The 57,671-nt window shown below is 39.3% G+C and carries 47 protein-coding genes and 1 pseudogene (1 of these 48 running past the window's edge); 26 read left to right on the forward strand and 22 right to left on the reverse strand.

Annotated features, from left to right (window positions below):
• On the forward strand, window positions 1–330 hold a 330-nt coding region (locus AC5YD2_RS06205), incomplete at its 5' end, for a transposase family protein (protein WP_496125492.1).
• A 111-nt stretch (window positions 331–441) separates the two neighbouring features.
• Here the strand turns inward: AC5YD2_RS06205 and AC5YD2_RS06210 are convergent.
• A complete protein-coding gene (locus AC5YD2_RS06210) occupies window positions 442–1,014 on the reverse strand; it encodes an alpha/beta fold hydrolase (RefSeq protein WP_496125493.1) in 573 nt (190 codons plus the stop codon).
• 63 nt (window positions 1,015–1,077) lie between these two features.
• Complete coding sequence (locus AC5YD2_RS06215) at window positions 1,078–1,230, reverse strand: hypothetical protein (RefSeq protein ID WP_496125494.1); 153 nt, start codon at window positions 1,228–1,230, stop codon at window positions 1,078–1,080.
• A 409-nt stretch (window positions 1,231–1,639) separates the two neighbouring features.
• Between AC5YD2_RS06215 and AC5YD2_RS06220 the strand changes: the two genes are divergently transcribed.
• Window positions 1,640–2,323: a phosphatase PAP2 family protein gene (locus AC5YD2_RS06220; protein ID WP_496125495.1), complete on the forward strand. Its 684-nt coding sequence runs from the start codon at window positions 1,640–1,642 to the stop codon at window positions 2,321–2,323.
• Between the two features lie 127 nt (window positions 2,324–2,450).
• Here the strand turns inward: AC5YD2_RS06220 and AC5YD2_RS06225 are convergent, their stop codons facing one another.
• From AC5YD2_RS06225 to AC5YD2_RS06245, 5 genes are all read right to left on the reverse strand, one after another.
• Complete coding sequence (locus AC5YD2_RS06225; RefSeq protein WP_496125496.1) at window positions 2,451–3,794, reverse strand: sensor histidine kinase; 1,344 nt, start codon at window positions 3,792–3,794, stop codon at window positions 2,451–2,453.
• Complete coding sequence (locus tag AC5YD2_RS06230; RefSeq protein ID WP_496125497.1) at window positions 3,791–4,477, reverse strand: response regulator transcription factor; 687 nt, start codon at window positions 4,475–4,477, stop codon at window positions 3,791–3,793. Before AC5YD2_RS06230 ends, AC5YD2_RS06225 begins: the two co-directional genes overlap by 4 nt.
• A gap of 2 nt (window positions 4,478–4,479) precedes the next feature.
• A complete protein-coding gene (locus tag AC5YD2_RS06235) occupies window positions 4,480–6,150 on the reverse strand; it encodes a phosphoethanolamine transferase (RefSeq protein WP_496125498.1) in 1,671 nt (556 codons plus the stop codon).
• An 89-nt stretch (window positions 6,151–6,239) separates the two neighbouring features.
• Window positions 6,240–7,247: an ABC transporter substrate-binding protein gene (locus AC5YD2_RS06240; RefSeq protein WP_496125499.1), complete on the reverse strand. Its 1,008-nt coding sequence runs from the start codon at window positions 7,245–7,247 to the stop codon at window positions 6,240–6,242.
• Window positions 7,248–7,332: 85 nt separating this feature from the next.
• Window positions 7,333–7,920, reverse strand: a complete 588-nt coding sequence (locus AC5YD2_RS06245) for an ANTAR domain-containing response regulator (RefSeq protein WP_496125500.1) — start codon at window positions 7,918–7,920, stop codon at window positions 7,333–7,335.
• Between the two features lie 462 nt (window positions 7,921–8,382).
• Here AC5YD2_RS06245 and AC5YD2_RS06250 point away from each other — a divergent pair, with 462 nt between their 5' ends.
• The 10 genes from AC5YD2_RS06250 to AC5YD2_RS06295 all read left to right on the forward strand — a co-directional run bounded on the left by AC5YD2_RS06250 (window position 8,383) and on the right by AC5YD2_RS06295 (window position 21,948).
• A complete protein-coding gene (locus AC5YD2_RS06250) occupies window positions 8,383–9,732 on the forward strand; it encodes an MFS transporter (protein ID WP_496125501.1) in 1,350 nt (449 codons plus the stop codon).
• A gap of 60 nt (window positions 9,733–9,792) precedes the next feature.
• Window positions 9,793–12,339, forward strand: a complete 2,547-nt coding sequence (gene nirB, locus AC5YD2_RS06255) for a nitrite reductase large subunit NirB (protein WP_496125502.1) — start codon at window positions 9,793–9,795, stop codon at window positions 12,337–12,339.
• Window positions 12,340–12,378: 39 nt separating this feature from the next.
• Window positions 12,379–14,004, forward strand: coding sequence for a nitrite reductase small subunit NirD (gene nirD / locus AC5YD2_RS06260; RefSeq protein WP_496125503.1), 1,626 nt, complete (start codon window positions 12,379–12,381; stop codon window positions 14,002–14,004).
• Window positions 14,005–14,164: 160 nt separating this feature from the next.
• Window positions 14,165–16,945 carry a molybdopterin-dependent oxidoreductase gene (locus AC5YD2_RS06265; RefSeq protein ID WP_496125504.1) on the forward strand — a complete coding sequence of 927 codons (2,781 nt, stop codon included), beginning with the start codon at window positions 14,165–14,167 and terminating at the stop codon, window positions 16,943–16,945.
• Entirely contained in the window at window positions 16,942–17,568 is a 627-nt protein-coding gene (gene mobA / locus AC5YD2_RS06270) for a molybdenum cofactor guanylyltransferase (protein ID WP_496125505.1), read from the forward strand. Before AC5YD2_RS06265 ends, mobA begins: the two co-directional genes overlap by 4 nt.
• A 176-nt stretch (window positions 17,569–17,744) precedes the next feature.
• Window positions 17,745–18,836: a GTP 3',8-cyclase MoaA gene (gene moaA / locus AC5YD2_RS06275; protein WP_496125506.1), complete on the forward strand. Its 1,092-nt coding sequence runs from the start codon at window positions 17,745–17,747 to the stop codon at window positions 18,834–18,836.
• Between the two features lie 14 nt (window positions 18,837–18,850).
• Complete coding sequence (locus tag AC5YD2_RS06280) at window positions 18,851–19,105, forward strand: MoaD/ThiS family protein (protein WP_496125562.1); 255 nt, start codon at window positions 18,851–18,853, stop codon at window positions 19,103–19,105.
• Window position 19,106: 1 nt separating this feature from the next.
• Complete coding sequence (locus AC5YD2_RS06285; RefSeq protein WP_496125507.1) at window positions 19,107–19,610, forward strand: molybdenum cofactor biosynthesis protein MoaE; 504 nt, start codon at window positions 19,107–19,109, stop codon at window positions 19,608–19,610.
• A gap of 86 nt (window positions 19,611–19,696) precedes the next feature.
• Window positions 19,697–20,620, forward strand: a complete 924-nt coding sequence (gene moaCB / locus AC5YD2_RS06290; protein WP_496125508.1) for a bifunctional molybdenum cofactor biosynthesis protein MoaC/MoaB — start codon at window positions 19,697–19,699, stop codon at window positions 20,618–20,620.
• Entirely contained in the window at window positions 20,617–21,948 is a 1,332-nt protein-coding gene (locus AC5YD2_RS06295) for a molybdopterin molybdotransferase MoeA (RefSeq protein WP_496125509.1), read from the forward strand. Before moaCB ends, AC5YD2_RS06295 begins: the two co-directional genes overlap by 4 nt.
• Before the next feature lie 280 nt (window positions 21,949–22,228).
• Here the strand turns inward: AC5YD2_RS06295 and AC5YD2_RS06300 are convergent, their stop codons facing one another.
• Window positions 22,229–24,430, reverse strand: coding sequence for an OsmC domain/YcaO domain-containing protein (locus AC5YD2_RS06300; RefSeq protein WP_496125510.1), 2,202 nt, complete (start codon window positions 24,428–24,430; stop codon window positions 22,229–22,231).
• 406 nt (window positions 24,431–24,836) lie between these two features.
• Here AC5YD2_RS06300 and AC5YD2_RS06305 point away from each other — a divergent pair, with 406 nt between their 5' ends.
• Window positions 24,837–25,049, forward strand: coding sequence for a hypothetical protein (locus AC5YD2_RS06305; protein WP_496125563.1), 213 nt, complete (start codon window positions 24,837–24,839; stop codon window positions 25,047–25,049).
• Between the two features lie 76 nt (window positions 25,050–25,125).
• Here the strand turns inward: AC5YD2_RS06305 and pcaD are convergent, their stop codons facing one another.
• The 12 genes from pcaD to AC5YD2_RS06365 all read right to left on the reverse strand — a co-directional run bounded on the left by pcaD (window position 25,126) and on the right by AC5YD2_RS06365 (window position 36,185).
• Window positions 25,126–25,902, reverse strand: a complete 777-nt coding sequence (gene pcaD / locus AC5YD2_RS06310) for a 3-oxoadipate enol-lactonase (protein WP_496125511.1) — start codon at window positions 25,900–25,902, stop codon at window positions 25,126–25,128.
• A gap of 48 nt (window positions 25,903–25,950) precedes the next feature.
• The gene (gene pcaF, locus AC5YD2_RS06315; protein WP_496125512.1) at window positions 25,951–27,156 is read right to left on the reverse strand and encodes a 3-oxoadipyl-CoA thiolase; all 1,206 of its coding nucleotides are present in this window, start codon (window positions 27,154–27,156) and stop codon (window positions 25,951–25,953) included.
• Window positions 27,157–27,161: 5 nt separating this feature from the next.
• Window positions 27,162–27,821, reverse strand: coding sequence for a 3-oxoacid CoA-transferase subunit B (locus AC5YD2_RS06320; RefSeq protein ID WP_496125513.1), 660 nt, complete (start codon window positions 27,819–27,821; stop codon window positions 27,162–27,164).
• A gap of 19 nt (window positions 27,822–27,840) precedes the next feature.
• Window positions 27,841–28,512, reverse strand: a complete 672-nt coding sequence (locus AC5YD2_RS06325; RefSeq protein ID WP_496125514.1) for a 3-oxoacid CoA-transferase subunit A — start codon at window positions 28,510–28,512, stop codon at window positions 27,841–27,843.
• Window positions 28,513–28,530: 18 nt separating this feature from the next.
• The gene (gene benE, locus AC5YD2_RS06330; protein WP_496125515.1) at window positions 28,531–29,751 is read right to left on the reverse strand and encodes a benzoate/H(+) symporter BenE; all 1,221 of its coding nucleotides are present in this window, start codon (window positions 29,749–29,751) and stop codon (window positions 28,531–28,533) included.
• A 54-nt stretch (window positions 29,752–29,805) separates the two neighbouring features.
• Window positions 29,806–30,585 (reverse strand): 1,6-dihydroxycyclohexa-2,4-diene-1-carboxylate dehydrogenase, encoded by a 780-nt coding sequence (locus tag AC5YD2_RS06335; protein ID WP_496125516.1) that lies wholly within the window; start codon window positions 30,583–30,585, stop codon window positions 29,806–29,808.
• A 24-nt stretch (window positions 30,586–30,609) separates the two neighbouring features.
• Complete coding sequence (benC, locus tag AC5YD2_RS06340) at window positions 30,610–31,626, reverse strand: benzoate 1,2-dioxygenase electron transfer component BenC (protein ID WP_496125517.1); 1,017 nt, start codon at window positions 31,624–31,626, stop codon at window positions 30,610–30,612.
• 86 nt (window positions 31,627–31,712) lie between these two features.
• A complete protein-coding gene (gene benB, locus AC5YD2_RS06345) occupies window positions 31,713–32,222 on the reverse strand; it encodes a benzoate 1,2-dioxygenase small subunit (protein WP_496125518.1) in 510 nt (169 codons plus the stop codon).
• Window positions 32,219–33,616, reverse strand: coding sequence for a benzoate 1,2-dioxygenase large subunit (gene benA / locus AC5YD2_RS06350; RefSeq protein ID WP_496125519.1), 1,398 nt, complete (start codon window positions 33,614–33,616; stop codon window positions 32,219–32,221). Before benA ends, benB begins: the two co-directional genes overlap by 4 nt.
• A 76-nt stretch (window positions 33,617–33,692) precedes the next feature.
• Window positions 33,693–34,613 carry a catechol 1,2-dioxygenase gene (catA, locus tag AC5YD2_RS06355; protein ID WP_496125520.1) on the reverse strand — a complete coding sequence of 307 codons (921 nt, stop codon included), beginning with the start codon at window positions 34,611–34,613 and terminating at the stop codon, window positions 33,693–33,695.
• Window positions 34,614–34,742: 129 nt separating this feature from the next.
• Window positions 34,743–35,033, reverse strand: a complete 291-nt coding sequence (gene catC, locus AC5YD2_RS06360; RefSeq protein WP_496125521.1) for a muconolactone Delta-isomerase — start codon at window positions 35,031–35,033, stop codon at window positions 34,743–34,745.
• A gap of 42 nt (window positions 35,034–35,075) precedes the next feature.
• Window positions 35,076–36,185: a muconate/chloromuconate family cycloisomerase gene (locus tag AC5YD2_RS06365; protein WP_496125522.1), complete on the reverse strand. Its 1,110-nt coding sequence runs from the start codon at window positions 36,183–36,185 to the stop codon at window positions 35,076–35,078.
• A 136-nt stretch (window positions 36,186–36,321) separates the two neighbouring features.
• Here AC5YD2_RS06365 and AC5YD2_RS06370 point away from each other — a divergent pair, with 136 nt between their 5' ends.
• The 8 genes and pseudogenes from AC5YD2_RS06370 (at window position 36,322) to AC5YD2_RS06405 (ending at window position 45,584) form a co-directional block, all read left to right on the forward strand.
• Window positions 36,322–37,236, forward strand: coding sequence for a LysR substrate-binding domain-containing protein (locus AC5YD2_RS06370; protein WP_496125523.1), 915 nt, complete (start codon window positions 36,322–36,324; stop codon window positions 37,234–37,236).
• 339 nt (window positions 37,237–37,575) lie between these two features.
• A pseudogene (locus AC5YD2_RS06375) lies at window positions 37,576–38,942 on the forward strand (MFS transporter).
• A 239-nt stretch (window positions 38,943–39,181) separates the two neighbouring features.
• Entirely contained in the window at window positions 39,182–40,489 is a 1,308-nt protein-coding gene (locus AC5YD2_RS06380) for a DcaP family trimeric outer membrane transporter (protein WP_496125524.1), read from the forward strand.
• A gap of 388 nt (window positions 40,490–40,877) precedes the next feature.
• Window positions 40,878–41,951, forward strand: coding sequence for an acyl-CoA dehydrogenase family protein (locus AC5YD2_RS06385; RefSeq protein WP_496125525.1), 1,074 nt, complete (start codon window positions 40,878–40,880; stop codon window positions 41,949–41,951).
• Window positions 41,939–42,769, forward strand: coding sequence for a PIG-L deacetylase family protein (locus AC5YD2_RS06390; protein WP_496125526.1), 831 nt, complete (start codon window positions 41,939–41,941; stop codon window positions 42,767–42,769). The genes AC5YD2_RS06385 and AC5YD2_RS06390 overlap by 13 nt, the downstream gene beginning before the upstream one ends.
• Window positions 42,759–43,358: an SAM-dependent methyltransferase gene (locus tag AC5YD2_RS06395; RefSeq protein ID WP_496125527.1), complete on the forward strand. Its 600-nt coding sequence runs from the start codon at window positions 42,759–42,761 to the stop codon at window positions 43,356–43,358. Before AC5YD2_RS06390 ends, AC5YD2_RS06395 begins: the two co-directional genes overlap by 11 nt.
• Window positions 43,355–44,011, forward strand: a complete 657-nt coding sequence (locus tag AC5YD2_RS06400) for a glycosyltransferase family 2 protein (protein WP_496125528.1) — start codon at window positions 43,355–43,357, stop codon at window positions 44,009–44,011. The genes AC5YD2_RS06395 and AC5YD2_RS06400 overlap by 4 nt, the downstream gene beginning before the upstream one ends.
• 355 nt (window positions 44,012–44,366) lie before the next feature.
• The gene (locus AC5YD2_RS06405) at window positions 44,367–45,584 is read left to right on the forward strand and encodes an MFS transporter (RefSeq protein ID WP_496125529.1); all 1,218 of its coding nucleotides are present in this window, start codon (window positions 44,367–44,369) and stop codon (window positions 45,582–45,584) included.
• Window positions 45,585–45,709: 125 nt separating this feature from the next.
• On the opposite strand, the gene AC5YD2_RS06410 is transcribed toward AC5YD2_RS06405, so the two are convergent.
• Entirely contained in the window at window positions 45,710–47,188 is a 1,479-nt protein-coding gene (locus AC5YD2_RS06410; RefSeq protein ID WP_496125530.1) for an alpha,alpha-trehalose-phosphate synthase (UDP-forming), read from the reverse strand.
• Window positions 47,181–47,999: a trehalose-phosphatase gene (gene otsB, locus AC5YD2_RS06415; protein ID WP_496125531.1), complete on the reverse strand. Its 819-nt coding sequence runs from the start codon at window positions 47,997–47,999 to the stop codon at window positions 47,181–47,183. The genes AC5YD2_RS06410 and otsB overlap by 8 nt, the downstream gene beginning before the upstream one ends.
• Before the next feature lie 802 nt (window positions 48,000–48,801).
• Here otsB and AC5YD2_RS06420 point away from each other — a divergent pair.
• The 5 genes from AC5YD2_RS06420 to AC5YD2_RS06440 all read left to right on the forward strand — a co-directional run.
• Complete coding sequence (locus AC5YD2_RS06420; RefSeq protein ID WP_496125532.1) at window positions 48,802–50,220, forward strand: iron-containing redox enzyme family protein; 1,419 nt, start codon at window positions 48,802–48,804, stop codon at window positions 50,218–50,220.
• Between the two features lie 221 nt (window positions 50,221–50,441).
• The gene (locus AC5YD2_RS06425) at window positions 50,442–51,575 is read left to right on the forward strand and encodes a 5-methyltetrahydropteroyltriglutamate--homocysteine S-methyltransferase (protein WP_496125533.1); all 1,134 of its coding nucleotides are present in this window, start codon (window positions 50,442–50,444) and stop codon (window positions 51,573–51,575) included.
• Between the two features lie 238 nt (window positions 51,576–51,813).
• A complete protein-coding gene (atzF, locus tag AC5YD2_RS06430; RefSeq protein WP_496125534.1) occupies window positions 51,814–53,640 on the forward strand; it encodes an allophanate hydrolase in 1,827 nt (608 codons plus the stop codon).
• Between the two features lie 55 nt (window positions 53,641–53,695).
• On the forward strand, window positions 53,696–57,295 hold the full coding sequence (gene uca, locus AC5YD2_RS06435) for an urea carboxylase (protein ID WP_496125535.1): 3,600 nt from the start codon (window positions 53,696–53,698) through the stop codon (window positions 57,293–57,295).
• A 10-nt stretch (window positions 57,296–57,305) separates the two neighbouring features.
• On the forward strand, window positions 57,306–57,671 hold the 5' portion of the coding sequence (locus AC5YD2_RS06440; protein WP_496125536.1) for a GntR family transcriptional regulator. It continues 339 nt past the right edge of the window; 366 of the gene's 705 nt are visible here — the first part of the coding sequence; the start codon lies at window positions 57,306–57,308; the stop codon falls past the right edge of the window.

The following is a 57,671-nucleotide window of genomic DNA, read 5'->3' on the forward strand; positions in this document are numbered from 1 at the left end:
GGTAGTCAACATGACATTAAATTGGCAAGAAAAACGATTGCAAAATTCAAGCATTGTGAATATGTGGTTACTGATTTAGGGTATCATGGACTAGAGGAGCGTGGATTTAAGCTATTGACTCCTATTAAGAAAAAGAAGAATTCTGCCTTATCTGATATTGAGAAAAAGTACAATAAAATCATTGGAGAAATACGAATTGTGATTGAACACATCAATCGTCAATTAAAAACATTTAGAATATTGAGTGAACGCTACCGAAATAGACGCAAGCGATTCGGTTTACGCATTAGCTTAATCGCTGCACTGGTAAACCGGATAAACTTGCAATAACGACTTTCGCAAGAGGTCTATTCAATCAAAAGGTCATTCAATTGATTAAAAATGATGAGGTTCGATGCTTCCTCAATGAATCTAGAGGTTTTTGATTTTATCGTTCGTCGCCTAATTATGCTTAAGAGAAAGTATGGAGCGTATAAAGTTGAGGTGCTGATCTAAAATCTGAGATTTAAAAGGCTCATGGAATAAGTCAAAATGACCACATTCAAATTCTTCATATTGTGCATTTGGAACTTTTTTTGCAGTCTTACGCGTAGCTTCAATCGGAATGAGAGAGTCATTTTGAGCGCCAACAATGAGTGTAGGTGAGGTGATTTTTGACGCGATTGCAATAGGGCGATAAAGTCCAATAGTGGCTACAATTCTTGCAGGTACAGCATTCTCCCAATGAACGCTTTTTGGAATAATTGAATGATAACCTTCGTAACAATCTTCACCCGCCAGAATGGCAAAACGATCTTGAGCAACGACAGGCATGTTTTTTATTTTACCCAAAGGTGCGAGTGCTAAATCTTGTAATGCAATCAGCATAGCGGGAACTAAATACTGTTTAGGATACAGGGTCAAACTAGCAAGACCATCCACGTGCGGAAAATTGGAAATGACAGCTTTAAATGTGGTTTGACTCGCCAAGGTCATGACATGACCACCGCTAAACGAGTATCCCCAAAGAATCATATTTTGAGTCGATATATTCAATTGATCCTTTAGATAATCAATCACGGTTTGCCAATCATCAAGTTAACTGCTTTTATCAACTAAGCATTTTACCGAACCTGTACTTTGTCCAAATCCTCGGTAATCAAAAACACAGACATTTAAGCCCAAATGATGATAGAACTCTGCAAACTCAGCTAATCCACATTGTTTCTCTCCGGCTAAGCCATGTGCCATAAGCAATATGGTTTTGTCTAAATCTGAAAAATCACCATAGAAATCAATCGGCTTGAATATGATGTTTTTTAAATGGGATGGTGATCGGGTTCATTTTGCTTATACATCCATGTATGCGTAAATTTAGATATCAAGGTGAAATATAGATTTTAGTGAATTATTAAGAAATGAAGAGCGAGATCTTTATTGTTGATCATATTTTAATCTATCGTGGATTTTCAATCATGTCCACACGATTCAAAGTGGATAATCATGAATTGGATTTGAAATATGTTGAATTTTAAAGTTTTATCTCAGGGTGAGAGCTAAAATTTCAGAAAAATTAAAACAATTAAAATACAGCCATCAAAATTAAGGCTGGTTTAAGTCATTCATTATTGAATCGTATTTTTGAGTATAAAAATCAATAATGCAAAAACCGCTAAGCTTTATTTATCTCCAATTTTTACTGCTCATCATTTCACTTTTGGTTTTAATCCATTTTTTTCCGATTGGTGGAGCATTTGACCTTAAACTCATCCAATTTTGGATGAGTCCTCATGGGGAGTTCGTATTAAAACATGACTGGTATTTGGATACACTAAATCATCAATATGTGAAGCAGCTTCTGATCATTGTGTATATAAGTTTTCTTGGGCTATGGATCGCTTCTTTTAAGTCCAGACAACTGCGATTAATGCGAGCAACCTATCTTTATTTATTTGTTATGCTCATTCTGTCGACATCGGTGATTGGAATTTTGAAATCACAATCCAACCATGCCTGTCCGTGGGATATGGTTGTTCCTATCGGTCAATCATACACATGGAATTTTAATCAAATAGCTGGACATTGCTTCCCAGGTGGTCATGCCTCCACAGGTTTTGCCTTAATGGTGGGTTATTTTGTTTATCGAGTTAAACATCATCGTCGTGCAATATTTTATCTGATTGCAGGCATCATTTTAGGATTTGGGATGGGCTGGGCACAGATGATGCGTGGGGCACATTTTTTGAGTCATAACCTATGGACGGGCTGGATCATCTGGTTTATCAATGTATTGGTATATACCATCAGTTATCCTGATCTTAAAAAATCAGTATTTGAAAAATGAGTTAAAAGGCATGGATGCAAAAGAATTTGAATGATGGAGTACTTAGGATGAATAGATTCATCGAGCCATATATAGACCAACTGATCAATCTTATGCTGAAATTACAAAGTCTTAAATCATTAAAGTTTTAAGACACGACATTGCGAGATAAATCATTGTGTAAAGGGATCTGAACAATGACATGCAATCCGCCGAGCTGCTCACTTTTTTGAAAAATGATTTTCCCGCCGAGTCGTTCAGTCGCTTTATCTACGATCGAAAGCCCTAAACCACTCCCAGTTTCAAGGTGCTGATGGACACGGTAGAAACGTTTAAGAATTTGTTCGTATTGATCAGGCGGAATGCCTGGCCCACTATCCTCAATGTAAATGATCGCTTGATCTTGTTCTAAAAATGCTGAAACGTTGATGACGCCTTGGTTCGGGGTGTATTTAATTGCATTGTCAATCAAATTATAAATAATGGAATGTACACCAGATTCTTGACTAAGGATCTTCACATCTTCTTGTCGTTCCATGCCGAGGTCGATCTCTTTTTCAATCGCAAGGTGGATCAGCTGTTCAACGCACTGGATAGCCACCTCATTAATTAAAAAATATCGTTCGTGTTCTTGATTCAGTACAAATGCATCTTGTTTGGCTAAACTCAACAGTTGGCTGACCAAATGTTGTATTCGTGCCAAACCATGACTCAGTTTCATTAACGATGCATGATGTGGAAGTTCTCGTAATAAAATTTGTGTCTGTAAATTTAGAGCCGTAATTGGGGTTCTCAACTCGTGTGCGGCATCGGCAACAAATTGTTTTTGTTCGAGTTGTGCATCAGAGATCCGTTGAAATAAATGATTGATTTCTTGGATGCTGGGTACAATTTCAATGGGATAATGATCTGAACAAATCGGAGTGAGTTCATTGGGTTTGCGTTCAATCAGCTCAGATTTAAAATTTTCAATCGGCTTAAAACTACGTCGAATAATATAACTTAAACCCCAAATGGCGAAAGGCATAATGATCAGATAGGGCAGAAACATATTCCAAGCCAGTTCAAGCGCAAGATTCTGGCGTACTGATTTTTGTTGACTGACTTGAATTTGCAAACCTTTAAGCGGAATAACATAAGTTTGCCATTCACCATGAGGTGTTGCTTGAAGGTAAAAGCCTGAAGTGCGAACAGGGTTCACCAACAACTGAAATTGGTGAGTTAAATGGTTATTGTCTTGATAGTGCCAAACATCAACAAATAAGTCTTCTTCATAATAATGCTTAAGATGATCAAATTGAGATTGCACAGGTTGAGGATTAAATTTAGCAACACGTTCTGCAAGATTCCGCATTTGTGCATCTAAAATTTCATTGGTTTCTTCAAGCGCTATACGATACGCAGAAAACACCAATAAACACCCCATAAGCACACTAAATAACGAAGTATAAAGAATGAGCTTTTTTTGAAGTGAATAGGGTTTGTTTTTCATGATTTGATGGCTTCACTGCCAAGGCGATAGCCTAAACCGCGAACATTACGAATGAAGTTTTTACCGAGCTTGGCACGGATATGGTGTATATAGACCTCAATGGTATTGCTATACACTTCACTGTCAATGTCATACATTTTTTCTTCCAAATTAGACTTGGAAAAAATTTTATTGGGATGACTCATGAGAGGAATGAGCAAAGCCCATTCACGGTTCGAAAATTCAATAATGTCATTATCAAAATGCGCAATATGCTGTTCAACATCAAGGGTGAGATGACCATAATGTAGCTTTGGGGATTGATCAGTGGTGGTGACTTGGGCACTACGGCGAATCAACGCCTGAATTCGAGCTAAAAGCTCCTCAAACTCATAGGGTTTCACTAAATAATCATCAGCACCGTGGTTTAAACCTTCCACACGATTATGCAGCTGATCACGCGCAGAAATAATTAAAACAGGCAATTGGCTCTGAGTTTGACGAATATGCTTTAAGACTTGCATGCCATCCATCATCGGTAAGCCCAAATCGAGTAACACCACATCATATTGTTGTTCTGATATTTTCTTTAACCCATCAAATCCGTTGTTGACCCAGTCAACTTCAAAATGATGGTATTGCAACAATGTGAGCGTTGATTCAGCAATCATAAAGTCATCTTCGATAATGAGAATTTTATACATGACTAAGCTCTCGATGCAGTGATCGTTTGGCATTGCTGAAGCATATTCAAATGTGGATCAGCTGTATTTGTTTTTATACCCAACAAATTTATCAGAGTTGGAAATACGTTGTCTTGCGATAATGTTGATTTTTTTAGTTGTGATAAGCAACTCAAATCCAAAGGTTGATTTTCCTGCCATTGCTTTGAGAACCACATCATCATGGGAATGTGTTTTTGCTGAGTGGGTGCAATAGCATAGGGTGCGCCATGTAAATACAAGCCACTTTCACCTGTAGATTCACCATGATCAGATAGATACCAAAATGCGGTTTGATAATTTGAGGCTATTTTTAATGTCCCGATCAATTGACTCAAGATATGATCGGTATACAGGATTGAATTGTCATAACTATTTAAAATCTCTTCTTGGCTACAGCTCTGAATCGCATTGGTATCACAGGTTGGTTTAAAGCGTTGAAATTCAGTTGGGCTACGTTTGTAATAGGCTGGACCATGACTCCCTATTTGATGCAAAACGATGAGATGTGACTGTGGATCATGTGTAGCTAATTGCTTGAGATAGGATTTTAAGCTATCCACTAAAATTTCATCGGAGCACTCTCCATCTGAACTACACCATTTAGTTTTGAGTACGGGGGAAATGACAAATTGTTCAACACGATTACAGACATCTTTACAGCCCGAATTATTATCAATCCAAGTGACTTTGTAGCCCGTTCGTTGTGCAATATCAAGCAACCCTTCACGATGATGTGCGAGTTTGGCATCGTAATGATCACGAGTCATTCCAGAAAACATGCATGGAACTGAAACGGCTGTGGCTGTACCGCATGAGCTGACATTTGAAAAGTTGATTAAATCTAATTTAGACAGCTCTGGATTGGTTGGTTTTGCATAACCATTGAGCGAAAAACTTTCTGCACGAGCCGTTTCACCGACCACCAATAGCATGATTTTGGGTGTTGATACTGTCCGAGTATTTTGAATCAGATGCGCATCTTCACCATAATGAATTAAGGGAAGGTTTTGTTGCGGTGTTTGCTTTTGATAATATGACCATGATGAAGCCACGACATTTTGCGGAGAAATCATTCCTTTTAAATCACGATTTTCTCTAAATATCGCGACATAATCCACATAATAGGCAAATATAAAACCCATCAAAATCAATAGTGATGCAGAAATATGAATGAGTTTTTTTAAAAGGGTTGTTTTGATATTTTCGGGTTTAATTTTGACTGTAAATAAAACAATTAAAGGTAGACAGATAAATAGAATTAGCCATATCAAAAAATTAAAATTTAGCAAATCAAATGCTTCACGATGATCGGTCTGCATCATATTTTGAATTTGATCAGCATTGATCACAGCACCTAAACTATTCACAAAGTAAGCACTGAGACCACCTAAAATTATCCATAAAAAAGAACAAAGTTTGGCGTTGATTTTCCAATGAATGATCTGGAAAATGAAATTGTAGATGGAAATGATCACGCCCGCTGAGGCGATGATAAATAAGAAATATTGAATGCCTTGATGCGTTGTCAAAGATGCGAGTTTTTGAAAAAATAAAAAATTGAGACCAATACTGAGCCACACCGCCATACATAAATTAAATGTCGACAGGGAAACATGTGAAATTTTAGAGATTAGCTTTAATTCTTTGAACATGCCTGAAACATTAAAAATTTGGATGAGTTCATGCTAAACAACGAAACTTAAAATGTTCTTAATGATCAAGCGATTTAAATCGCTAGAAATTACTTTTCTAAAGAAATAATGCAATTGTGACTAATGTCATTAATTTGATTTTCTATGAAAATGACATCATCCCATTTCTGCATTTGAGCCATGAGCCATTTGAAGTCGTTAGGATCCGGCGAAATATCATTATCAACAAAGCTGCGAATAATATTTTGAATAGCATGGTATTTTTGGACATGAATTGTTTCAGAACATTCAAAACGGATGATATGAAATTTGATGAGTAAATCCCAAACATCCTTAAAATTTTCTAACTGCTGGAGTTCCTGCTGTGCTTTTTGGATAGCATGACATAAGGCTTTTAAGGTATTGGGGTTGCAGGTTGCCCATTCATCAGTTACCGCCAATACTTTATCTGCCACAGCGGGGATAATCGCTTGGCTAGAGATTATTTTATGTCCAATGCCCATGATTTCAGCTTCGGTGTTCCAAGGCTCACCCACACAGAATCCATCGATGTGGTGATTATTTAAAGCTTCGACCATATATGGAGGAGGTAGGGTTTGAAGTTGGATTTTTTTTGCTAAATTTTGATCAGCTAAAGCAAGCCATTCTCTTAGACAATAATGATGAATCGACTGTTTAAACACATGTGCAAATTTAATAGTTTTGCTTAAATATTTATCTTTTATCATGGCTTCAACGATTTTCTCAGCCGATATTAAAGGTGCATCCTCAGCATGGATCCCAAGCTCAAAGCAAAGTTTCTGACTTAAAGTAATAAAGGCACGATTTTGACTTAATATCAGTGGCGTTTTAAGCGGAATTCCCAATTGATCTTGACCAATTGCTGCTGCGGGAAGCATTGCGGATAGACAATGCGCCGCATCTAAAAATCCAAATGCCAAGCGATCTCTTAAGCTTGCCCACGAAGCTTCACGCACCAATTCAACATTTAAACCCACTTCATTAAAAAAGCCACGATGTTCCGCCCACAACAGTGCAATACAGTCGAGCAAAGGGATATAGCCAAGTTGGATCTGGTTTTTTTCTAAATTTGACATAATGTATTCCTGATTCATCCTGTGCCATTTTTAATGGTTAATTTCCGTTGAGTGCATTATTGAAAATTAAGTCAATTTAATCACTTTAGTCTTTAAATTGTGATTGAAGTAATGCTTGAGCATCGAGTAAACGGCGTGCCATTTCTCCCATCGTCATACGATGGCTCATGGCATTTTTTCTAAGCAATTGAAAGGCTTGATCTTCAGTGAGTGTCTGCATTTGCATTAATAATACTTTGGCTTTTTCAATATCTTTACGATCAGCAAGTTTGCATTTGGTTTCAGCCAAATCATTGATGAGTTTCTTGTGCTTTTTAAACTGTTCAATCGAGATTTCTAAAATACTGTCTAATTTAGCTGGATCAATGCCATCTACGATATAAGCAGTCACACCTGCATCAATTGCACTTCGAATGGTTTCTTTATTTGAATTCTGGGTGAAAAGCACAGTTGGCAAATCAAATTGGCTGACACAGCTTTCGATAATATCTCGGTGTGGATGGTCCATGTCCAATAAAATGACATCAGCATTTAAGCTGTTCAAATTAGTACTATTGAGATGGTCAATCGATAAGCAAGCTACGACATCAAAGTCATGTTCAACTAAGGATTTCCGAATATAAGAAGCACGTTCAAGGTCGTCATCTATAAGTGCAATTTTAAGATTTGGCATATTAAAGTCAGGGAATACCTAAAATGCAGAAAACACAAAACACAAGCAAAAAGTAGACCAAAAATCAGGTTTTTTGATTATCTACGTTCAGTTACGCACTTGTGTTCAACAGGATGGGGAGTTATATCGATTTTTTGATCGATGGTTTTGCACTAAAAAGTGACGTTGATGTGCAGATTTAAGGCAATTTTAAAAGCGTATTATTTTTATACATGAGATGAAAATGAAATCAATTCAATTTAATGGGGTAATTAAATATTTGTTTTCAGCATTTAATTCATTGATAAAAAATGACTAAATTAAAAAAATATATCAGTTGGCACACTCTATGCTTTTCCACCTACAAGTCAAAGAAGACTTTAAAAATTTGTGAGACGGCCAACGACGTCCGTTCTGATCGAATTCATTTCACCTTTGGTGCAGTGAATAATCCAATACGTTCAGTTCAGGTGGAGACGGATGATGTCTACAAATTTGAATGCTAAAAAAGTAACAAAAATTAGTTTATTTAACTTTAGTGATGCTGCGATGAGAGCCTTCCATATGAGTTGGCTTGCTTTTTTTGTCTGTTTTTTTGCATGGTTCGCTTGTGCACCGCTCATGCCTGTAATCGCAGGTGAGTTCAATTTAACCAAAGATCAAATCGCCAATATTAATATTGCAGCGGTTGCGATCACCATTCTTGTTCGTCTGATCGTTGGACCGCTCTGCGATAAATACGGCCCACGCAAAACCTATACGGTCTTACTGATCCTCGGCAGTATTCCTGTGTTTGGGGTAGCTTCAGCAAATAGCTATGAGTCATTTTTGTTTTTCCGCTTACTCATCGGTGCCATTGGGGCAAGCTTTGTCATCACGCAATATCACACCAGTATCATGTTTGCTCCCAATGTGGTCGGTACCGCTAATGCTACAACAGCAGGTTGGGGAAATGCTGGAGGGGGTGCAACACAAGTGTTAATGCCACTCATGCTAGCAGCCTTGGTGATGTTTGGTGTTGAGCAAACGATGGGATGGAGAATTGCCTTGGTTGTCCCAGGTGTACTTATGCTGCTCGTTGGTGTGATGTATTGGAAATTTACGCAAGATGCGCCGCAAGGAAACTTTAAAGAATTACGTGAGCAAGGTGTATCAGTTGGTTCTGATAAAAAAGGCGGTATGGCGATCTTAATGCATGCTGCCCGTAACTATCGGGTTTGGATTCTATTTGGGGCTTATGCAGCATGTTTCGGGATCGAAATTTTTATTCATAACATCGTTGCGATGTATTACGTGGAAAATTTCCAATTTGGGTTAAAAGAAGCAGGGATGGCCGCAGGGATCTTCGGTCTGTTAGCGCTATTTGCACGTGCTTTGGGTGGCATTGTCTCGGATAAAGTTGCCACTAAAAAAGGCTTAGATGGTCGTACGAAAGTATTGTTCGGCATGATTCTTTTCGAAGGTCTATTCCTTATTCTGTTCTCTCAAATGAATTCGGCAATGCTTGCCATCCTAGCAATGACGGTCTTCGCGCTGTTTACTCATATGGCATGTGGGGCAACCTATGCATTGGTACCCTTTATTGATCGTGATGCTTTGGGCGGTGTCGCTGGAATTATTGGCGCTGGCGGCAATGTGGGTGCTGTAGCAGCAGGCTTTCTCCTTAAAGGCATGTTAGATATTCAAACCACACTCATGATACTTGGTGGTCTGGTGGTTATCGCAGCAAGTTGCGTACTGACGATTCGTTTCTCTGTCGAACATAAAGAAAAAGAACAACGCTTATTCGAACAAGCGGTGAATGAACGGAACCTAGCAGAAGCACAAAACTGAGCCATTCATTCAATCTAGAACCTCAGCGTTAGATCAAGAATCAAAGCATTGGAGACAAATATGAAAATCATCATGATTGGCCATGGCATGGTCGGACACAAATTTATCGAATCAGTGTTAGAGCATGCAGGTGATGAGGTTGAAATCACAATTTTGGCAGAAGAACCTCGATTAGCTTATGACCGTGTCCATTTGACTGAATATTTCAGTGGTAAATCGGTGAAAGATTTAACCTTATGTCGCGGAGATTTTGCTGATGCTTATGGGATTGATCTTCGTTTAAGCACTAAAGCAGTCGAAATTGATCAAATCAGTAAAACAGTCACCACAGACCAAGGTGATGTATTCAGTTTTGATAAATTGGTGTTGGCAACAGGCTCTTATGCCTTTGTTCCGCCCATTCCAGGTAATGACCGTGATCACTGTTTTGTTTACCGCACCATCGATGACTTAGACGCCCTTAAACAAGCAAGCTTAAAGGCGAAAACTGGGGTGGTGATTGGTGGTGGTTTATTGGGTCTAGAAGCAGCCAAAGCATTACGAGATTTGAATTTGGAAACGCACGTGGTCGAATTTGCGCCACGTTTGATGGCGGTACAGATTGACGATTTGGGCGGAAACGTTCTACGTACAAAAATCGAAAATTTAGGGGTGAAAGTTCATACTCAAAAAGCCACATCTTGTATTGAAGACGGTACATCAAGCACACATGTGATGAAGTTCGGTGATGGTAGTGAACTTGAAACCGATATCATTTTATTCTCAGCCGGTATACGTCCTCGTGATGAACTTGCACGTCAAAGTGGTTTAGTCATTGGAGAGCGTGGTGGTATTGCGATTAATGATTTTTGTCAAACATCTCATCCAGATATTTATGCCATAGGGGAGTGTGCCCTTTGGCAAAATAAGATTTATGGCTTAGTTGCACCCGGTTATGACATGGCGCGTATTGCTGCAAAGCATGTGATGGAACATCCATGTAATGAGTTTGCTGGTGCAGATATGAGTACCAAACTTAAACTTATGGGCGTGGATGTCGCCTCAGTTGGGGATGCACATGCAATGACACCCAATGCTTTAAGCTACTTCTATGCAGATGAAGACAGTCAAGTTTATAAAAAAATTGTGGTCGATGCGGCTAAAACAAGATTGCTTGGAGCCGTCTTGGTCGGTTGTGCGAAAGAATACAATGACTTATTACAAATGATGCTGAACGGATTGGCTTTACCTGAAAATCCTGAAAGCTTGATTATGCCGGGTTACACACAATCCACGACACAAACGGGAGGTAGTGGTGTTGATTTACTCCCAGACAGTGCAACCATCTGTTCATGTAATAACGTTTCTAAAGCTGATATTTGTTCAGCGATTGTAGAGGGATCAACCTCGTTAGGTGCGCTTAAAAAATGTACCAAAGCAGCTACTGCATGTGGTGGTTGTGCGCCACTTGTGACACAAGTGCTAAAAGCAGAATTACAACGTCAAGGGGTTACAGTCAATAATCACCTGTGTGAACACTTTGCTTATTCTCGCCAAGAGCTGTATCACTTGGTGCGAGTCAATGAAATTAAAACATTTGATACGCTTATTGAGCAACATGGTCATGGCATGGGCTGTGACATTTGTAAACCAACGGTTGCCAATATCTTAGCGTCTTGCTGGAATGATTTTATACTTAAACCAAGTCATGCTGGCTTACAAGACAGTAATGATTATTATCTAGGCAATATCCAAAAAGATGGGACGTATTCAGTCGTACCGCGTATGGCAGGAGGTGAAGTTACGCCTGATGGCTTAATTGCCATTGGTCAAATTGCCAAAGAATACGGACTGTATACCAAACTCACGGGTGGACAGCGTGTCGATATGTTTGGCGCACAAGTACATCAATTACCAGAAATCTGGACCAAACTGATTCAAGCAGGTTTTGAATCAGGGCATGCCTACGGTAAATCATTGCGCACGGTGAAATCGTGTGTTGGAAGTACATGGTGTCGTTATGGGGTGGATGATTCAGTCGGTTTAGCCATCCTCTTAGAAAATCGTTATAAAGGTTTACGTTCCCCGCATAAAACCAAAATGGCCGTCTCAGGTTGTACCCGTGAATGTGCCGAAGCACAAAGTAAAGATGTGGGTGCGATTGCAACTGAAAAAGGTTGGAATTTATATGTGTGTGGAAATGGTGGCATGAAACCTCGTCATGCCGAACTATTAGCATCTGATCTCGATACCCAAACCTTAATTCGTTATATCGACCGTTTTTTTATGTTCTACATTCAAACGGCTGACCGATTACAACGGACTTCGGTATGGCGTGACAACTTAGAAGGTGGTCTAGATTATCTTAAAGATGTGATTGTTCATGATTCTCTTGGTATTGCGGATGAGTTAGAACATCGCATGAGCCATGTGATTGGAACGTACCAAGATGAATGGCGCACTGCAATAGAAGATCCTGAGGTTCGTAAACGCTTTATTACTTTCGTGAATGAAAAAGCTGAAGCACAGCATGATCCACACGTTCAATTTGCTGAGGTTCGCGGACAAATCCGTCCTAAAACTCAAGCAGAGCGCGACATGAGTCGTATTCCTGTAGTGGAAGCTTAAAACAAAAACAAAGGAACAATGACATAAAGGAACAATGACATGACAATTTTACAAGATATGAATGAACTGAATTGGATACAGGTCTGTGCACTAGATGAAATTACGCCAAATACAGGTGTATGTGCACTCATTCAAAATCAGCAAATTGCGATCTTCCGTATTGGCAATGAAAAACGTGTCTATGCCCTCAGCAATCAAGATCCGTTTAGCCAAGCATTTGTGATGTCACGTGGGATTGTAGGTGATTTACAAGGTGAACGTGTGGTGGCATCACCCATTTATAAACAGCATTTCAGTTTGGCTACAGGACGTTGTTTAGAAGATAAAGATCAAAAACTTTTGGTCTTTCCAAGCAAAATTGAAAATGGACAAGTTTGTATTAGCCCAACTCCTCAAAAAACCTATATCACCAATACAGGCACCTCACAGGAAAAAATGAAATTAGTGCTGATTGGGAATGGTCTAGCAGGTATGCGCTGTTTAGAAGATTTACTGGATATGGCGCCTGATCGTTATGAGATCACAGTCATCGGTGAAGAGCCGTGGGGTAACTATAACCGTATTATGCTTTCCCCAGTGTTGTCAGGTGAAAAAACCATCGAAGACATCATGTTACACCCACACGCTTGGTATGTAGAAAAAGGAATTCGATTTATTGCCGGTGATGCCGCCGTACGGATTGATCGTCCTCGTAAACAAGTGCATACCCAGAAGGGAGAGGTTGTGGATTATGACCGTTTGATCTTAGCGACAGGTTCAAGACCCTTTATCCCACCGATTCAAGGAGCTGACCTGAAAGGTGTGATGAGCTTCCGTGATATCTATGATGTCAACAATATGCTCGCATATTGCAAAACGAAAAAAAATGCGGTGGTGATTGGCGGTGGATTGCTTGGACTTGAAGCCGCCTATGGGCTGAAACAACGTGGCATGAATGTCACCGTTTTACATTTGATGGATCGCATCATGGATCGTCAATTGGATTCGAAAGCCAGCCAAATGCTCAAACAATCCATTGAGCAAAAAGGTATCCGTATTATGACAAAAGCAAATACTGAATCTTTGAGAGGTCAAGATGGTCATGTCACCCATATTCATCTGCAAGATGGGTCGATTCTTAATGCCGATTTAGTGGTTTTTGCAGTCGGTATTCGTCCCAATATGAGTTTAGCACAAAGTGCGGGATTGCGTTGTAATCGTGGTGTTTTGGTCAATGATACGATGCAAACATTTGATCCACGTATCTATGCAGTCGGTGAGTGTATTGAGCATCGTCATCAAACCTTTGGTTTGGTTGAGCCGTTATGGGGACAAGCCTTTATTTGTGCCTCACATTTGGCCGAACATGGCAGCTTAACCTTTAAAGCACCGACGGTTCCCACCCAGCTTAAAGTGAGTGGTTGCGATGTCTTTTCAGCTGGATGCATTGATTTAGAACACACAGGCGCTGAAAAAGATTTTGAAGATATCATTTTAAATGATGAAAAACGGCAAATTTACAAACGCATTATCATCCAAAAAGATAAGGTCATTGGTGCCGTATTATTCGGTGACACCGAAGATGGCGCTTGGTATGCAGAATTGATTGCCGATCAGACACCGATTACTTCCATTCGAAACAAATTATTGTTTGGTCAAGATTTTGCATTAAAAAAAGCAGGATAAATACCGTCTTTTATAAAGTGAGTGATTTAAAAAAAGTGATTAATTTCAAAAAAGACCTCTGAAATATTGAACTGTAATATTCGATGCGATATTTCATTCAATTTTTAATGGGTTTCGACCATTCAAATTGATCATCAACATATTAAGGAGCTGAGCAGCCATGAATAGTATCCCGCTGATGCAGTTGCATAGCTCTGGTGAATCTGACACCTTGGTGACACAGACGACCTGTCCATATTGTGGTGTGGGATGTGGTGTGTCAGCAAAAGTCACGCAAACACTTTTAGGGCAAAAAGTGTCAATTGAAGGTGACATCAATCATCCTTCAAATTACGGCAAGTTATGTATTAAAGGCAGTAATTTAGCAGATACATTGGGTTTAGAAACCCGTGTGCTACAACCGATGATTGGTCGCAGAGGAGCTAGACAAGTAATCCATTGGGATACGGCGTTAAATACTATTGCAGACAAATTTCAACAATGTATTGATCAATATGGAACTGACAGTATTGCTTTCTATGTCTCAGGACAGTTACTCACCGAAGATTATTATGTGGTGAATAAGTTTGTAAAAGGGTATTTGGGCACTGCTAATATTGATACCAATTCTCGTTTATGTATGTCTTCGGCAGTCGCAGCGCATAAACGTGCATTTGGAGAAGATCTAGTCCCTGCAAGCTATGAAGATTTTGAGCAGACAGATATGGTGGTACTGGTCGGCTCCAACACCGCTTGGTGTCATCCTATACTTTATCAACGCATGATGAAGATCAAAGAAAATCGAGATTTATTTGTTGTTGTGATTGATCCGCGCTTTACCAGTACCTGTGAAAGTGCTGATCTGCATTTACCGATATTACCCGGTCAAGACGTTGCACTGTTTAATGGCTTATTACAATATTTAGTCCAACATGGGTATGCAGACCATGAATTTATCTCGCATCACACACAAGGTTTTGAAGATAGCTTAGCAAGTAGTGATCCAGAATCTTCGCTTGAAGCAGTGGCTAAACGCACAGCTATTTCTGTAGAAAAATTAACGCAGTTTTATGAAAAATTTGCTCAACATAAAAAAGTGATGACGCTATTTTCTATGGGGGTGAATCAGTCTTCACGTGGGGTGGATAAAGCCAATAGCATAATCAATTGTCATCTCGTCAGTGGCAAAATTGGTCAACTGGGTTCAGCACCTTTTTCAATGACAGGACAACCGAATGCAATGGGTGGGCGTGAAGTCGGTGGACTGGCAAATATGCTCGCAGCTCATCTGGATATAGAAAATGTTCAACATCAGCAATTGGTGCAAGATTTTTGGCAAAGTCCTCGTATTGCAACACAGGCGGGTTTAAAAGCCGTTGATTTATTTCATGCTGTTGAAAGTGGAAAAATTAAAGCGATTTGGATTATGGCGACCAATCCAGTGGTCAGTATGCCCGATGCAGATCAGATTAAGCGTGCGCTAGAAAAATGCGAAATGGTGGTGGTATCTGATATTTGCATGGAGACGGATACTACCGCTTTTGCGGATGTACTCTTACCTGCTTTGGGGTGGGGGGAAAAAGATGGCACAGTCACTAGCTCGGAACGCAGGATGACTCGGCAACATGCATTTTTAAATGCGCCTGCTGAAACCAAACCCGATTGGTGGGCAATATCACAAGTCGCACAAAAATTGGGTTTTCAAGGTTTTCATTTTAAAAACAGCTATGAAATTTTTAAAGAACATGCCTGTTTGTCTGCACATCAAAATGCTGAATTATCCTTGAGAGGTAATACGCCACATTTTCGTTACTTCAACTTAAACGGACTGACTCAATTAACTCAAGATGAATATAACGACCTGCAGCCTATTCAATGGCCGGTTTGGCATAAAAACCAAAGCGAGGATACAGTTAAGCGATTATTCACTCAGGGTCAGTTTGCACATGCCGATGGCAAAGCAAAATTTATCGCGACTCAAGCCATAAATCCTGTCAATAATGTGAGTTCTGAGTATCCCTTAATACTAAATACCGGACGTATTCGGGATCAATGGCATACCATGAGTCGAACAGGTTTATCTGCAAACTTAAGTACGCACCGTGCTGAACCCTATTGTGAAATTCATCCAAATGATGCACTGAAATATGGCATTAGAGACCAAGCCTTGGTTGAATTAAAATCAGCTTGGGGAGTCTGTGTGCTCAAAGCCCAGATCAGTGAAAATATTCGCCGTGGACAAGTTTTTGCGCCCATTCATTGGAATGATCAAGTTGCTTCGGATGCTCGGATTGGGAAGCTGGTTAATCCAGTGGTGGATCGACTGTCTGGTGAGCCTGAATTTAAACATACACCTGTGATGTTGCAGCCCTTTTATACTCAATGGCGGGGCGTACTCTATGTTCGCCCAGCATATGAACCATTATTACACAATACTTTAAATCAGATGGCATGGTGGACCAAAATCACGATGGCTAAGACCATCCGTTATGAGTTAGCAGACCGTCAAAAGTTGAGTCATACCACATCTCAACTGAAAGTCTTATTACCATTTACCGATGAAAGCTTTGAATGGCTGAACTTAGAAGACTCTTCTGCTCAAATCTCACATACCGTCATTTTACAAAATGGTGTATTGATCGCAAGTTTGTACATTGCTCCCTCAGCATTGTTACCAGACCGCGATTGGGTGGCAAGCTTATTTAAACGAGAACGTTTAAGTGCAATGCATCGAAAGGCACTGCTTGCTGGTCAAGCTATATCAGCAGCAAGCAATGACGGTCCTTTGGTGTGTAGTTGCTTTAAAGTCGGTAAGAATAAAATTATTGATGCGATTAATGAAAATAATATTACGCATGAAACACAAGTGACTGCTTGCTTAAAAGCAGGGGGCAATTGTGGATCGTGTCTACCCGAAATTCGCGGTTTGATTAAAGCTTGTCAAATGGAGCGTACAGAATGAAAAAAATAGTATCAAAAGCCGTAAGTTATCCAAAAACTGACGTGGTGATTCTAGCGGGGGGGCAAGCACGGCGGATGAATGGTATTAATAAGCTTCTACAAAAATTTGACCATGAAATTCAATTCATTAAGATTCATCGACATCTAAAGTCATATGTCGCTAAGGTCTGGGTGAATAGCCATCGGGATCATTCTATTTATAAAAGAATAATTCCATCCGTTGGTTATTTTAAAGATGCTGAAAGTGGTTTTCTAGGTCCATTGATGGGTATGAAAAGCGCGTGGCATCATGTGCAGTCAGATCATGTGTTATTTATTCCATGCGATGTAACATACATTTCCTCAAAAGTTTTGTCTCGCTTACACAAAACCCTCGAATGTCATCCAACAAGTGAAGTTGCCGTAGTTCAATTAAATGGAAAAGCACTTTATCCATTTTGTTTAATGAAAAGGTCAGCATTGGCTAAAATTGAACAACATTTAAAGCAAGGCCAGAGAAGTCTAAGGCTCTGCTTTGCCGAATTAGATATGCAACTCACACATTTCAAAAATCAAAATATTTTCTTTCATAGCATCAATTCACTTGAAGAGTTACAACAGCATCAACAACTTAACTTTTTGTAAAAAAAAATTTTGAACGTCCCCCTTTTTGAATATACAGGCTTAGATTTGATGTAGATGATGAATAAGCTGTTCAAAGCCCAAAGTTGGAACACTTTTTGCTAATTACTTGGCAAGCAAATAGGGCGTAAAGAATAATCCGTAGTGACACGGTGCATATAGCGTCATGGATCAGGCATATGAATAGCATGGCAGATTTCAAAGCAGACTTTAAAAAAACCACGATATTTCAAGATCAATTTGGGCGTCAAAAGCGTAAATTAAGGATCTCAATTACAGATCGATGTAATTTTAAGTGTGTTTACTGTATGCCCGAACATCCAGAATGGATGCAGAAAGATACTTTAGTCAGTTTTGAAGAACTCTATCAATTTTGCAAGTTTATGGTGCAGCAAGGTATTGAGCAGATTCGTATTACGGGTGGTGAGCCTTTAATACGTCAAGGTGTGATTGATTTTATTCAGCACTTACAAGACCTTAAATCAATAGGCTTAAAGCGAATCGGCATGACCACCAATGGGCATTATTTAAAAAAATACGCGACTGATTTGAAGCAATCGGGTTTGGATGACTTAAATATCAGTCTAGATAGTTTAGATGAAGCCCAATTTGCACAAATAACTCAGCGCTCGCTGGCTCCAGTTCTAACAGGTATCCTTGCGGCTAAGAAAGCAGGTTTTAACATTAAAATTAATACGGTTTTAATGAAGGGTATCAATGAAAATCAAATCATCAATTTGATGACGTGGTCTAAACAACATGGCTTTGATCAGCGGTTTATTGAATTTATGCCTTTAGATGGTGATCAGAACTGGTCACAAAACCAAGTGGTCAGTGAACAAGAAATACTTAAACAGCTAAGCAGCCGATTTAAAGTTGAAATTTGTCAAGGGCAAGGTTCAAATCCTGCACGTCATTATCTGGTTGATGGTACGGCCATAGGCATTATTTCAACGATTAGTCATTCATTTTGTCATGCGTGTGACCGTTTACGATTAAATGCACAAGGTGAATTTTTTAACTGCTTGTTCGCCCCACAGGGCTTAAAAATAAAAAAAGAAATTCAGCAATTATCTAGCAATACCTTTGTAGAGAGTGCATTAGATAAGAATGCATATGTAGAGAATTCAGTTTTAGAGAATGCTTCTGCAAAAAATGATCTGCAAGCCAAATTAAAACATTATATCTGGCATAAAGAACAAGGCTTTCATGCCATTCAAAATTCAAAAAATCCTTCTCGAAAAATTAGCATGCATATGATCGGAGGTTAGTTATGTCTGACGTGATGACACAAATGATGAGGATCAAAATCGAAGCTTTTGGCGCAATTCAGCGACTATTACCTGAACGATTGAGTTTTGAAGTCGATAAAGGCGCAATGGTCTCTGAAGTTTTGAATCAAATTACACAGAATCATCCTGATGCATCCCGTTTGCTTGATCGTTGTGCATGTGCTGTTGGAGAGAACATAATTTCAAGACAGAGCCTTTTAGAACAAGAGTGTACTTTGGTTTTATTATCGCCTGTAGCAGGTGGCTGATATGCAATTAAAAGAATTTAATCGAATCCAAGATCAATTATTTTCACAGCAGAATTTTGATGATACTTCCCAATTTCCGGAATGTGGTGGTGTTGGTATTTTTGTAGGTGTGGTACGCAATCATCATCATGGTAAAGCAGTTAAAGCGTTGAAATACACGGCTTATGCGCCTGTTGCAGAAAAAATGATTCGTCAAATTGAACAAGAAGTCCAAGTGAAGTATCAGGTGTCTTACGTTCGAGTCGTTCATCGGATTGGAGCTTTAGGTATAGGAGAGACCGCCATTATTGCGATGTGTTATGCAGATCATCGTCGCGAAGCATTTGCTGCATGTGAAGAGGCCGTTGAGCGGGTAAAACACGAAGTTCCAGTTTGGAAGGAAGAATTCTATGCCGATGGAAGCAGTGAGTTTGTAGAAGGGTGTTGTATCCGTAAAGACCATGTACATGGACTTAAGCATGACCATCATTCTGCACCTACACATAATCAACACACGATTGTCTAATTTTATCGACCAAGTCATAGATCAAAATTTTAAAAAATTTGCTCTTAAGAATGAATCTATAAATTGAATCATAAAAAGGTTTTGCAATGAAAAATGTTGGAATGAAGCCTGAGAGTTACCGCACAGCAATTGCATCGGGTGTACTTCATGCACCATCACATTGCATAGAATTGCTTCGTCATGGCAATACTGAAAAAGGTGATGCGCTTAAAACTGCCCGAATCGCAGGTATATTGGGTGCCAAGCGAACTGATGAGCTGATTCCTCTATGTCATCCTTTACCGATATATCGCGCTGATATTGAATATGAACTTTTTGAAGCCCATGTCGAAATCATTGCAACAGTGGAAACCATTGGTCCGACTGGGGTAGAAATGGAAGCATTGACCGCTGTGAGTCTAGCAGGACTAACACTTTACGATATGCTCAAACCACACTGTGAACCTGAAGATTTATGCTTGGATCAGGTCAAACTTCGTCAAAAGAAAGGTGGCAAGTCACATTTTACGCGTGTACTTAAACAGTGTCTAAAGGCTTCTGTAATTGTTTTATCAGATACCGTGGCTTCAGGTAAGAAACCAGATACTGCGGGACAAAATGTCTTAGACATCTTAGAAAACGCCAATTTTAGCGATATTCGTTATCAAGTCATTCCTGATAGTCCAGAACAATTATTAGCGCTGATCGAACAACAAAAAAATCAATATCCTTTAATTTTAACCGTTGGGGGAACAGGTTTAGGTCCTAAGGATTTAACGGTTGAAACAATACAGCCCTTATTGAGGCGGGAAATTCCAGGGTTGATGGAAGCCTCTCGTAGTTTTGGACAAAAGCGTACGCCTTATGCGGCATTGAGTCGTGGTGTGGCTGGGTATATTGACCATAGTCTTGTCATGACTTTACCTGGAAGTCGTCAAGGTGCCAAAGAGTCTTTGATTGCAGTACTTCCTGCATTGGTTCATCTATTTGATGTTCAAAAAAATATTCCGCATGCAGGAGGCTATCAATGAATCAATTATTCAATGAGCCAACCGAAGAAAAATTGAGAACAACAACTCCTACTGATTCTTCAATACTTCATCCATTTGAACATGAACCTAGTGGATGTGGTGCCGAAGAAGGCTTGATCTCAGTCAATCAAGCTTTAGAGATGATGGTTAATCATACGCAACCGTTATCAACTGAAATCATATTGCTGAAGGATGCCTTGAATCATTATTTGGCAAAGCCCATTTATGCTGAAATTGAACTACCCTTATTCTCACAAAGTGCTGTGGATGGATATGCCATTTGCTCAGATCAAATGATTGAGATTCGCAGCCAATTTGACTTAATTGGTGAGATCCGAGCTGGTCAGCTTGTTGAGTTGGAATTAAAGAATGGTCAGGCAGTTCGTATTTTTACAGGAACTAAAATTCCAAAAAATACCTGCACGGTAGCCCGACAAGAAATTGTTGAGTTGGATCAAAAGAACAATATGATTAAACTGACCTCCTCACTTAAATCACACACAGATATTCGTGATGCAGGTGAAGAAATTTCAAAAGGTCAATTATTGGCAGATATTGGACAACAGTTAAATATTGGTGCAATTGCTGCTTTAAGTATGGCAGGGATTAAACAGGTAGAAGTTTATCGATACCCTAAAATTGCTGCTGTGATTACAGGTGATGAAGTTGTTGATCATGTTGCTGATTTACAGTCCGGTAAGATATTTGATGCTAACGCACCCTTAGTTGAAGCATGGTTTAAATCACAAATGAAACACGTCGACATAATGCATGTGGAGGATTCTGCTGAACGAGTTTCGACGTTGTTGAATGAATTGAAAACTCAATATGAGGTCATTATCACGACTGGTGGTGTTTCCGTTGGGGATTATGATTTCATCAGACCTATGGCACTCAAACAAGGCTTTAAGCAAATATTTTGGAAAGTGAAACAAAAGCCCGGCAAACCGATGTTTTTTGCTCAATTTAAACCTCAAACTAAAAAATCAGAATCCCAAACTTGTTATTTACTTGGACTGCCTGGAAACCCCGCTGCGGTCTATATCGGTATGCAAATTTACGCATCTACTTTAATTCAATCTCTTCAAGGTCAGAGCAAGGCATTGAATTGGTTCAGTGCAGAACTTCAACATGATTTAAAAATGGATCGCCGTGAACGATTCTTGAGAATGCACGTCAACGTTGATCAAACAAAAATGAAGGTCAACAGTTTGGAAAAACAACAATCACATATGCTCAGCAACTTAATGTTCGCCAATTCCATTGTTAGAATTCCTGCAAATAAAACTTTAGGTGAGGGAGATACAGTACAGGGAGTATTGATTTAAAAGTAATGATTTAAAAGTAGTGATTTAAAAGCAATTTTGAATAAGGGTATTGTGTTGATTACACTGATCGTACTACTTTTGATTGTTAGAATGTATCTTTTGAGTAGCTAAAGACCCAATTGATTCTATGTTTGATTGATACCGTTAAAATTTATACAGAAAATAATATTGATTCAGATGATTTTCAATATGCATTTAACTTAGTCGTTTAAATGACTATTAAGTAAGAATAAAAAAGGAGCAATTATCTGAAATTGCTCCTTTTTTGTTGTATAGCAATTTACTGCGTAGCGACAAACTTAGCGCGAGCAGCATGCAATTTTTTATAGCTTTCGATCAGTCGAAGATGACGGTCTAGGCCTTCTAGCTTCATACTCGTTTGAGCCAAACCATAGAATTTCACATCGCCATGGATAGAGCCAAGTACAGCATTCATACGTTCTTCACCAAACATACGGCGGAAGTTATATTCGTAATCAGACAGCTCCATCTCGTCATCGAGTTCGACTTCGAGTACCACATTCATGCACTGATAGAACAGACCACGTTCAACCGTATTGGTGTTGTATTGTAGGAATGCTTCAACGAGATCTTTGGCTTCTTCAAATTCTTTTAACGCAAGGTTAATCAGAAGCTTAAGCTCAAGAATGGTCAATTGACCCCATTCAGTATTGTCATCAAACTCAATACCGATCAGGGTTTTGATTTCAGTATAGTCATCAGAATCACATTCTTCTAAACGCTCAAGCAGTGCTTCTAAAGCATCATCTTCTAAACGGTGAATATGCAGAATATCTTCACGGAAGCCGAGTGATTTATTGGTATTGTCCCACACGAGGTCTTCAACCAAATACACTTCAGAATAGCCAGGTACTAAAATACGGCATGCTGTTGCACCTAGATGCTTATAGACCGCCATATAGACTTCTTTGTCCATGTCTTTAAGAATGCCAAATAATTTTTCAGCTTCTTCGGCATTTGAATTTTCACCTTGCGCTGTAAAATCCCATTCTACAAATTCATGGTCTGATTTTGAGCTAAAAAAACGCCAAGACACTACACCACTTGAGTCAATGAAATGTTCAACGAAGTTGTTTGGTTCAGTGACAGCATTGGTGCTAAAGGTTGGCTTTGGTAAATCATTTAAGCCTTCAAAACTACGACCTTGCAATAATTCAGTGAGGCTACGTTCTAATGCGACTTCAAAATTAGGATGTGCACCAAAAGAAGCAAAAACACCGCCTGTACGTGGATTCATCAGCGTCACACACATCACAGGGAATTGACCACCTAATGATGCATCTTTGACCAAAACAGGGAAACCTTGTTCCTCTAAACCTTGTATACCAGCAACAATTTTTGGATATTTTGCTAAAACTTCGCTTGGAACATCTGGAAGTGTAATTTCACCTTCCAAAATTTCTTTTTTCACGGCACGTTCAAAGATTTCTGACAGACATTGAACTTGAGCTTCTGCCAAGGTATTGCCAGCGCTCATGCCATTTGAAAGGTATAGGTTTTCAATCAAATTAGAAGGGAAGTAGACCATTTCACCGTCAGATTGACGCACAAAGGGAAGTGAACAGATACCACGCTCAGTATTCCCAGAGTTAGTGTCATACAAATGTGTTCCTAGAAGCTCATCTTCAGGATCGTAAATGGCTAACGTATATTCATCTAAGATTTCTTTGGGTAATTCGCCGTCAGGACCGGGTTGGAACCATTTTTCATCTGGATAATGAACGAACGCAGCATTGGCAATCTCTTCACCCCAAAACTGATCGTTATAGAAGAAGTTACAGTTTAAACGCTCAATGAACTCACCTAATGCCGATGCTAAAGCACTTTCTTTGGTCGAACCTTTACCATTGGTAAAGCACATTGGAGATTGCGCATCACGGATATGCAATGACCACACATTGGGTACGATATTACGCCATGATGCGATTTCGATTTTCATACCTAGACCTGCCAAAATCGCAGACATATTGGCAATGGTTTCTTCAAGCGGTAAATCTTTACCCGCAATAATCGTTTTACTTTCTGAAGCGAGCGTTGGAATGAGCAATGCTTGCGCATCAGCATCGATACTTTCCACTTCTTCAATGATAAATTCTGGACCAGTCTGAATCACTTTTTTTACGGTGCATCGGTCGATGGATCTCAAGATTCCCTGACGGTCTTTTTCAGAAATATCTGCTGGTAATTCAACCTGAATTTTAAAAATCTGTTTATAGCGATTTTCAGGATCGACTATATTATTTTGCGAAAGACGAATATTCTCTGTAGGAATATCGCGTGCAGCACAATACACTTTTACAAAGTAAGCAGCACAGAGTGCGGAAGATGCAAGAAAATAATCAAAAGGACCTGGCGCAGAGCCATCGCCTTTATAGCGGATCGGTTGGTCAGCGATTACTGAAAAGTCATCGAACTTGGCTTCTTGTCGAAGATTGTCAAGATAATTGACTTTGATTTCCATGAAGGCACCTAAAAGTTGTTATCGCTCAAATTGATCGTTAACACTAAAAATATAAAAAACTAAGCCGAATCGTAAATCAGAAAGGGACTTAAAACTGGGTGAGAGTCTTGCCTAATACGAGGAACTCTGCAGATATGCGGAGATATTATAAAGAGATTTCGACGTATTGATAACTTTAGAATGTATTTCTCTTCAATTAGTAGTTTAGTAGTGCTCATTTACAAAGTCTGAACTGAAATTTTCTATCTTAAAAGACTTAATAATAGTGAGGAGACTTAATAATAGCCTTATAAGCTAAAATAAGTATCTGAACATCGTTTAATTTTTCGCTTAAAAACCTGAAGTGTTTTGGCGACTCATGGTTGTTAAATTTATTTTATTGTCGATTGCTAAGAGTATTCATCGTATGAATAGAGTCAATATAAAGAAACTCAAAATTCAACTGAGCAATGAAAAATGGAGTAAAGAACAAGATATTTTTTTAATTGAAAATAATCATTTAGACATCGAACAGTTAATAGAAAAATTGTCTTTTGATGCAGATGATATTATGGAACGACGTAAAATTCTTGGCTTACTGACTCGGACTCGACAATTGAGAAAGTTTTCGAACAAATAAAAAATTCCGAATTTATAAAAAATTGGAAATATCTCAAATTTAGAATAGAAAATGCCCTCAACAGGGCATTTCTCAATTATTGAATAAAATCCAAAATCACATTATTAAACGCTTGAGGCTGTTCAATATTCGAAATATGCGATGCATCAATCTCAAATAAAGCACTGTTACGAATCTGATTCACCATGAATTGTCCATCTTTGACCGTTGTTACAGGATCTTGCTGACCTACAATGACTAAAACTGGAATTGAAATGGTTTGAATGGCTTTTCTCAAATCTGCTTGAGCTAAAGCCTCACAGCAACTGGCATAACCTTCTGGGCAGCCAGCTCCTAAGTCGTTTGAAAGTTCTTCAATCACTGCTGGGTTGCTTTGGATAAAGGGATCTGTAAACCAACGACCTGCCGCCGTTGATGCAATTTGTGCTAAACCTTGTTCACGAACCAACTTAGCACGATCATTCCATGCTTGCTCTTGACCAATTTTAGCAGCCGTATTGCTTACAATGACATGGCTGAAACGTTCAGGATAGTGGATGGCTAACCATTGACCCGTCAGTCCTCCCATTGAAATACCGCAGAATGCTGACTTTTGAATATTTAAATGATCGAGTAAATTCACTACATCTTGACCCAATTGCTCAAGCGTGTAGGGCCCCTGTGGGGCAGAGGACTGACCATGTCCACGGGTGTCATAACAGACCACATAAAAATCATTCTTCAAAACATCAATCTGGGCTTGCCACATACTGAATTGAGTGCCTAAAGAATTTGAAAATACGATTGCAGGCTTAGATACATCACCAATGGTTTGATAATTGATTTGAGCATCATTTGAAGTAAAAGTTGGCATAGAATCCCTCCCGACCTCCCTTTGATAAAGGGAGGGGGTTTTTAATAGTTACACACGTTCGATAATTAAAGCGATACCTTGACCGACACCAATACACATCGAGCAAAGTGCATATTTGCCACCGGTTGCCTCAAGTTGATTGAGTGCTGTCGTCACCAGACGAGCACCTGATGCACCAAGTGGATGACCTAATGCAATTGCACCACCATTTGGATTCACGCGTGCTTCGTCATCTGCTAGGCCTAAGTCACGTGTACATGCTAGGGCTTGTGCAGCAAAGGCTTCATTCAGCTCAATCACATCCATTTGATCTAAAGTTAAACCTGTTTGAGCCAACAACTTCTTAATCGCAGGCGCAGGGCCAAAGCCCATAATACGAGGTTCAACACCCACCACTGTCGCACCGATCACTTTGGCGCGAGGCTTTAAACCATACTGCTGTACCGCATCATCCGAAGCGATGAGCAATGCTGCTGCGCCATCATTAATTCCTGATGCATTCCCCGCAGTGACCGTACCATCTGCTTTCACCACAGGTTTAAGTTTGTTTAAACCTTCTAAAGTGGTTGAGGCACGTGGATGTTCATCGGTATCGATGACCACAGCATCACCCTTACGCTGTGGGATGACTACAGGAGTGATTTCATGGGCAAAGAAACCCTTGGTTTGTGCCGCTGCGGTACGTTGTTGACTGTTGAATGCAAACTGATCTTGATCCGTACGGCTAATGTTGAACTGCTCTGCTACGTTCTCAGCCGTTTGCGGCATGGTTTCAACACCATACAATTCTTTTAATTTAGGGTTGATAAAACGCCAGCCCATGGTGGTGTCTTCAAGTTTTTGAGCACGACCATAGGCTGTGTCTGATTTCCCCATCACAAAAGGGGCACGAGACATGCTCTCTACACCACCAGCAATGATTAAATCTGCTTCACCTGCTTTAATCGCACGTGCTGCCATCGAGATTGCATCTAGAGATGAACCACATAAACGGTTCACTGTCGTTGCGGGCACTTGGTAAGGCATACCCGCCAGTAGCGCAGACATACGACCGACATTTCGGTTATCTTCACCCGCTTGATTGGCACAGCCATAAATAATATCGTCAACTTTTTTCCAATTCACCGTTGGGTTGCGCTCCATCAAGGCTTTAAGCGGAACAGCACCTAAGTCATCTGCGCGTACAGGTGCAAGATCACCTGCATAACGACCAAAAGGCGTACGGATCGCATCAATAATATATGCATTTTTCATGTTTATTATCCTTCCACGCCTGTCGCATCAATCAGTTTGGCACCAGTCATCGACTGTAATTCTTCAAATGATAAACCTTCGACTTTCTCAATCACTTTCATCCCTTCAGGGGTCACATCAATCATGCATAAATCAGTGTAAATACGATCGACACACTTCAAGCCTGTTGCAGGGTAGGTCAATTCAGAGACGATCTTTGGTTCACCTTTTTTAGTGACATGATCTGTGGTAATAAATACTTTCTTAGCACCTACCGCTAAATCCATCGCACCACCCACCGCAGGGATGGCATCAGGTGCACCGGTATGCCAGTTCGCCAAGTCACCATTTTCTGCCACTTGGAAAGCCCCAAGCACCGCGATATCTAAGTGACCACCACGCATCATGGCGAATGAATCACCGTGGTGAAAGAATGCTCCACCTTCCAGCATAGTCACAAACTCTTTTCCTGCATTGATCAGTTCAGGATCACGATCTTCCTCAGCAGGCGGTGGACCAAAAGCCAATAGACCATTTTCAGAATGTAAAAATACGTCTTTATCAGATGGCAAGTAGCTTGAAATCTTAGTCGGTAATCCAATGCCTAGGTTCACATACGCACCATCTGGGATATCTTGTGCCACGCGTTCTGCAATTTGGTCACGGGTCAATTTGGTATAGCTCATGATGATTCTCCGATTCCAATTATTGAGCAGGTTGAACCTGAACGACATGTTGTACAAAGATCCCTGGGGTAATGATGTGTTCTGGATCCAATGCACCGAGTTCAACCACTTCTGCCACTTGCGCAATGGTGATCTCCGCAGCCACGGCCATGATGGGACCAAAGTTACGTGCTGATTTACGGTAAACCAAGTTGCCCCAGCGATCGCCTTTCGCAGCTTTAATCAAGGCAAAATCAGCTTTGATTGGATTTTCTAAAACGTAATCTTTGCCTTCATAGTTTATGGTTGGTTTGCCCTCAGCAAGCAAAGTACCAAAACCTGTTGGGGTATAGATTGGACCTAAACCCATCCCCGCAGCTTGGATCCGACATGCAAGATTACCTTGAGGCACAAGCTCTAATTCGATTTTGCCTGCGCGATAGAGTTCATCAAACACGTATGAGTCAGATTGGCGTGGGAAAGAGCAGATGATTTTTCGGACTGCACCTGTTTTAAGCAGTTTAGCTAAGCCGTAATCTCCGTTCCCTGCATTATTATTGACGATGATTAAATCTTTAATGCCAAGTTCAATTAAACCATCAATGAGTTCAGCGGGTTGTCCTGCTGTACCGAAACCACCGATCATGACAGTTGAACCATCTTTGATCTGAGAGAGTGCCTCGGTCAGCGACGTTTTGCTTTTATCAATCATAGGAGATGTCCTAAAAAATTAACGGGATGTTGGTGTGGTAGATGGAACTGCCTGTATGGATTTATCGCGTTTTGTCAGCACCATATGGGCGATTAAGCCGATAATAATTCCCCAAAAAACCGAGCTCATGCCAAGCAAGCTCATGCCTGAAGCAGTGGCTAAAAATGTAATGAGGGCAGAGTCACGTTGTGCTTCATTTTGCATGGCAATGGTTAAGTTGCTTGAGATCGCGCCCAACAAAGCTAAGCCTGCTAAAGCGGCCACCAATTCTTTGGGAAAAAGACTAAACAGTAAGACGATAGAGCCGGCAAATAGCCCACCTAAAATATAAAAAATGCCGTTACAAATACCTGCTATATAACGTTTGTCATGCTGCTCATGCGCATCTTTACCTGTACATAAAGCTGCCGTGATTGAACCTAAAACCGTGGTAATCGCCCCAGTACAGGCAAACAATAAAGAGGTGATACTTGCAGTGGTAATAATCGGCTTTGCAGGTACGCTATAGCCTGAGACTTTGAGTAAGCTCATGCCCGGTAAAAATTGACCTGATAAACTCACCAAAATAAGCGGAATAGCAAGGTTAAGCGTCGAATTCCATGTCCATTCAGGTTGGATAAACTGTGGAATGCCTAAACTAAAATTTAAATCTACAGGTTGGAATTTACCCAGAGCTAAACTAAAAATCAGCCCAACGGCTAAGACCCACATCATGCTATAGCGAGGGTTAAATCGTTTAGAGATTAAAAAAACGATGAGCATGCTGAGCACAATAATCGGCATATTTTCTGATGCGCTAAACACACCAAAACCAAAAGTCACTAAAATCCCTGCCATCATGCCTGCGGCAACTGATTGCGGGATTAAAGCTAAAAGTTTGTCAAAATATCCTGTAATCCCAATAATAAATAACACAACGGCTGTGGTGATATAGGCTGCAACCGCTTCATTCAGCGAAACTTCTGGGAATAAAGTGACAAGAAGAGCAGTGCCCGGTGCTGACCATGCCATCACAATGGGCACTTTAAATTTTATGGATAAATAAATACTTGAAATTGCCGCTGCAATTGAAATTCCCCATACCCAAGAGATCATCATTTCCATAGAGACATTTGCTTGTTGTGCCGCTTGGAAAAAAATAATCAGTGGACCCGCATAGGAGATTAATACAGCTAAAAAACCTGCTACTGTGGCAGGAATAGACCAATCTTCTTTTAATTGTGTAATCAAATTGCTCATTGTGGTGCCTCCATGTCAACATCAATGATCGTACATTGAGTAATTACGATCAGGTTAACCCTGATCGCCACCACCTACGGCAAGCACACTGCCAGTAATGTAAGATGCATCATCCGATGCCAAGAACAAAATGGCATTGACTTGTTCTTGGATACTGCCGTAACGTTTCATATAACTGCGGTCAATGGTTTGATCGATCACTTCTTGCATCCATGCTTGATCTTGCTCAGATAATAGTGTGCTATTACGAGGGATCACGCGAGGCGGTGCATCTGTACCACCTGTTGCCACAGCATTCACTCGAATACCATCTTGCGCATGGGCAAATGCCATCGATTTCGTAAAGCTGTTAACACCGCCTTTAGCTGCTGAATAAGGCAAGCGGTTAATGCCAAGTGTGGCAATCGAAGAAACATTCACAATCACGCCCGCTTTTTGCTGTTGCATATGTGGCAATACTGCATGGCAACTCCATAGCGTTGGGAAAAGTGAACGATTAATCTCTTTCACGATTTCTTCTTCGGTAAATTCGGTAAATGGTTTCATCCAAATCGCACCACCGACATTATTGATGAGTACATCAATACGACCATATGTATCAAGTGCTTTTTGGATAACAGATTGCGCACCTGCATAGCTTTCAAGGTCAGCTAAAATGGTCACACCTGTACCACCTGCACTTAGAATTTCATCTAAAGTGGTGCTGACATATTCAGCACGGTCAGCCATGACTACTTTTGCACCTTCAGCCGCAGCTTGAATCGCAACACCGCGACCGATGCCTTGCGCGGCACCGGTAACGATCACAACTTTATTTTCAAATCTTTTGGACATGATATTCTCCGACGTATAAGCAGATTAATTGGCAGAGAATTTTTCAAATAAGAAGTTTGCAGGTTTGATCCCTTCAGCATCTAACCAACCACGTACCGCATCGACCATCGGTACAGGGCCACATAAATAAATATCGACATCGCCACTGTTTAACCATTCAGTTTCGATATGACCTGTCACATAACCTTTACGCTCATGATTTGATTCAGGGCTAGCAACCACTGTGCGATATTCAAACCAAGGTAATTTCTCTTGTAATTCATTGAGTTTTTCCAAGGCCACTAAATCAAAGTCATTGGTAACACCAAAAACTAAACGCACCGGATGATCTGAACCCTTTTCTTCAAGAACTTGAAGCATTGACATGAAAGGGGCGATGCCTGTACCACCTGCTAGCATGAGCACTGGACGCACAACATTACGTAAGTAGAAACTTCCGAATGGACCAGTAAACGACATTTTGTCGCCAGCTTTGGCATTGGCACTTAAAAATTCACTCATTTTTCCATTTGGGACATTACGCACTACAAAACCTGTAAGGCGATTACCCGGTTTAGAGCTAAATGAATATGAACGTGTGTCGGTAGTCCCCGGAATTCCCACATTGACATATTGCCCTGCAAGGAAATGAATATCAGGTTGGCCATCATCCAATTCAATATCAAAAGTAATGGTCGATTCAGATAAATTATCGACACGTTTTAATGCGCCTTGGAATTGATGAATTTCGGTTTTACATACATCAGAAGAGGCTTGAATTTGGAATACAGCATCAGAAGTTGGACGGCATTGGCACGCTAAAATATAACCTTGTGCTGCTTCTTCTGGTGTTAAGGCATCTTCAATATAAGTTTCTTCAGGCATGTCATATTTGCCAGATTCGCAAAATGCGCGACACGTTCCACATGCACCATCGCGACAGTCCAAAGGAATATTAATTTTTTGACGGTAAGCTGCATCAGATAATGATTCACCTTGAGCAACAGTAATAAAGCGAGTAACACCATCTTCAAATTGAAGTGCAACGTTGTGGCTTGACATGGCTAAATATCCTTTTCAATCTTTGTATCTTTAAACTTTTGGCCACAGATCCCTGTGACTATAAAGGGAGTTTTGCATTAAAAATATTAGAGGTGATAAATATCAATCACTTGATTAATATAGTCGTTTTTAAGGACAACGTATTTCGATAAAATTTGAGGTTGTTCACCTGAAAAATCGATTTCATAACGTGACATACCAAAGTAGCTATACGATGTCTTATAGCGGTAGCTGAGCGTGTTCCAGTTAAAACGAACTGTTACTTTGTCATTTTCACGTGCAATTACTTCAATATTATTGATATTGTGGCAAGTACGCGTATCAGGCATGGTTGCAGAAGAACGCTCTGTTTTAATACGGAATACACGGTCTTCTAAACCTTGGCGGTCTGGGTAATAAATCAATGAGATTTCAGACTGAGGGTCTTGCGTTAAGGTGTCATCATCATCCCAAGCGGGCATCCAAAATGATGCAGTTGGTGCATAACACGTTAACCATTCATCCCATTGTTCATCGTCGAGTAAGCGTGCTTCACGATATAAAAATTGTGAGATCTGTTCTATTGACACTTGCTCTAGTTGTACAGATGTGTTCATGCAGATTCTCCCATTGTTGATGCTTCAAGTGCTTGCAATTCTTTTTCTTTCTCAATTGCAGCTTTCATGAGTTCTAACCAATATTGGTGCTGTGCAAGATATAAACCTTCATCTTCCGTTTTGATGCCAGAGAGTTTTGGTTGTAAGCCGATTTCATTGGCTGCATCATCTGGGCCTTGAATCCAGTGTTTCGAACCACGGCACATGTCGTTCCATTCAAGTTCGATCCCTGCATAACCCGCTTGGCATGCACGGAATTCTTCTAAATCATCTGGCGTTGCCATACCTGAAGCATTAAAGAAATCTTCATATTGGCGGATACGGCGTGCACGTGCTTCTGGTTCTTCACCGACAGGTGCGATACAGTAAATGGTCACTTCTGTTTTATTGACAGATAAAGGACGTAATACACGGATTTGTGAACCGAACTGATCCATTAGGTACACGTTTGGATATAAGCATAGGTTACGAGAACGTTCGATCATCCATTTCGACATTGCAGAGCCGAATTTCTCAGTGTATTCTTCAGCTTTAGGGAAATTAGGACGATCTTCTGGATTTGCCCATTGTGTCCAAAGCAACATGTGGCCATTGTCAAAGCCGTAAGAACCGCCGCCTTGTTTACCCCAAGAGCCTGCGCTCATGGCACGGATGTTATCGCCCGCTTGTTTTTCTTTGCGTTGTTGTGTGGTTGCTGCGTAGTTCCAGTGCACTGCTGATACGTGGTAACCATCAGCACCATTTTCCGCGGTCAGTTTCCAGTTACCTTCGTAGGTATAGGTTGATGCACCACGTAAAACTTCTAAACCTTGCTCAGACTGACCCACAATCATATCGATGATTTTTTTGGTTTCGCCTAAATAATCTTCGAGTGATGGCACATCTGGATTTAAGCTACCAAATAAGAAGCCTTTATAGCTTTCAAATTTCGCGACTTTTTTCAGGTCATGTGAGCCATCTTTGTTAAAGCAATCTGAATAGCCTGCATCAGTTGGATCTTTAACTTTTAACAATTTACCTGAGTTATTAAATGTCCAACCGTGGAACGGGCAAGTATAAGTCGCTTTGTTGCCTTTTTTATTACGGCAAAGCTGTGCACCACGGTGAGAACACGCATTAATCATGGCATTGAGTTCACCATTACGGTTACGTGCGATGATGATCGGCTGACGACCAATGTGTGTTGTAAAGTAATCGTTATTATTTGGAATTTGGCTCTCGTGCGCCAAGTACACCCAGTTGCCTTCAAAAATATATTTCATCTCAAGATCAAATATAGCTTGGTCGGTAAATACTGAGCGATGAAGCTTAAATTCACCCGTTTCAAAGTTATCTACAAGTAGTTCATCAATACGATCGAGATGGCTAGTATTAATTACAGGAATACGTGGCATGTCCGTTCTCCGACTTTCCAAATTTAGGGGGAAGTCATCGGGATAAATCATTTATCCCGATTCCATTTAAAAGGTATTAAGCTGCTGCGCGGCGACGATCAACTTCTGTTGATGGCGCATTTTCTTCAGCTTTAATAAGTTCGATATTGAACGTGATGTGTTTGAATGGGCCATTTAAACCACGTTTTGCAATTTCAGCTTCGTCAGTAATGTCAATTGCTGTTGCTACTAAACCGTCACGTGTTGCGAATGCAAAATCATCCCAAAGGTATTGGTCACCTTCGATATTGAATTGCGTTGTCAGTTTGCGGTAGCCAGGTGCAGACACAAAGTAATGTACGTGTGATGGACGGTTACCATGACGGCCTAATTTGTCTAATACAAATTGTGTTGTGCCTTCTGGTGGGCAGCCGTAGCCAACAGGCATAGTCGTTTGTGCAACATAATGACCATCTGCATCGCTAAAAATTGTGCGGCGTAAGTTAAAGTCAGATTGTGATTTATCAAAGAAAGAGTAGTTGCCTAAACCATTGGCATGCCACATTTCAACTTTAGTACCTTCAATGATTTTCCCATCTGTATCAGTTACAGTACCTTCGATAATTAATGTATCTAAAGTATCTGATTCTGAACCATCATCCATACGTGCAAAGCCTACAGATTCAGGTGCACCTGCTACATAAAGTGGACCTTCGATGGTACGTGGTGTGCCACCTGTAATACCTGCTTGCGCATCTTTTTCGTCAGCACGTAAGTCAAGGAAATGCTCTAAGCCTAAACCAGCAGCCAAAAGACCTAATTCGTTGGCTTGACCTGCATCAGTAAAGTACTCTAAACCTTTCCATACTTCAGTTTGAGAAAGATCAAGTTCCTCAATCGCTACAAATAAATCTGTAACTAAACGAACCACAACCTCTTGAACGCGTGAATCGACAGGGCCATTTGCAGTGTCTACGTTCATTTTTTTAACTAAAGCTTCGATTTCTTGACGATTCATTTTGGTTCTCCTTAATGGCTAGCGTTCCGATTTGCTGGCCGATTTCCTTTTTTCAGATAAAGTTGTCCTCATGCACCCTGAAATCACGATACATCAACTCATGTTTGGGCTTTTAAATTAAGCTAAGGCTTAACGGTCATCTTCTCGGATAGAAGAGGGATGACGATTCAGTGCCATAACTTCGATTTTCATGTACGGGTAGAGTGGCAAACCTTGTAATAGGGTATGCAACTCTTCGTTACTTTCGACATCAAAAATACTGATGTTTGAGTACTGACCCGTAATGCGCCAGATGTGACGCCATTTACCTTGGTGTTGAAGCTCTTGCGAATATGCTTTTTCAACTGCTTTAATTTCATTTGCCTTTTCTATTGGCATATCCAGTGGAAGATTCACATCCATTCTTACTTGAAATAACATTAGAAACTCCTTGTAGATCTCTCAATATTTGGGTTTATCCACTTACAAACGACGTAAGTTCTCAATTTTGTTTTCGTCCAATTCAATGCCTAAGCCAGCTGTTTTCGGTACAACTAAATGAAAATCTTGATATTGAAGTGGGGTTTTTAAAATTTCTTCGGTTAATAGCAGTGGACCAAAGAGCTCTGTGCCATATGCTAAATTTTCAAATGTAGAGAAGGCATGCGCAGATGCAATTGTGCCAACAGGGCCTTCAAGCATGGTGCCACCGTAAAGATCAATTCCCGCCAACTGAGCAATCGTACCAACCTGACATCCTTCGATTAATCCACCTGACTGAGAAACTTTCACTGCAAATACCGAAGCAGCATTACGTTTAGCCAATTGATAAGCACTGCTTGGGCCCATTAAAGATTCATCCGCCATAATCGCGATATCAAATCGACGTGTCAGACGCTTCATCGCATCGATATTGTCGATCGCACAAGGCTGTTCGATTAAATCAATACCACCGTCTTGTAGAAGTTGAATGCCTTTAATCGCTTCTAGTTCTGTCCATGCCCGATTCACATCAACACGAATGGAAATGTCCGCACCCAATGCTTTTTTAATGGACAAAACATGTTCTACATCTGCTTCAACGGAACGTGAGCCAATTTTGAGTTTGAAAATGTTATGACGTTTAAGCTCAATCATTTTTTGAGCTTCAGCGATATCTTTTTCGGTATCACCTGATGCCAATACCCAAAGTACAGGGATACTGTCACGTAAGCGCCCACCTAAAAGTTCAGATACAGGCAAGCCTAAACATTGTGCTTGAATATCAAGTAAAGCAGTTTGAATGGCACATTTTGCAAAACGGTTACCATTGATATTTTTTTTCAATATTTGCATGGTTTGTGCAATGTTTTGAACTTTCAGTGATTTCAACAGCGGTGTAAAATAAGTATCAATATTGGTTTTGATACTTTCTGGGCTTTCTTCACCATAGCCCAATCCACCGATGGTGGTTGCTTCACCCCAACCTACAAATCCATCTTCCGTGCAGACCTTCACTAAAACCAAGGTTTGAGTTTGCATCGTTGCTACCGCCATCTTGTGAGGACGGATTGTTGGAATTTCGACGAGCATTGTTTCAATGGATTTATACATCTTGACTCTTCGCAACCTTGCGTTTTCTATTTGATTTGATATACCTTAAAAGAATAGATATATACTGTCTAACACCTAATTAGCATTTTTTTATACCTTATAAGTATGGATTTGGTTTTTATTTAGAGAGAATGAAATGGAACTTAGACATCTTCGATATTATGTAGCGGTTGTAGAAGAACAAAGTTTTACCAAAGCTTCAGAGAAACTCTTTATTGCACAACCTCCTTTAAGTCGTCAGATTCAAAACTTAGAGGCAGAGTTAGGAACTCAACTTTTTGAGCGGGGAAGTCGCCCATTAAAAACCACTGAGGCAGGTCAATTTTTTTATCAGCATGCTGTTAAACTTTTGTCTAATGCAGAAGAAATTAAAAGCATGACCCAACGGGTCGGTATGGTTGAAAAAACTATAACCATGGGATTTGTTGGTTCTTTGCTTTATGGGCTACTACCCAAAATTGTGTATTTATTTAGACAACAGCATCCAAATTTAAAAATCGAATTAATCGAGATGAGCACCAAAGATCAGATTCAATCTCTTAAAGAAGGTAAGATTGATGTTGGGTTTGGTCGGTTACGCATTTCAGATCCAGCTGTACGCCGAGTACTGTTGCGTGAAGAACCCTTAATGGTGGCTGTTCATTCAAGTCATCCTTTAGCAGTGCAAAAACAAGGTGTTTATTTAGCAGATATCGTTGAAGAAAAATTATTTATCTATCCGAGCCACCCTAAACCAAATTTTTCGACACAAGTTCGAGGGCTTTTCTCAGAACACGGGTTAGACCCTAAAAATTTAACAGAAGTGCGTGAAATACAATTGGCACTGGGTTTGACTGCTGCTGGAGAAGGTATATGTATAGTTCCCAATAGTGCTAAAACCATTCAATTACCCCATTTACATTTTATTCCCCTATTAGACGATGCAGCTGTCAGCCCGATTTTCTTGGCAATTCGGTCTATGGATGAGAGTGAAGACATTCGTTCATTGTTTGATTGCATATACCAAGTTTATGATCTTGAAGCCATTCACTATGATCGCGCAGTGATTTAGCTTGAGTTCAGATGTTTCTCATGATCAATAAATATTTGTATTGATCACGATGCAATAAAGCTTTGAGTTTATTTTAAGCTAAAGATTCTAACGGGGTAAAAATGATGTCGCGATATACATTGAGCGTAGTATTTAGGTCATTTATCGAGAAATATTCTGGTAAGTGGGGATACGGCAGTAAAATAAAGCTTCTTTTATATGTATAAGCGTTTGATTTAAATATATTATTTTAAATACAAACTTTAAAGGTATAAATATAGAGCAATTCGGTTTTGGACAATAAAAATACTTTGCTTCATTGTTCGTGACATACCAACATTCACGAGCAGGAGCATTAAAGTGAATACAAATCCAATCAATATCAACACGGTGGTTGATGAAGCAAAATTTACACCCTTTCATTGGAGTGTGCTGATTTGGTGTCTACTGATTATCATTTTTGATGGCTATGATTTGGTCATTTATGGAGTTGCTTTACCATTGTTAATGCAAGAGTGGGGGTTAACTAATGTCCAAGCTGGTCTACTGGCGAGCACAGCGCTTTTTGGTATGATGTTTGGTGCGATGAGTTTTGGAACCTTGTCTGATAAAATTGGACGAAAAAAACCATTATGATTTGTGTGGCTATCTTCAGTGGTTTTACATTCTTAGGTGCATTTGCAACATCACCAACAGAGTTTGGTGTTTTAGGCTTTTTAGCGGGATTAGGTATTGGTGGGGTAATGCCAAATGTCGTTGCACTCATGACAGAGTATGCACCTAAACGTATTCGTAGCACACTGGTTGCAGTGATGTTCAGTGGTTATGCCATTGGTGGGATGGCATCTGCATTATTGGGCTCATTTTTAGTGGTCGATTATGGTTGGAAGATCATGTTCTATATCGCGGTGATCCCATTATTGGCATTGCCATTGTTATGGAAATTTCTTCCTGAATCTTTAATGTTTATGACAAAAAAAGGCGAAACAGAGAAAGTCCGTGTGGTGGCGAATAAAATTGCACCCGAGTTAAATATCCCAACCATAGCAACGTTTAAATTGGATGAACCTGTTGCAGGTGATGAGGCACCTTTGCGTGCTTTATTTCAACATGGGCGTATGTTTAGTACGCTCATGTTTTGGGTGGCATTTTTCATGTGCTTATTGATGGTTTACGCACTAGGTAGTTGGTTACCGAAGTTAATGATCCAAGCAGGTTATTCATTGGGTGCAAGTATGCTGTTCTTATTTGCCTTGAATATTGGAGGTATGATTGGTGCTATCGGTGGTGGTGTTTTGTCAGATAAATTTCATCTGAAGCCCGTGTTGACGATCATGTTTAGTGTTGGTGCTATCGCGCTAATCTTATTAGGATATAACAGTCCGCAAGCTGTGCTTTACGGTTTGATTGCCGTTGCTGGAGCAGCAACAATTGGCTCACAAATCTTACTCTATACCTTCGTGGCACAGTTTTATCCAGCAGCAGTTCGATCTACAGGCATGGGATGGGCATCGGGTATTGGGCGAATCGGTGCAATCGTCGGTCCAGTTTTGACTGGTGCATTGTTAAATTTAGAGTTGCCACATCAAATGAACTTTTTAGTGATAGCCATTCCTGGTGTAATTGCTGCATTGGCTATTTTCATGGTCAATCTGCGCGCTTCAGTAGAGGGTGAGAAACTTAAACAACCCGATTTAGTCGCAAATGCTAAACAGACAGCTCATTAATCGAACATAGCCTATATCCAAAATGTATGGGCTTAGCAAATGTACTAATGAATAATATTTAAAACAAATTTTGGTTCATTCTTTGAATTATTAGACTTTGATCGACAATGAACCATTTTTTGTAGGCAAGATTCGCCTTAGCGATTAACTTATTTTGCACCAATCATTTTAGCCGAAATTTAATTTCGTAATGAAGGCTCGATGTCAGGATTGACCGAATATACATAGGATATGTAAAGATGAATCAATTTCAAAAAAATAGCGTTGTGATTGCACTGGGTTTAAGTCTCGTCAGTTATGCGCATGCTGAAACAAAAAAATCTGTTTTAGCTCAATCTAAAAATCATACAGAAGTAGATCAATTACGTGCAGAAGTGCGAGAGCTTCGCCATTTGTTAGAACAATTTACACAAGCTCAGCAGAAGCAATCTGTTCAATTGCAACAGGTTCAAGAATATTCTACAAATACGAAGCAAACTGATAAAAAAACAAATGGGTTAGGATTAACCCTTGCAGGATCGAACATACATTTCTACGGTAATGTCCGCATGGATGCTCAGTATCAAGCTGAAGGTGGTATAGCATCGAGATCGTATAACCAGATTAGTACGGTTCCCATTGAAGGAATAGCAGAACGCAGTGATGAATTTAAGTCAACGTTGTCTGCAACACGTTTAGGTTTAGATTTCAAAACACCGGTCACAGGTAAAGATGTTTCAGGCAAAATTGAAGTTGATTTCTTAGGTGGTTCTAATTTTGATAATTTACGTATCCGTCATGCGTATGTAAATTATGGAAATTGGCTCATTGGTCAAACATGGTCAAACTTCGCAGTACCAGACTATATGCCTGAGAGTATTGATGCATTAGGTTTTGTCGGTGGAGCAGTTAAACGTACACCGCAAGTTCGCTATACACACACGTTTAATTCAGATACAAATTTGGTGACTGCCGTTGAAGATCCTAAAGATGCTTCGATCAGTATGCGTATGCCAGCGCTGACTGGTCGTCTGAACCATAAACTGAGCGATGCATTGTCTGTAAGCGGACGTGCTATGGCGCATGAAAAAAGAATAGACAGTGAAGAAAAGTGGGCTTGGGGTGTCGGTGTGGGTACAAAATACGATTTAAATCCTCAAACCAGTTTAAAAGCGGATTATTACCATGTGAAGGGGGATAGCAGTTTTGTTTCATGGGCGAATAGTGGTGTCCTAAAAACAGCTTCAAATGATTTAGTTCAAAATGAATTTGACTCCATTACTGTGGGAATTACCCAAAAGTTCAATGATCAATTCAGAGGAACACTGGGTTATGGTTTTATGAAATTTGATGAAGATCAAGATTATATCTCTGCTGTTGCCAATAAAACTGGATCAAATAAAGAACTTTGGCAGGCATGGGCAAATCTGTTTTATAGCCCTGTAAAACAGATCAGCTTAGGTGTGGAATATGTTTATGGTGAACGAACTGCTTTTGCACCAGCGACAAACGGGCAAGACACAGGTATCGACAATCGAGTGAACGCCGTAGCCATTTATAATTTTTAAAGATGTTTGGCTTTTAAAAAGTTTTAAAACTTAATTCGTTTGAATTCTGCATATCTAAATATATATTTAACTAAGCCCAACAGTAGGATTTATTGGTGGGCTTTGTTTATTGTTGAGTTTAGTTTATTGGTGAGCTTAATTTATTGGTGAAATATTAAGGCTTCAAATACTGTCAAATGTATCGACTAAGTAAATTATGTGGTTTTAACCGTTCATACAAATATAAGTACATATCTAAACAAAGCACTTGTGGCTTAATACTCAGATTTCACTTAATTTATAAAAACAGTTTTATACCAATATCAACGTCATAATCACTTTATTAACAAAAAAATAAAGCTTAAGGTTCATCAAAATGAACTAATCATCAAGACTGGGAGCTCGTTTTATGCATCTTGAGGATATCTTGAATACGTTTGAAAATTTAGAATCCTTTAGTTCAATTCAATTACAAAAAACACTTCGAGATATTGTCCACGTCTCTGGAAATATTCCTCATCCAGCTCATGGTTATACCTATCAGCGTTGGCAGACATTTGCACAAATCGCGGGGACAAATTTAACACTAGCGAAATGGTTTGAGTCCCACTGTGACGCTTTAAGTATTTTAAATGAACTGAATATAAGAAATATTCCCCAAGGGGTTTGGGCTGTCTGGGCAGCTGAGGGAAGCCAGAATCCACTTCGATGCAACTATGATCCGCAAAATCATTGTACTAATGATCTGGCTCTCAATGATAAAAATATCATTCAACAGTGTCATGGAGAAAAACTGTGGTGCTCAGGAGCTGATTTTGTGGATTATGGATTGATGACTTTTAAGGACTTAAATAATAAAAGTCTGTTGGGTGTGGTGAATATGCATCATACAGGTATTGAAATTGACCATAGCCATTGGCACGCCGTAGGTATGGGTGCAACCCAAACGGCAAGACTCAAGTTTAATAATGTGCCTATGAACGTTGTTGGGCAACCCGATGAGTATCTCACTCGTTTAGGATTCTGGCATGGAGCTGCGGGTGTTGCTGCATGCTGGCTTGGTGCAACAGTAAGAATTGCAGCAGCATTAAAAGCATTATTTAAAACTAAAGCAACACCTTATAATGCAATGTATTTAGGTGATGTTTCATCTCAATTGGTTATCACAAAACAACTATTTAAGTCACTCGCAGATAAAATTGATCAAAAACCTTATCTAACTCATGAGTTAGAAATTCGCATATTAAGAGTTCATGTTGAAAAAGTATCGAAATCAGTCATTGAATTGGTAGGCAACGCAATGGGGGCTCGACCGTTTTGTGAAGATGCTATTTTTGCACAATTGGTTGCTGACCTCCCGGTCTTTTTAAGACAGAGTCATGCGGCTCATGATTTAGCAAAAATTGCCGAACTCTCATCCAATACCGCAAAGGATCATGTTCAACATAAAGATCAGGAAGAGCTGAGCCTATGGATGCTTTAAATTTGGAGATGAATCAAAAAAAGACCGTGGGTAACACAAGTGTATTTATGGATGATCCTAAATCACGTCATATATATGGAAAGGGAACATCAAAACATGACTGGATGAGTTGGGAAGGATTAACAAAGCTTCCAATAATGAATATTGAACAGATTTTTTTAAAGCATGCTAGAATCGTCATTTTGTCACCTCATCCAGATGATGAAATCCTTGGATGTGCAGGCTTAATTCAACAACTTTATCGACTTAATCGAGAAATTCTGGTGGTCGGTGTAACCAAGGGTACTGCGAGCCACCCACATTCTTCTCAATATTCATCTGATGAATTAGCTAGATTACGTCCTTTAGAATCGAGACAGGCGCTTGATGTTTTAGTAGGAAAGAATCAGATTCAGTATCTGTCTTTAGGCTTAGTCGATGGAAAAATAACGCAGCAACAAGCTTTATTAGAACAACATCTAAGTACAATCATTCAAGAAAATGACATTTTGATTAGTACGTATGAAAAAGATGGGCACCCTGATCATGAAAGTTTAGGACAATTTGTTACTGAATTTTCACAGAGCAAAGGATTAACACATTTACAGGCCATGATTTGGGCGTGGCATTGGGCTAAACCAAACGATATACAAATTGAATGGACTTCGATTTTAAGATTAGAACTGAATGAAGCGCAGATAGAAAAAAAAGCCAAAGCGATCCAATGCTTTAAGACCCAGATTGAAGATGATAATACTATGCACCAAAGTGCGATTATTCCACCTCATGTCATTGATCGTATTTTGATGCCTTGGGAGTTTTATTTTGATGCAACATAAAATTAAGTACTTTGATCGTTTTTATGATAACAATGATGATCCATGGGGGTATCAATCACATTGGTATGAAGAACGAAAACGCCAAGTTTGTCTTGCGATGTTACTGAAATCGCAATATAACCATGTTTTAGAAATTGGCTGTGCTAATGGATGTTTTTCAAAAAAACTTGCTCAAAGAGCACAATATTTATTGTGTTTAGATGGGCATCCTAAAGCAGTTGAACTCACAAAGAATGCGCTCCAACATCTGAAGCATGTTGATATTGAATGCCGTGTTTTACCACAGGAATTTCCTTCTCAAAGATTTGATCTTATTGTCTTGAGTGAAATTGCATATTATCTCAGTACAGATGAACTGAGTCTTTTAACCGAAAAGTTGTCTGAGCAACTCTCACAGCATGGGATGTTATTGAGTTGTCATTGGCGTCATCCCGTTGCAGATTTTGAATTGGATGGGAATCAAGTCCATCACTTACTGAAGTCACAACTTAAACTGCATCATTATGCCTCATTGACCGATCCTGATTTTTTGATCGATTTATGGACAAAAGAAACGCAAAGCTTGGCTGAACAAGAGGGCATCGTATGATTGGAGTCGTCGTACCTGTACATAACGAAGAAGCTGATTTAACAGAGTGTATTAACGCAATCAACATTGCGATAGGAAAGATTAAATCTCTGAATATTGCTGTAGAAGTGTTATTTGTCATGGATAGTTGCAACGATCATTCCATGGAAATCGTGCAAGGAATGAAGGCTGATTTTATGGTATGCAATTACCAATGTGTAGGTAAAACACGTGCACTTGGTATTGAAGCCTTAATTGAAAAAGGCGTAAATTGGATTGCATGTACCGATGCAGATTCGTGCGTACATGAAGATTGGTTGTTAGAACAAATACAACATCAACCGACGGATGTGATTTGCGGTATTGTTGAAATCAATAAATGGGATCATTTGTCTACTGCGAGTAAGCAAAAATACTTGAATCATTACCAAGATCGAATGGGACATCCCCATATACACGGTGCAAATTTATCCTTCAGTCGCGAGGCTTACCTGACAGTGGGCGGTTTTGAACCGCTCCCATCTCATGAAGATGTCAATCTGGTTGAAAAGTTTAAAATGCATCATTATTCAATTATATGGACCAATAAAGTCAGAGTGACCACAAGTAGCCGATTGTTGGCTCGTGCTCCACATGGATTTTCAAGCTTTTTAAGGTCATTAAATGTGGACTAAAATTTCGAATATAATATTGAATAATCGTCTTAGAAATAAAAAAAATAGTGGAAAATTTAAGTTCTTAAAATTGCTCATTATAATTGGAAATTAGGTAGATATTATCAGTTTATATTTTTTAATTTATTGAATTATAAGTAAAAATTTAAATAAATCATTTCTTGGAGTGCTTTACAAATCTTTTTTAGAAAGCATGCTTTAGTACTTTTTTTAATCAAATTACTGTGTATAATTCCGCCAAATTAAAAACCTCTATCCATGATGAATTCTATGCAATATAGAATCTCAAGTAGGGGTTTTTTCTATGGATATACCGTAATGGATTGCCTGAATTCCTTTTTGTGGTGGCGCACACATGATTTACTCAAAAACAGCACTTTTAGATGTACATACTCAGTTAGCTGCTCGAAATCTTGCAACTCGCTTGAGCTTTTTTTCACTTGGACTGAGCACGGCTGCTTGGGCACCGTTGATTCCATTGGCTCAACAACGCTTGCATCTAAATCATGCTGATTTTGGTCTATTGCTGTTGACCATGGGTATAGGCTCGATGTTATCGATGCCAATGACAGGTGCATTAATCAATAAGTTCGGATGTAAAATCCTGATCGGCATAGCACTTATATTGTGCATGATTATTCTTCCATTACTGAGCCTAACTGAAAATGCGCCTTTAATGGCCATCATTTTATTTTTCTTTGGTACGGTGATTGGAAGCTTCGGTGTTGCAATCAACTATCAAGCCGTTGTTATTGAAAAGCAAAATACCAAAACCATGATGTCTGGTTTCCATGGAATGTGCAGTCTAGGTGGGTTATGCGGTGTTTTAGTGATGACGATGTTGTTAGCTTTTGGTGTAATGCCTATGCTTGCAGCATTGGTCATCAGTTTTGTACTTTTGATAATGATCATTGTTGCTGTGCCTTATTGCATTTCTAAGCGCTTTCATCAAGCCCAAAACAATTCGTTAAAATCTCAAGAACAAGACATCAGCAAGGAAAGTCAGAATCAAACATCTAAACCGAATTTAAGTATTATCCTGATAGGCATCGTATGCTTCATCGCTTTTCTTTCTGAGGGAGCGGCTATGGACTGGAGTGGCATTTATCTCGTCAGTAAATTTGGTATAGATGCTTCTTTTGCTGGGCTTGCTTACACCTGTTTTGCATTAACTATGACCATAGGGCGTTTCAGTGGTCGACATGCTTTAAATGCATTAGGTGAGCAAAAACTCATTTCAATCAGTGCTTTAGTTGCAGCTACGGGATTGGTCACGATTGTGATTGCTCCACATTGGAGTATTGTATTGTGTGGCTATTCATTACTGGGTATCGGATGCTCTAATATTGTACCGATCATGTTTTCAAGAGTTGGCCGTCAAACACGAATGCCACAAGCGGCAGCGCTATCTCTAGTATCGACGATAGCGTATACAGGGGGTCTAACTGGTCCAGCATTGGTTGGCTTTTTAAGTGAAATAATTGGACTGAGCTATGTTTTTGCCATGATTTCGATCTTATTAGGATCGATTGTAGTCATTAATCAGTTCACGCGGGTGACTCGAATGTCATAGTTCGAGTTTAAAATAGATACATGAAAATAGATGTTGTATCGCTTTAAAATGAATACCAACAGATAGAATAATTTTTCATACTGAAACAACCTGCTCATAAATGATGGGAAGGTTGTTTGAGCCATTCATATACATTTTGAATCAGTTGTAGCAATTTTCCGACTTATTAAAATATTTTTACAACAGAGGGGCTGTACTTTATGAGTCACCAAGTGTTCTCTAAAATCGTTTTTAGATTGTTCTAAATCATCTAAAAAAGCATTTCGCCAATCAATAATGTCAAAACTGTTAATCCCTTGGATCAATTGTTGATAACGTTCCAAACGCTCAGTCCTGCTCATGACCAATGCTTTTTCGAGGGCTTTAACCATGGCATTACAGTCTTCAGGATCGACAATAATTGCTTCTGACATTTGTTCAGCAGCGCCAGTATATTTAGACAGAATCAATACACCTGGATTATGTGGGTCTTGAGCCGCAATATATTCCTTCGCAACTAGATTCATGCCATCACGCAGTGAACTGATCCAACAGACATCCGCAAACCGATACAGTTGCATTAAGGAGTCATGATCAACTGTATTATTGGTATAACTGACTGGTCGCCATTCATCTTGTGCGAAATTGTTATTAATACGATTAATTTGATGATTTAAATTTTCATATAACTCTTCATACGCCGCGATTTCCATGCGGCATGGACATGCGACCTGCAAATCAGTGATTTGTTGATACATTTCCGGATGTTTTTTCAAATATGCTTCAAATGCCGTAAATCGCTCTAATAAACCTTTTGAATAGTCGATACGATCTACACCAATGATCGTTTTAGATTGTCCATAATCGTTGGCTTCAAAAAAGTCAGACATGTTGGGTTGACTGCATTTAGCAATACGCTGAATAGCTTTTGGATTGACCCCGATGGGGTAGCATTTTATTCGTGTTAAATGTTGATTTAAGCTCAATCTCTCAGTATCAATTTGAATACAACCCAATGCTTGAATGATGACAGAACGACAATGTGCATGATCACGCTCAGTTTGTAACCCGACAATGTCATATTCAGTTAAATGATGCAGAAGCGATTTCGACTGCGGTATCTCATTCCACATCTTAGCAGGCGCAAATGGAATGTGAAGAAAAAAACCAATCCTGTTCTGCATCCCTAGTTTTCGACAATGATGAGCAACACTTAAAAAATGATAATCATGCACCCAAATAATATCGTCAGGTTGAGTGATTTCAGCAAGTTTTTCTGCAAAAATTAAATTCACTTGTTGGTAAATTTCATAATCTCGATCTTGTATTTCAATAAGATCTTCACGGTTATGCATAGCTGGCCAAAGAACACTATTGGCATAACCACTATAATAATGTTGATAATGTGACCGTTTTAAAGGGCAGGTTAAATAAGAAACCTGTTGATAGGTTTGCTCTAAAAAAGTAATATCTTGGTTATCCTCAATTTTTTGACCATTCCATCCCAACCATATCCCACCTATGTCATCTAATGCATCTTGCAAGGCTACAGCAAGTCCACCAGCAGCATGCGATTCAGGGTCTGGTAAACTCACACGATTGGATAAGACAATCAGCCTAGACATAATGTTTCTCCTTGCGTAGATTTATTTCTGAATTGAAAAATGGTTTTTGCGTTGAAATAGCTTGATATAAGTGAGCTAAAAAGCGACTTACTTCATCTACATCATTTAATCTAAACCTTGCTAGTGTGACGCCGTCACCCACCTTGATACTTACGCCATTCAAATGATTTATAAGGTTGAAACCAGCTTCATCTGTAAGGTCATCCCCAATAAAAATGGGACAATAATGCTCAAGTTGATAATGCTGAATGAACGTTTGGATCGCTAGACCTTTGTCAGCTTGTAGAGGAATCAATTCCCATACATATTTACCTTCAATCAATTTAGTAAATGGATATTTTTGCTGAAGATTAACCATGATGGATTGGGCTTGATTTTTTAAATGAGGGGCATTTCTATAATGTAATGTCACAGAATAACTTTTATACTCGACTAAAAGTTCAGGGTAATCTGCACTATATTTTTTGATCTCATTTTTTAAGTTTACTAACTGCTCATTATTTGAATAATTCAAAATAATCTTTTTAGGATTTTCAAAAATTTCTAATCCATGCGAGCCTGCGATCGGTAATTCGACAGGATCAAATAACGAGTAAGCTGTCAAAGCAGATCGTCCTGTAACTGCAAATATAGGTATATCGCTATGTTGAAATTGTTGAATAATATTTAATATTTCGAGTGGAATAAAACTTTTAGAAGGATCAATATTAAATTCAGAAATTGTTCCATCTATATCCAAAAAAATACAATATGAATTCGACTTAGCATTAATTTTTTTAAGAATATAATTAATCTTTTCGCTTTTCGTCATTTTTATTAGTGTCATAGAATAACTACTTTGCTTATATACATAGTACATAAATACTATATATTTCTAATAAGTAGGGCTAAGAATATTTTTTAAATACAAAAGGTTAACCAAAGTTACAATATTCATATTTTGAAATATGATTTCATAATGTTTATTTTAATTTAACTCAATGTTTTATTTGAATATATTGTATTATTAGATTTAATTTAATTTTTTTTAATCTCATATAATCTAGTTTAATCAATAAGGGGGTCGTGGAAATAAGAATTAATATAATAAAAGTGTCATAAAATCGTGAAGCCAAATAACTTAGGATCTTGTTTAAGCGTTAAAGTTTCATCAATAATCAGAGTATTTTATTAAAATAATAAGGTTAATCCATCATGTCTTCCAATGTTTATCCAGCTTATTCATAGCTAAGATAAGCCTTAGGTTTTTACTTTTCCTCTCTGTTTTCAAGATCAACCTTATGCTCTTTATAACTTAATTTTTTCCAGAGCTATATTATGTAAATTTTTTAGATGAATCATGGCCTTCAAGTCCATTCCTATTAAAAGACGGATTTATTTTTAATAGAATTGAAATAAATCAAGCTTTTATTGACTCCTGTAAAACCATTGTTTTGTTTACAAATATTTCAATGTAATTATATATTATTTTTTAAATCACTGTTTTTAAAAGGGTAATAGGTAAATTGGTATCAATTAGCATCAAATAGAAATACGATATTTACAAAACGAGTGTTTGGTTGAATTTCATCCAGTGTGATAGTCAGAAATAATACTAATAAAGGAGCATAAAAATGCCAAACTTGTTGAAAGAACGTTTAGTTTATATCCTCAACAGAGACAATAACAATTACTTAGAAACGGTAAATTTTTTTTTAGATCCTGATATTTCTCTATTAGATAAAGAAAAAAAATCGACCCAATTCTTAAAAAATGAATTGGAGCATTTAAATGACTCGAATGATGACATTGATTTCCCCCAATATTTGTCTGAAATTAAACAGTGGACTAACAATAAACAAAAGCATATTTATTCAGAATACAAAGCCTATTTAAATCGTAGAAAGTCAGGGCAAGATCGAGAGTATTTCAATTCTGTCAGTAGTGTCTTTGAGTTTTTAATCAAAATCGCACCTGTGAAAAAGGTTGATGGTGCTTGGCTTTATAGCTTAACGAATTATTGGAGTGATGCTGATTTTAAGGAACTGATTAGTATTTATTTAGAGGAGCTCGGGCAGGGTTTGGCTCGTGCAAACCACGTCAAACTATATAATGACTTACTACAGTCTCTAGGTTTGGAACATTTTGAAGGTTTCCTTGATGACCGTTACTACCATCAACCTGCGATTCAACTGGCGCTGAGTTATGCTTCTCCTGAATTTATCCCTGAAATCGTTGGATTTAATTTAGGCTATGAGCAACTACCTTTACATCTACTCATCACAAATTATGAGTTAAAAGAGTTAGGAATAGATTCTCATTATTTTAACGTCCACATTACAATTGATAATCTTGATTCTGGTCATGCAGCTCAGTCCATCAATGCCATTGAAAAAATAGCCCTGAAATACAAAAACAAAGATGAGTTCTATAACAAGCTTAAAAGAGGCTATGCACTCAATGATCGCGGTGTGTCCTCAACTGAAATTGTTAAAAATTTAAACTTGAATGATATGATCATTAACATCTTTAAGAGAAAAGCGTTGGTCGGGCGCTATGTACATAATGACAAATGTCAGTTCATGGAAAAAACCATTAATGCGTGGTTAAACGATCCTGAACAAATCTCAAATTTCATCGACATATTAAAAGAGAAAAATTGGATCAAAAGAGGTGAAGACCCTGAGTTGAGTCGCTTTTGGAAAATGATTCATGACGTTGATGGAAAAATGTACGGTGTTTTTAATTCTGCTGAAAAACAAATGATCTACGACTGGATCGCCAATGAAACCTATGCTGAATATTCAAAAGATCATAAAAATATCTCAATCACACATCCAGAGTTACACGATTATTCTTTTGCCTATCTAGGAGATGAACAATTGAAGGAGCTGAAAAGGAAGATTGAATTAGAGTCGAGCATACCGTCTAAAATTAATAAACTCATTCCACATCTTGCCCCTCATGCGCATCACACAGAAGTTGGGCTGTGGAGTACTTATCAATATGTTCGTTATTTATTTCCTCAATTGATTATGAAAGCGCATATCTAGTTTGATTTTAATATAAGAAAAAACAATCTAAGGAAAAAGAATATCGAGAAAGATTGTGATCGAATATTGATGTAAAAATATTCAGATTCTTTGAATCTATTGATATTCTTTTTCCTTTAACACCACGGCGTATAATGAATCTGTTTAAGTTTAGATAAAATAAGTTCGACTTATTCAGCCAAGTAAGGTTCAATTGCACACGAATCTATTTTGGCCTCTTCATGCTAAGTAACACCTCACCCGCAACAAAATTAAGTTTTGCAAACAATAAATCAGAGCATATTGGAAGTTTTCTGAGAGCACTTAAACTCAAGAAAGCACGGTATGATTTTGCAGATCGTGTGATTTATGAAGAAACATTAAGACAAGTTGAAAATGCTGAAATTGATAATTTAATTGACATTCAACTTGATTTGGATTGTTCAGTCATGACTGACGGGGACTTTCGCCGTGCTTCTTGGTCTATGGATTTCCTTGAGCAATTGAACGGTATTGAAACCCGTAAGACTCAGCAGGGTTTGCAGTTTAAAGATGCCATCACGAAACCCTATGATATTCGAGTCGTTGATAAAATTACTTTTAATGAAGATCATATGTGTTTTGCTCAATATCAATATTTGCATAATGCCATTGAAGGGTTTGCCACAGCGAAGTTCTGTTTACCTAGTCCGAATATGATGCTTTTCCCGCATCTGCGTCATAATCGACACTATGCAACTCAGCTCGATTCTTATATTGATGATTTAGGTTCAAGTTTCAGAGCCACGATTTCCGCACTCTATCATCAGGGTTGTCGTTATATCCAGATTAATGATCAATTTCTAGCCTATCTATGTGATGCTCATTATCGAGCGGAAGAACTTAAGCGTGGGATGAATCCAATTGAGTTAGCTGATTATGCTGTTCGCGCATTAAACCTCGCATTAGAAAATAAGCCTGACGACTTATTTGTTGCCTTACATATTGAGCGTGGAAACTTTTGTTCAAGCTGGTTATATCAAGGTGGTTATGAATTTCTAGCAGATCATGTGTTCAATAAACTCAACAATATTGATCGCTATTTTTTAGAATTTGACACTGATCGAGCAGGTGGTTTTGAACCGTTGGCTCAACTAAAACATTTAGATGTCGATGTATTTCTAGGTTTGATTTCGACGAAGAAAGAAATGTTAGAAAATAAGAATGACCTGATTCGCCGTATTCAAGAGGCTTCTCAATTCATGTCACTAGAGCGTTTAGGACTTTGTCTGCAAGGGGGATTTGCGTCTATGGAAGAGGGCAATAAAATTTCCTACGATACTCAGTGGAAAAAAATTAAACTCATGAATGAAGTCGCAAAAGAGGTTTGGGGTTAACTATATCATTGAGTTGAATTGTTTCAATACGCGTTGATTCGCAAAAAAACCAGATGCTGATGGGTCTGGTTTTTTTGCACCAAAATATAAAATGAAGAACTAAAATAAATCATCTTAAAAAAATCAGAATTTAATAATAATTTAAACAAGAAGTAAGTTTTTGAAAAATAATAATAAATAAAGTTGGCATAAGTCCTGCATTGTCATATTCAAACTTGTATACAAGATGGGATGCAAAATGCGCAATAACAAAATGATCGGTTGCACTGTTTCAGAATGGAACCAAGCCTATGATCAAAAACACATTCAACTCAACGACCTTTACCAATATGTGAGTCAGTTTGATCAAAATGATCCTGCTTGGATCTCGATTGCATCCAAAGAGTTGCTGACTGCGCAAATGAGTGCTTTGAATAAAATCGAACATGCTGAGCAACTTCCTCTTTATGGTGTACCGATTGCGATTAAGGACAATATTGATGTCGCAGGATTTGCCAGCACAGCTGCATGTAAAATTTTAACGGAGATTAAAACGCATGACGCTTTTGTTGTAACACGTCTTAAACAAGCAGGCGCAATCATTGTTGGTAAAACCAATCTTGATCAATTTGCGACAGGTCTCGTCGGAACACGCTCTCCATTTGGGGCAGTACCCAATACTTTTAATTCTGATTACGTCAGTGGTGGTTCGAGTTCAGGTTCAGCGAGTGTGGTTGCTCGTGGTCTTGTGCCGATTGCTTTAGGAACAGATACTGCTGGTTCGGGTCGAGTTCCTGCCGGCTTTAATAATATTGTCGGGCTTAAACCAACCAAAGGGCGGTTCTCCAATACAGGTTTAATGCCTGCATGTAAAAGCATTGATTGTATTTCAATCTTTGGCTTAACAGTGACTGATGCTGAGATCGTGGCAAAAATCATGGAAGGTTATGACACAGCAGACAGTTATTCACGTCATAACCCCAATACAGCACCTGCAAAATTCACTCCAAACCTCAATTTTGCGATTCCTGCTCAATTGGAATTTTTTGCAGATCAACATTCAGCAGCAGCCTTTCAATTGGCTTTAGAACAACTTAAAGCTTTAGGTGCAACTTTAACTCCAATTGATTTTTCAGCATTTTCGAGTTTAGCTGCACAGTTATATCAAGGTCCATGGGTCGCAGAACGTACTGCAGCAGTTGAAGATTTACTGCAAAGTAACACGCAAGATTTTGATCCAACGGTTTTAGAGATTATTCAAAAAGGTCAGCATTATTCAGCAGTAGAGGCTTATCAAGCAGAATATCTGAAACAGGATTTGACGCGTTTGATTCAAATGCAATTGGCTGAATTTGATGCACTGATTGTCCCAACATCACCGACGATCCATAGCATGGCTGAAATGGCAGCTGCACCCATTGAAAATAATAGCCATTTTGGTACTTATACCAATTTCACGAATCTTGCAGACCTCAGTGCTTTAGCGATCCCTGCAGTTTTCCGTGAAGATGGCTTACCTTTTGGGATTACTTTGATCGCTCCCGCTTGGCATGACAGCGCATTGGTTGATTTTGCTAAAAAATGGCAAAAACATATTCAGTTGCCTTTAGGCGCTTTAAATAAAAAATTACCTGCAGATGCCAGCACAAATCAAGAAGTGTCAGATCACCATTTTCGTGTAGCTGTTGTGGGTGCTCATCTGTCAGGTATGCCGCTCAATTTCCAACTCACGACACGCGATGCCGTACATGTTGAAACCACACAGACTTCGGCTGATTACGCGCTATATGCCTTACCAGGTACCGTACCGCCTAAACCCGGTTTAGCCCGCGTTGAACAAAACATTGGTCATCAAATTATTGTTGAACTTTGGGATATTCCGAAAGCTCGTTTTGGTGAATTTGTTGCCGAGATTCCGACACCACTAGGCATGGGTAATGTCGAATTGGTTGATGGACGATGGGTGAAAGGTTTTATCTGTGAGCCCTATGGTTTAACCGACGCAAAAAATATCAGTGATTTTGGAGGATGGCGTGCCTACATCCAACAGCTGAATCAACTCAAGACCAATACTGCGACAGCTTAAAGCGATCATGATGTTTAAAAAATACGTAAAGAATTGAAAAAAATAGGGGATTAAAATGTTTAAAACTGTTCTGATTGCAAACCGAGGTGAAATTGCTGTTCGCGCTATTCGTACTCTAAAGAAAATGCAGATCACGGCTGTTGCTGTTTATTCAGAAACTGACCGTTATGCACAACACGTATTGGATGCAGATATTGCAGTGTCTTTGGACGGCACAAAACCGAGTGACACCTATTTAAGTATTGAAAAACTGATTGCTGCAGCAAAAAGTACGGGTGCTGAGGCAATTTTTCCAGGTTATGGTTTTTTATCTGAAAGTGCAGATTTTGCGCGTGCCTGCGAAGAAAATGACATTGCCTTTATGGGGCCAACCGCTGAACAAATTTTAGAATTTGGTTTAAAACATCGTGCACGTGAACTTGCAGCAGCTGCCAATGTCCCAATGACACCAGGCACAGGTTTACTCCAAAGTCTTGATGAAGCCGTAGTTGAAGCTGAAAAAATTGGTTATCCGATCATGCTTAAAAGTACCGCTGGTGGCGGTGGGATTGGCTTAACACGTTGCGATGATCAAGTTGCTTTGCGTGATGCTTATGACAGTGTGAAACGTTTGGGTGAGCAATTCTTTAAAGACTCGGGTGTGTTTTTAGAACGGTTTGTTGATCAAGCACGTCACGTCGAAGTGCAAATCTTTGGCGATGGTGAAGGGCAAGTCGTTGCGCTGGGTGAACGAGACTGTTCGTTACAGCGTCGTAACCAAAAAGTTGTAGAAGAAACGCCAGCGCCCCATTTACCTGAGGCAACACGAAAAAAACTACATCAGGCCGCCGTACAACTTGGAAAATTGGTTAAATATCGGAATGCAGGTACGGTTGAATTTATTTACGATGCCGTACGAGATGAAGTCTACTTTCTTGAAGTCAATACTCGTTTACAGGTCGAACATCCGGTCACTGAAATGGTCACAGGATTAGATCTCATTGAATGCATGTTAAAAGTCGCGGCAGGCGTTGAATTAGATTGGGCATATTTAGCCAACATCCAACCTCAAGGTGCAGCCATTGAAGTGCGAATTTATGCTGAAGATCCAGTGAAAAATTTCCAACCCAGCCCAGGGATTCTGACCGATGTTTATTTCCCTGAAAATGTCCGTGTAGATACTTGGGTGAGCACAGGAACGGAAATTTCACAGTATTTTGATCCGATGATTGCCAAAATTATTGTACATGCAGACGATCGCGAGAGTGCCATTCAAGCACTCAAAAAGGCTTTAGCTACAACTCGACTGAATGGCATTAGTACCAATTTAGATTATGCCCATACCGTGGTTTCAGATGATCGTTTTGAACATATGCAGATTTGGACACGGATGCTGGATGATTTTAAATATGTACCCAACGTTATTGAAGTGATTCAAGCAGGTACACAAAGCTCAATTCAGGATTATCCGGGACGACTTGGGTATTGGGATATTGGTGTACCACCTTCAGGTCCTATGGATGATTATGCATTCCAATTGGCCAATAAAATTGTGGGTAATGCTCAGGCAGCAGCTGGATTTGAATTTACCTTAGAAGGGCCTAAACTTAAATTTCATGCCGCAAGTATCATTGCATTAACAGGAGCGCCATGTGCTGTTACTTTAGACGGTCAGGCTGTAGATTTTTGGAAACCAATTCAAGTACACGCGGGGCAAACCTTAAAAATTGGTCAGGTTGAGTCAGGTTGCCGTACCTATTTAGCCATCAGACAGGGTTTAAATGTGCCTGAGTATTTAGGCAGTCGTTCCACCTTTGCTTTGGGCAATTTTGGTGGGCATGCAGGGCGTGTATTACGCGTAGGCGATATGATTAAAATGGTCAATCCTGACTTCGCCATTGAGGGATTACCTTTAGCAATCACTGAACCGGAAGCATTGGCAACAGATTTGATTCCGAGTTATGGCAAGGAGTGGGAGATAGGGGTGCTCTATGGTCCACATGGTGCACCTGATTTCTTCAAAGCTGAATACATCGATGAGTTTTTTGCATCAAGTTGGAAAGTTCACTTCAACTCGAATCGTTTGGGTATCCGTTTAACTGGCCCAACTCCGAGTTGGGCGCGTGAAAATGGCGGAGAAGCAGGTCTACATCCATCTAATGTACATGATTGTGAGTATGCGATTGGCGCGATTAACTTTACTGGCGACTTCCCTGTAATTTTAGCCAAAGATGGTCCTAGCCTGGGTGGATTTGTATGTCCTGTCACGATTGCCAAAGCAGAATTATGGAAAATTGGACAACTTAAAGCCGACGATACAATTCGCTTTTATCCAATATCGATTCAACAAGCCAATGCCTTAGAACAACAGCAACGCACGACCATTGAAAACTTTGCTCAAGCTCGTATGAACATGAACACAGATATCATGGGCGTTGAGCCTAACAGTATTTTAGCACTTCGTGAAGCAACGCCTGAGACCCCTAAAGCAGTCTATCGTCAGGCAGGCGATAGCTATATTTTATTAGAATATGGTGAAAATGTACTCGATTTGGGTTTGCGTTTGCGTGTACATCGTTTAATGCAATTAATTCGTGAAGCCAAGCAGGAGGGTATTTTAGAGCTATCTCCTGGTGTGCGTTCACTTCAGATTAAATATGATGGTTTATGCTTCAACCAAAAAGCGTTGATTGAATTTTTACTCCGTCTTGAAAGTCAAATGGATGATTTACGCGAGATTAAAATTCCATCTCGGATTATTCATTTGCCAATGGCTTTTGAAGATTCGACGACATTAGGTGCCGTTGAACGCTATCAAGAGAGTGTGTGTGCCAAAGCGCCATGGTTGCCGAATAATGTGGACTTTATCCAACGGATTAATGGATTAAGTGACCGACAACAAGTCAAAGATATTATTTTCAATGCCAATTACCTAATTCTAGGTTTAGGCGATGTCTATTTGACTGCGCCTTGCGCGGTGCCGTTGGATCCTCGTCATCGCTTATTGAGCTCAAAATACAACCCAGCACGGACCTTTACTGCCGAAGGTACTGTGGGGATTGGTGGCATGTATATGTGTATTTATGGTATGGATTCGCCAGGCGGTTACCAATTGATTGGTCGCACGGTACCAATTTGGAATAAGTTCAAAAAGAATAAGCAATTTGGCGATCAACAATGGTTTTTAAGATTTTTTGATCAGATTAAATATTATGAAGTCAGTGAAGCTGAACTTGATCAATTCCGTGCTGACTTTGCACATGGCTTGGCAGAAATTAAAATTGAAGAAACTGAGTTTGATTTCGCGCAATATCAAGATTTCCTAAGTAAAGAACACGACAGCATCGCTAAATTTAAAGCACAACAACAGACGGCATTTAGCACTGAAGTCGAGCGCTGGAAAGATCAATTTGATCAACCGACTGAAATTGAGATTGCCCAAGATCATACCGACTATAGCCAATATGTGCCTTTAAATGCCTCTATGACTGGTAATATTTGGAAAATTCTTGTGGAGTCGGGTCAACACATTAAAAAAGGTGAAACCGTTGCAATCATTGAAGCCATGAAAATGGAACTGCCTGTGTATGCCGATGAAGATGGTATTGTTAAAGCCATTATTTGCCGTGCGGGTCAAACTGTACATAGCGGTGAACCCTTAGTATATATAGAGTAATCAAAAATCCATGCGCCTTGTACAAGTATTAACGACAAAATCAGGAGGCAGCTCAGACAATTTGTCTGAGCTGGTTTTCCAGAAAATTAAAAATGATATTTTTGACTTTCAACTCAAGCCTGGACAGCATTTTACCGAATCAGAAATCGCTGAAACTTATGCAGTGAGTCGCACACCAATACGCCAAGCGCTATACAGGTTACAACAAGAAGGATATGTCGATGTCCGCTTTAGAAGAGGTTGGCAAATCTGTCCGCTTAATTTTAAAAGGTATGAAGAGCTGTACGACTTAAGAATTTTACTCGAAAGTTATGCGATCGAGCAGTTATGCCAGATGCCTGAAGAGCAACTCAACCATGTTTTGGCAGATCTGATT

Source organism: Acinetobacter sp. CY73 (assembly GCF_059515865.1).

Coding starts and splice junctions, on each gene's coding strand:
- AC5YD2_RS06210 (WP_496125493.1), bottom strand. CDS start 1,014: ATGATTCTTTGGGGATACTCGTTTAGCGGTGGTCATGTCATGACCTTG.
- AC5YD2_RS06215 (WP_496125494.1), bottom strand. CDS start 1,230: ATGGCACATGGCTTAGCCGGAGAGAAACAATGTGGATTAGCTGAGTTT.
- AC5YD2_RS06220 (WP_496125495.1), top strand. CDS start 1,640: ATGCAAAAACCGCTAAGCTTTATTTATCTCCAATTTTTACTGCTCATC.
- AC5YD2_RS06225 (WP_496125496.1), bottom strand. CDS start 3,794: ATGAAAAACAAACCCTATTCACTTCAAAAAAAGCTCATTCTTTATACT.
- AC5YD2_RS06230 (WP_496125497.1), bottom strand. CDS start 4,477: ATGTATAAAATTCTCATTATCGAAGATGACTTTATGATTGCTGAATCA.
- AC5YD2_RS06235 (WP_496125498.1), bottom strand. CDS start 6,150: ATGTTCAAAGAATTAAAGCTAATCTCTAAAATTTCACATGTTTCCCTG.
- AC5YD2_RS06240 (WP_496125499.1), bottom strand. CDS start 7,247: ATGTCAAATTTAGAAAAAAACCAGATCCAACTTGGCTATATCCCTTTG.
- AC5YD2_RS06245 (WP_496125500.1), bottom strand. CDS start 7,920: ATGCCAAATCTTAAAATTGCACTTATAGATGACGACCTTGAACGTGCT.
- AC5YD2_RS06250 (WP_496125501.1), top strand. CDS start 8,383: ATGTCTACAAATTTGAATGCTAAAAAAGTAACAAAAATTAGTTTATTT.
- nirB (WP_496125502.1), top strand. CDS start 9,793: ATGAAAATCATCATGATTGGCCATGGCATGGTCGGACACAAATTTATC.
- nirD (WP_496125503.1), top strand. CDS start 12,379: ATGACAATTTTACAAGATATGAATGAACTGAATTGGATACAGGTCTGT.
- AC5YD2_RS06265 (WP_496125504.1), top strand. CDS start 14,165: ATGAATAGTATCCCGCTGATGCAGTTGCATAGCTCTGGTGAATCTGAC.
- mobA (WP_496125505.1), top strand. CDS start 16,942: ATGAAAAAAATAGTATCAAAAGCCGTAAGTTATCCAAAAACTGACGTG.
- moaA (WP_496125506.1), top strand. CDS start 17,745: ATGAATAGCATGGCAGATTTCAAAGCAGACTTTAAAAAAACCACGATA.
- AC5YD2_RS06280 (WP_496125562.1), top strand. CDS start 18,851: ATGACACAAATGATGAGGATCAAAATCGAAGCTTTTGGCGCAATTCAG.
- AC5YD2_RS06285 (WP_496125507.1), top strand. CDS start 19,107: ATGCAATTAAAAGAATTTAATCGAATCCAAGATCAATTATTTTCACAG.
- moaCB (WP_496125508.1), top strand. CDS start 19,697: ATGAAAAATGTTGGAATGAAGCCTGAGAGTTACCGCACAGCAATTGCA.
- AC5YD2_RS06295 (WP_496125509.1), top strand. CDS start 20,617: ATGAATCAATTATTCAATGAGCCAACCGAAGAAAAATTGAGAACAACA.
- AC5YD2_RS06300 (WP_496125510.1), bottom strand. CDS start 24,430: ATGGAAATCAAAGTCAATTATCTTGACAATCTTCGACAAGAAGCCAAG.
- AC5YD2_RS06305 (WP_496125563.1), top strand. CDS start 24,837: ATGAATAGAGTCAATATAAAGAAACTCAAAATTCAACTGAGCAATGAA.
- pcaD (WP_496125511.1), bottom strand. CDS start 25,902: ATGCCAACTTTTACTTCAAATGATGCTCAAATCAATTATCAAACCATT.
- pcaF (WP_496125512.1), bottom strand. CDS start 27,156: ATGAAAAATGCATATATTATTGATGCGATCCGTACGCCTTTTGGTCGT.
- AC5YD2_RS06320 (WP_496125513.1), bottom strand. CDS start 27,821: ATGAGCTATACCAAATTGACCCGTGACCAAATTGCAGAACGCGTGGCA.
- AC5YD2_RS06325 (WP_496125514.1), bottom strand. CDS start 28,512: ATGATTGATAAAAGCAAAACGTCGCTGACCGAGGCACTCTCTCAGATC.
- benE (WP_496125515.1), bottom strand. CDS start 29,751: ATGAGCAATTTGATTACACAATTAAAAGAAGATTGGTCTATTCCTGCC.
- AC5YD2_RS06335 (WP_496125516.1), bottom strand. CDS start 30,585: ATGTCCAAAAGATTTGAAAATAAAGTTGTGATCGTTACCGGTGCCGCG.
- benC (WP_496125517.1), bottom strand. CDS start 31,626: ATGTCAAGCCACAACGTTGCACTTCAATTTGAAGATGGTGTTACTCGC.
- benB (WP_496125518.1), bottom strand. CDS start 32,222: ATGAACACATCTGTACAACTAGAGCAAGTGTCAATAGAACAGATCTCA.
- benA (WP_496125519.1), bottom strand. CDS start 33,616: ATGCCACGTATTCCTGTAATTAATACTAGCCATCTCGATCGTATTGAT.
- catA (WP_496125520.1), bottom strand. CDS start 34,613: ATGAATCGTCAAGAAATCGAAGCTTTAGTTAAAAAAATGAACGTAGAC.
- catC (WP_496125521.1), bottom strand. CDS start 35,033: ATGTTATTTCAAGTAAGAATGGATGTGAATCTTCCACTGGATATGCCA.
- AC5YD2_RS06365 (WP_496125522.1), bottom strand. CDS start 36,185: ATGTATAAATCCATTGAAACAATGCTCGTCGAAATTCCAACAATCCGT.
- AC5YD2_RS06370 (WP_496125523.1), top strand. CDS start 36,322: ATGGAACTTAGACATCTTCGATATTATGTAGCGGTTGTAGAAGAACAA.
- AC5YD2_RS06380 (WP_496125524.1), top strand. CDS start 39,182: ATGAATCAATTTCAAAAAAATAGCGTTGTGATTGCACTGGGTTTAAGT.
- AC5YD2_RS06385 (WP_496125525.1), top strand. CDS start 40,878: ATGCATCTTGAGGATATCTTGAATACGTTTGAAAATTTAGAATCCTTT.
- AC5YD2_RS06390 (WP_496125526.1), top strand. CDS start 41,939: ATGGATGCTTTAAATTTGGAGATGAATCAAAAAAAGACCGTGGGTAAC.
- AC5YD2_RS06395 (WP_496125527.1), top strand. CDS start 42,759: ATGCAACATAAAATTAAGTACTTTGATCGTTTTTATGATAACAATGAT.
- AC5YD2_RS06400 (WP_496125528.1), top strand. CDS start 43,355: ATGATTGGAGTCGTCGTACCTGTACATAACGAAGAAGCTGATTTAACA.
- AC5YD2_RS06405 (WP_496125529.1), top strand. CDS start 44,367: ATGATTTACTCAAAAACAGCACTTTTAGATGTACATACTCAGTTAGCT.
- AC5YD2_RS06410 (WP_496125530.1), bottom strand. CDS start 47,188: ATGTCTAGGCTGATTGTCTTATCCAATCGTGTGAGTTTACCAGACCCT.
- otsB (WP_496125531.1), bottom strand. CDS start 47,999: ATGACGAAAAGCGAAAAGATTAATTATATTCTTAAAAAAATTAATGCT.
- AC5YD2_RS06420 (WP_496125532.1), top strand. CDS start 48,802: ATGCCAAACTTGTTGAAAGAACGTTTAGTTTATATCCTCAACAGAGAC.
- AC5YD2_RS06425 (WP_496125533.1), top strand. CDS start 50,442: ATGCTAAGTAACACCTCACCCGCAACAAAATTAAGTTTTGCAAACAAT.
- atzF (WP_496125534.1), top strand. CDS start 51,814: ATGCGCAATAACAAAATGATCGGTTGCACTGTTTCAGAATGGAACCAA.
- uca (WP_496125535.1), top strand. CDS start 53,696: ATGTTTAAAACTGTTCTGATTGCAAACCGAGGTGAAATTGCTGTTCGC.